The organism is Sphingobium herbicidovorans (assembly GCF_002080435.1).
GTDB lineage: Bacteria > Pseudomonadota > Alphaproteobacteria > Sphingomonadales > Sphingomonadaceae > Sphingobium > Sphingobium herbicidovorans.
In genome coordinates, this window is sequence record NZ_CP020540.1 from 230,686 (window position 1) to 288,356 (window position 57,671).

The window sequence follows — 57,671 nt, forward strand, 5'->3', positions numbered from 1 at the left end:
TTCTCACCTTTCCGATCACTTCGCATCATTCGGATCACGGATCATGTCCGCGACGGCAGGTGAAGCGCCTTACGTGCTCGACGGGCTTGTCCTGGGCGCCGGCAACCTTCCGTTGCATGAGCACTATACCGATACCGGCGGCGCCACCGATCATGTTTTCGCACTCTGCCACCTACTCGGGTTCCGCTTCGCGCCACGGCTGCGCGATATTGGCGACCGCAAGCTGGGTTCGATCGCTGCGCCATCGACATACAAGGGCATCGAAAATCTGATGGGCCGCACCATCAAAACGGCAGCGATCGAGGCCGATTGGGATGACATCGTCAGGATTGTCGCCTCAATCAAGGATGGCACGGTGGCGCCGTCAGTAATCTTGCGAAAACTTGCCGCCTACAAACGCCAGAACAGGCTGGATTTTGCATTGGCTGAACTGGGCCGTATCGAGCGCACTTTGTTCACGCTCGATTGGCTTGAACAACCGGAACTGCGACGTGCCTGTCAGGCCGGTCTCAACAAAGGCGAGGCGAGGCACACGCTTGCCGCCGCCATCTATACCAACCGGCAGGGTCGGTTCACCGATCGCTCGCTGGAAAATCAGGAATTTCGCGCATCTGGGCTGAACCTGCTGATTGCGGCGATTTCCTACTGGAACACGGTCTATCTCGACCGGGCCGCCCAGCACCTCAACGCTGTCGGCACGACGTTCGATGCGGCACTGCTTGCGCACCTTTCTCCGATGGGCTGGGCGCACATCAGTCTGACCGGCGATTACCTCTGGGAGCAGGCCAGGCGACTTCCAGCAGGTGAATTCCACCCACTCAACGAGCCAATGGCGCGGTTGAAGCGTGTAGCGTAGCCCATGTTCCGCTTATGTCCGAGAAATCGTTGTCTGGCGAACAAACCTTGAGGTGACGCCTTGCTCGGCTACAGGTTCGCCCCCCGTATCCGCGATCTCCCTCAGAAAAGACTCTATGCCTTCACGCCCAACGCGACGCCGGCCAATGTGCGAGCGCTGGTCGGAGGTAAGATCAATGAACCGCTCATCGAGCGCAACTGGCCCGACATCCTGCGCATCATGGCGACGATCGCAGCGGGGATCGTCGCCCCCAGCCAGATTCTTCGCAAGCTCGCCTCTTACCCGCGCCAGAATGAGCTGGCCCTCGCATTGCGAGAGGTGGGCCGCATCGAGCGAACCCTGTTCATGATCGACTGGATTCTTGATGCCGGCCTCCAGCGCCAGGCTCAGATCGGCCTCAACAAGGGTGAGGCCCACCACGCCCTAAAGCGCGCCATCAGCTTCCACCGCCGAGGTGAAATCCGGGATCGATCCGGCGAAGGCCAGCACTATCGCATCGCCGGAATGAACCTGCTCGCCGCCATCATCATATTCTGGAACACCATGAAGCTCGGCGAGGTCGTCAATACCCGGGCCGCCAGCGGTACCCATATCGCGCCTGATCTACTCGCCCACGTCTCGCCGTTGGGATAGGAACACATCAATCTAACCGGGGAATATCGCTGGCCCAAATCCTTAGCGTAGGATTCCGCCCCCTCCCGCAAACGCCCCCTACGATTGAGAAGCGCGGCGGAATCTCTTAGATTGATCGCTGGAGGCTTTGTTCGCGGAGACGCGCACATTGCCTTCTTTTCGTTTTAGGAAGCGCTGCCCTAAGCGACAGAAGCCAGAGCTTTGACAATGCGGCATTCCGCGATGGAGCCGACCATGTATCTTGATCCTATCGGTGCAGACACGCGATGATGGCGGTCACGACGGCGGTGGTTTCCGCGACGTCGCGCACCCTCACTGTGTCGAGGCCGATTTCAGCAGCGGGATAGTCATTCCCACCGGGGAATATCGCATCCCCAATGAACAGCATCCCGTCGAGCGGGACACCGCTCTCGGCACTCAGGCGCTTCAGGCCATAGCCCTTGTCGATCCCTGCTCTGGTCACGTCGATCGATGTCGTGCCACCGAGATTGATCGAGAGCTCCGGCAGCTTCGCGCGCAACGTGGCCTGCAACGCGGTCCTCTTCTTTCGGTCAGGATCCCACGCTTCCTTTTCCTTCAGCGGCGCTGCCTGCCCCAGGCCCGAAAAGGTGATCTGGCTGCCCCGGTCCTCGATCCGTTCGCCCCAGATACGTTCGTCGGCGAGACCGGCATCGGTCAGCGCCTGATCGAAGGCCGTGCGGATCTTCGCCTTCTCCGCGTCGTCGAACAGTTCGGCATAGACCGCGCGCCAAGCGCCATTGATGAACCGATAGAGTTTCGTGCCTGTGGTCGGCATCAACCAGAGACGGTCGAGCGCGACGCCGGCAGGAAGGCGCGAGGCGATCTGCTTTTCGAACTGCGGCCAGTCCCCGCCCGAGATCACCGCCACATCCGTGATGGCGAGCAATCGGGCGAGGATTGCGGCCATATCCTCCGATAACGGCCGCTTGCTCTCGGCAAGCGTGCCGTCGAGGTCGAAGGCGATCAGCCACTTCATGCCGCCTTCCCTGCCGGATCGCGGTAGGCGAGCAGCCTGAGCGCATTGATGACGACGAGCAGCGTCGATCCCTCATGAACCGCCACCGCTGGCCCAATGCCGAGGCCGAGGATGGTAGCAGGCACCAGGAAGGCGACGACACCCAGGCTGACGAAGACGTTCTGCCGGATGATTCCACGGGTATGGCGGCTAAGACCGACTGCGAATGGCAGGTGCGCCAGATCGTCGGCCATCAGCGCCACGTCGGCTGTCTCCAGCGCAACGTCCGACCCCGCCGCGCCCATCGCGATGCCGACCGTGGCGCTTGCCATCGCCGGCGCATCGTTCACGCCGTCGCCCACCATCGCGACCTTGTCTTCGCCGGCGAGCTTCTTGATCGCGGCAACCTTGTCTTCGGGCATGAGGTCGCCCCACGCTTCGTCGATCCCGACTTCGTCGGCGATCGCTTCGGCGACTTTCTGGTGATCGCCGGAGATCATTATCATCCGCGACACGCCCATCTCGTGCAGCCGACGCAACGCGGTCTTGGCAGCTTCGCGAGGCGTGTCCATCAGGCCGATCGCGCCCAGGTCGCGGTCCCCCTTGCGGACCACCATTGTCGTGCGGCCGTTCTCGCGCAGCTTCGCGATTGCGTCCTGCGCGCCCTGCCCCAGCGCCGGAATGCCCTCACTTCCGAACATCTCGGCCTTGCCGATCCACACCGTCTCGCCATCCACGCTCGCGGTGACGCCCCGACCGGTCAGGCTCTTGAGGTCGCCGGCAGTCGGCACGGCACGATCGTTCAGACGTTCGCGGCCGTCCTTGACGATCGCTTGGGCCAGGGGATGGTCGCTCAACGCTTCGACGGCGACAGCCAGCGCCAGCAACTCGCCTTCATCGGCGCCATCGACGGGCACGACATCAGTGATGCGCGGACGACCTTCGGTCAGCGTGCCCGTCTTGTCGAAAGCGATCGCTTTGAGCGACCCGAGGTTTTCGAGCGGTGCACCGCCCTTCACGAGCACGCCGCCCCGCGCTGCACGGGCAACGCCCGACAGGACCGCGCTCGGCGTTGCGATCGCGAGCGCGCACGGGCTTGCCGCCACCAGCACCGCCATCGCGCGATAGAAGCTGTCGCGGAACGGCTCGTCGACGACCACCCATGCGAACAGCAGGAGCACTGACAGGACCAGGACGGCGGGCACGAAGATCCGTTCGAACCGGTCGGTGAAGCGCTGCGTCGGCGACTTCTGCGTCTCCGCTTCGCTCACCATCTTCACGACCTTGGCAAGCGCGCTTTCATTGGAACGGCGTGTCACCTCGATCTCGATCGCGCCGCCGCCGTTGATCGTACCAGCAAAAACCCGGCTTTCCGCGTCGACTGCATCGGGCTTGGCGCGTGCCGCTGCGGCATCTGCGACCGGCACCTTGTCGACCGGGATGCTTTCACCCGTGACCGGGGCCTGGTTGATCGCGCTGGTGCCCTTGATGACGAAGCCGTCGGCAGGCAGGCGCTCGTTCGGGCGGACGATGGCAATGTCCCCGACGACCATCTGCTCGACCGGGATTTCGCTGGTCTGCCCGCCGCGTCGCACGGTCGCGGTTTCGGGCGCGAGCTTCGCCAGCGCCTCGATCGCCTTCTTGGCGCGGCCCATTGCATAATGCTCAAGCGCATGGCCGAGGCTGAACAGGAACAGCAGCAGCGCACCTTCGGCCCATGCGCCCAGCGCAGCGGCGCCGGCCGCAGCGACCAACATCAGCGTGTCGATCTCGAACTTCTTCATCCGGAGGTTGTCGATCGCCTCGCGCAGCGTGAAGAATCCGCCGAAGAAATAGGCTGCGATATAGCAGGCGGTCGGCAGCCATTCGGGCGCGCCAGCGACCAGCCTCTCGATCGCGTAGCCGATCCCCAGCAGCGCGCCACAGGCGAGCGCGAAGATCAGCTCGGTATTGGGGCCGAGAAATTCGGCGTGGCTATGGTCGTGGCCATCGCCGGGGCCGTGCTTCTCTTCGCCCGCGCCGTGGCCCCCGGGGCCGTGGTCGTGGCCGGCATGTTCATCGGCAGCGACCCGCTTGCCCACCCTCACCTTCAGCTTGCGAAGCGCAGCGCGCACCTCCTCTTCGGTGGTTTCGCGGCGATCATATTCGACCCGGACAGACCCGCTGGTGCTGGCGCTTGCCTGGACCACGCCGGGCAAGGCGCACAGCGCATCGCTGACCGTGCGCGCCCGACGTTCGTGGTTGATCCCCGTCACCTGCCAGATCGCATGGCCGTAGCGCTCGGTGATTTCGGCACCTGCGGCGCGCACCATTTCGCGCAACCGTGGCAGCGGCAGCTTGGCGGCATCGAAATGGATGCACAGCGCCGCTGGCGTGTTGCCGTCGAGACAGATCACATGCGCCCGCTCGACACCTTCGCGCTTTGACAGGGTTGATACGAGACGGTCCAGGCAGGCATCGGCCGCGTCAGGAAGGTCCGGCAACAACACTGGAATGTCGAGTTCGAGCTTGTCGTTCATGACGACCTCCTTTCGCTTTTCTTGGTTTCGGCGCGCGCGTCGCGCAGGATTTCGACACCGCCCTTGATGGCGATGATGGCGGTGGCGAAGCCGACCAGCAGGTCCGGCCAATTGGTACCCAACCACAGCACCAGCACGCCGGCGATCAGGATGCCGCCGTTGGAAATGAAGTCGTTGAAGCTGAAGGTGGTTGCGGCCCGGAGATTGACGTCCGGATCCTTGAGGCGCTGGAGCAGCCGCAGGCAGAGGTAATTCACGACGCCGGCGATCGCGGACATGACCATCATGGTAGGTCCGATGGGCTCGCTGCCCTGCACGTAGCGCCGTCCGACATCGATCAAGATGCCGCCCGCGAAGATCAGCAGCATGACGCCCGAAGCGACCGCGGCGCGTGTCTTCCATGTCTGGCCCCGGGTGAGCGCCACAAGGCTCAGCGCATACACAGCCGTATCGGACAGGTTGTCGACGCCGTTGGCGATCAGCGCGCTCGAGTCCGCGAAGAAGCCGGAAACGAAGAAGCCCGCAGCGATCGCCGCGTTCAGCAGCAGGACGATCCACAGTGTGCGGCGCTCCTGCCCGCCATTGTTGTCGTTGCCCGGGATCATCCCATCATCTCCTCAAGTGTCAGCAGGGCCAGGAAGCCGACGAAAAACATCGAGCTGATGAGCGGGGTGTCGGGTTTCTCGTGCGCCTCGACCAGCAACTCCTCCGTGACGAGGTAGAGCAGCGCCATCAGCCCGAAGCTGAGGAAGCCGGCGATCATCACCGGCGACAGCGCGGCGACCGGCACGGCAGCGAGCGCGCCGATCGGCAGCAGCAGGGCCAATGCCGAGACGATCACGATGATGCGCAAGCGCGAGCGATAGGTTTCCGCCAGCTCGTCGGTCAGCGTCAGTCCCAGAAATAACACTTCCAGAGTGAGCGCGATCGTCAGCAGGAGACCTGCCTTCTCGCCCGCCACGAAAGCGAGGCCGAGCACCAGGCCGTCCACCAGAATGTCGATGCCGATCGCGGCGAGTAGCGCCATCGGCCCCTTGAAGCGGGCCTCAAGAGCCTTGAGCCCCAGCATGGTCGCGACGCCCGCCGCCCCGCCGATCAACGTCGCGCTGGGCGATGCCTCATGCTTGACCTGCGGCAGGATTTCGGTCGCTGCCGCCGCGAACACGACGCCGGCAGCGAGATGCTGTAGGCCCGCCACGAGGCCAGGTTTCAACTTGGTGCGGCTCGCGACAATCGCGCCGAGCACGACCGCCAGCACAGGCGCAAGCGTATAGAGCAGTGCCTGCATTTCCTAGGACTCCTCCGGGGTTCGGTGGCAGACGCGGATCTTCCCGCGTCGCGTGAACGCGATCGATCCGCCCGCCACGACAGCCCGCGAATGGTCGCCGCGAAACTCGTCACCGGTTCGCTGCGCGCGCAGGATCTCGGTCCTGCCCTTCGGCAGCCAGGTGACGGCCATTTTCAAGCCTTCATCGATGAAGTCGACATCGGCGCGTGTGCCGTCGTCGCAGTACATGATGCGCTGCGCGATTAGTTTCGACGTCAGATGCTTTTCATGCGCCGGCTCGGTAGGCTGGGTCGGCGCTGGATTACACGCCCCTATAACCGCCCCGGAGACGAGAACGACGCCGAGGCGCGCGATCGCCAGACCGGCCCGATTCAGGCCGCACAAGGTTGTCACATTTGAAATCGACGTGTCAGACATCGGTCTCTTCCGACGAAGCGCCCTGTGGCGTTCGAAGGCAGGGCAGTTCATCGCGTGCCTTCCTGCTCGCAGATCCGGGTACGGCCATCGCCTTCCACGATGGTGAGCTGCGACCCCTTGAAGGTCGCGGTGGCTGTTTCGCCGACATATTGCAGGCCCTGCGCTGGCGCGGTCAGCATCATCGGCGGTCCCCCGTTGGAGCGCCGCAAATCGATCTGCAGGCCGTTGTCCTTGTAATCGACGAACAGCGGTTCCCCGTCGGAACAGCGATATCTATGCCGCCCCATTTCCCCGGTCGTCACGGCGCTGTCGGACGAATGGATCTGCTGCTCCGTTGGCGGGGCTGGCGGCTTTCTTTCCGAGCACGCCGCGAGCCCGACAACGAGGATGACGGCGGGCAGCACCCGCTTACAGTGCATCATCATCGCGCCTTCCTCCTGTAGCGGAAGGGGACGCGCTGACGATTGATAGCCCGGGCAGGCTGACCTACCCGCCAGCGGAGATAGGTTGCGAGGCGATCGTCAGATTCGACCATCAGGGATCGCAGGCGGCGCAACATCATCGCCGCGAACGGCAGGGAGAGCGCCCCGCGCAGCGTGCAGCTATGCGTTAGCCTGGTGCCGCCATCGTCCCCCGCCAGCTCGTACCGCTCTTCGAGCGTGAACAGATAGGGGATGCCGCAGGACCAAGCGAAGGCGTGCGGTTTATCGAATCGATCAATCCGTGCTGGCGTCCGAATTGGCCGGGTGATGCCCTGGATCGCAAAGGTGCATTCTGTGTCGCCGAGCCGGGACGGATCATCGAGAAATACGAGCGGACTCCACGCCCGGCGATGATCCGGATCGGTGAGTGCCGACCAGATGCGCAGTGGCCCGCCGTGAAGCATCGAGCTGGTTATGGTGCGAGGCATATCCCCATCTCCCAGAGATGGGCGGGGCGATCGCGGATCGCCCCGCCCATCCATCAGGCCAAGTTGTTCACGAAGGTCTGACCGTGGTCGTCCCCTTCATGCTCCTCATTGTAGTGCTCGGGTTTCTCGATCACTTTCTGCCCGAACCGGGCATAGAGTGTCGGCAGCACGAACAGCGTAAGAAGCGTCGCCGAGATCAGACCGCCGATGACGACCGTCGCCAAAGGCTTTTGAACCTCTGCGCCGGCGCCTTCGCCCAGCGCCATCGGCACGAAGCCGAGGCTGGCGACTAGCGCGGTCATGATGACGGGTCGCAGACGCTGCATCGCGCCAACATGCGCGGCTTCCTCGCGGCTCATCCCTGATCGGATCAGATCTTGGATCGAGCTGACCATGACGAGGCCGTTGAGGACCGCGATGCCCGAGAGGGCGATGAAGCCCACTGCCGCCGAGATCGAGAAGTCCATGCCCCGCAGGAACAGCAACAGGACGCCGCCCACCAGCGCGAAAGGCACGCCGGTGAACACGATCGCGGCGTCGCGGACCGATCCCAACGCCCCGTAGAGGAGCAGCAGGATCAAGATGAAGCAAGCCGGAATGACCAGCTTCAGCCGTTCGCTTGCCGATTGGAGGTTCTCGAACTGGCCGCCCCATTCGAGATAGGTGCCGGCAGGCAGCCGGAGTTGGCTGCCGATCGCCGCCTGCGCATCCGCCACGACGGATCCGACGTCGCGGCCACGCACGTTGGCTTGCACCACCACGCGCCGCTTGCCGTTCTCGCGGCTGATCTGGTTCGGACCATCGACCACCTTGATCTCGGCGACGCTGGACAGCGGTACATAGCCGCCGCCTGCCACCGGCACCTGCACCTGTTGGAGCAGGCCGATGTCGGCACGCTGCGCCTCCGACAGGCGGATCACCACGGGGAAGCGACGGTCGCCCTCGAAGATCTGGCCCGATGTTCGCCCGCCGATCGTCGCAGTCACGGTGTCCTGCACATCCTGAGCCGTAACGCCCAACCGCGCCATCGCGTCGCGGTTGACGCGAATGTCGAGCATGGGAAGACCGGTCGTCTGCTCCACCTTCACGTCCGCTGCGCCTTGCGTTCTGCGCAGCACCGCCGCGATTTGCTCGGCCGTCCGGTTCATCTGGTTGAAGTCGTCCCCGAACACCTTCACCGCGATGTCGCCGCGCACGCCGGCGATCAGCTCGTTGAAGCGCATCTGGATGGGCTGGGTGATCTCGTAGGCATTTCCCGGAATCTTCGCGAGATTACCCTCGATCCGGCTGACCAGCTCCTCCTTGGGAAGCTCAGGATCCGGCCAATCCTTGCGCGGCTTCAGGATGACGAACATGTCGGTCGCGTTCGGCGGCATCGGGTCGGCCGCCAGCTCGGCGGTGCCCGTCTTGGAATAGACGAATTGCACCTCCGGCTGCTTCGACATCATCCGCTCGATCGGCACCTGCATCGCCTGGCTCTGCTGGACCGACGTTGCCGGAATGCGGAGCGACTGGATCAGCAAATCGCCTTCGTCGAGCTGCGGCAGGAACACCGAGCCGAGCGTAGTGAAAGCAAGCGCCGCCACCACAAGGCTTCCCACACCCGCACCGATCGTCAGCGTCGGGCGCTTCATGGCCCGGTCGAGACCGGGTTCGTAGCGCTTCTTCAGCCACGTGATGATGCGGCCGTCCTTCTCCTCGACCTTCTTCGACAGCCAGATCGCAATCATCGCCGGCACGAAGGTGAGAGAGAGGATGAAGGCGAAGGCGAGCGCGATGATGACGGTCAGCGCCATCGGTCCGAACGTTTTACCCTCCACGCCGGTCAGCGTGAGCAGCGGTACGTAGACGAGGATGATGATTGCCTGCCCGTACACAGAGGGACGGATCATCTCACGCGCAGCGGCTGCCACGGTCGCGAGCCGTTCCTTGACGCTGAGCAATCGGCCTTCATGATGCTGTTGCTCGGCAAGCCGGCGCAGCGCGTTTTCGACAATGATGACGGCGCCGTCGACGATCAGACCGAAGTCCAAAGCCCCAAGGCTCATCAGATTGGCCGAGACCCCAGCGCGCAGCATACCAAAGCCTGTCAGCATCATGGTGATCGGGATGACCAACGCCGCGATCAGGGCCGCACGGAAGTTGCCGAGCAGCAGGAAGAGCACGACGATGACCAGCACCGCGCCTTCGGACAGGTTTTTCGCGACCGTCTTGATCGTCGAATTGACCAGCTCGGTGCGGTTCAGCACCGGCTGAATTACGACGTCAGGAGGCAGCGAAGCGTTGATCGTCTTCAGTTTCTCAGCGACCGCGGTCGACACGATGCGGCTGTTCTCGCCGATCCGCATGATCGCCGTGCCGACGACGACTTCGGTACCGTTCTCCGATGCCGAACCCATGCGGATCGCCTGACCCGTCTTCACAGTCGCAACTTGTTCGACCGTGATCGGCACGCCGTTACGTGTCGCGATCACGGTCCTGGCCAACTCGCTGGCATTGCGAACGAGCGCATCCGAGCGAACAGCCAGACCTTCGCCATTGCGATTGACGAAGCCACCGCCGACGCTGGTGTTATTGCGCTCCAGCGCATTTCCCAGGTCCGTCAGCGTGATGCCGAGCGAGGCCAGCTTCTGCACGTCGGGCACGACGAGGAACTGCTTGGCGTAACCGCCAATCGAGTCGACACCGGCGAGGCCCGGTGTGGTCTTCAGAAGCGGCGTCACGATCCAGTCCTGCGCGGTGCGCAGGTAGGTCGCCTTGTCCTCTTCGGTCGTCAGTCGCTCGCCCTCTGGCGTGATGTAGCTGCCATCGGGCTGTTGGCCCGGTTCACCGGGCTTGTGCTTGTCGTCCTCGCGATGATCGAGACGAACGGTGTACATGTACACCTCGCCCAGGCCTGTCGCGATCGGACCCATTTCAGGGTTCACGCCGTCGGGCAGATTCTCTTGCACGCCCCGCAGACGCTCGCCCACCTGCTGGCGGGCGAAATAGATGTCCGTCGCGTCCGAAAAGACCGCCGTGATCTGCGCGAAGCCGTTGCGGCTCAACGAGCGCGTATATTCCAGGCCGGGGGTGCCGGCGAGCGCGGTTTCGATTGGAAACGACACCTGCTTCTCGACCAGCTCGGGCGAGAGGGCAGGCGCGCGGACGTTGATCTGGACCTGATTGTTGGTGATGTCCGGCACCGCGTCGATCGGTAGCCGGTAGAGGGAAAAGGCGCCGATGGCGGCGACGATGACGGTGAGGAGCAGGACTAGCCAGCGCTTCTCGACCGCCCAGGTTACGATACGGGCGATCATGGCTTAATCCTCGTGGCTCGCTTCGCCCTTGCCGATCTCGGCCTTGAGCGTGAAACTTCCGGTGGTGGCGATCTGTTCGTTGCCGGTCAGGCCCGACCGGACGATCACCGTGTCGCCCGACGCATCGCCGAGCTGGACCGGGGTCGCCTTGAAGCCGGTGGGCGTGCGCACGAACACGACCGACTTGCCCTCGAAACTCTGGACCGCCGTCGTCGGCACGCGGACCGCCCCGCTCCCGCCGCTGCCCGTGAGCTGCACGGCTGCCGTCACAGGCTCGCCGACCCGCCATTCGCCACCGCGATTGTCGAGGGTGGCGAGCGCAGGCACGAGCCGCGTCTGCGGATCAAGCGCCGGCGACACGAAGGTCACGCGGGCGGTCGCCTGACGGCCTGCCGCCTTCACCAGCACCGTATTGCCGGGACGCACCCGGCCCGCATCCTCGGGCTTGAGATTAAGCGCGATCGACACCTGGCTCAGGTTGGCGATGCGATAGAGTTCGGCATCCGCCGCGACCGTTTGTCCCAGCGTCACGGGGCGCGCAATGATCTGGCCCGAGATCGGCGCGGCAATGCCGAGCCGGTTGAGCCCGCCGCCGCCGACACCCGCCGCCGAAACCATGCTCTGCGCCTGCGTCAGGGCGATCCGCGCCTCCGTCGCCGCTGTGCGGGCGGCGATCAGATCCTGTTCAGGGGAGACTCTCTGCGCGAACAGCCGCTGTTCGCGCGCGAGGTTCGAATTAGCGAGCTGAAGCCGCGCCCGCGCCGCCTCGACCTCGCCCTTGATCTGCGCCGCCTCGCGGCTTTCGATGACCGCAATGGTCTGGCCGCGTCCGACCGATTGGCCGAGGTTACGGGTGAGCGCGACCACGCGTCCCGCAATTGCGGCCGAGACGACCTGCGTTCCCTGTGGGTCGCCCTCGATGATCGCGGGCAGCTCGATCGTCCCGGCCCCGCCGATGATCGGCCGTCCGACCTGGACGCCCGCTGTGGCGATCTGGTCGGCACCCAATGTGACGACGCCTTCACCGGCATGACCGCCTTCAGCACCGCCCTTTTCCGTGCCCGCTGCCGTCTCATTGGCAGCTGCGCCTTCGGCAGTTGCCTCGTTTCCGCCATCCTTGCCGCCGCAGGCAGCCAAGAGCAGGGCGAGCGACGCCGCGCCCGCGAGATAAAAGCTCTTCATCACTGATTCCCCCCATTGGGCGCACGAGCGGTCAGTCGCTCCACTTGCGCGCGGGCATTCTGGTAATTGGCAAGCGCGTCGATCGCGGCGACCCGCGTTTCGGCGAGCGTGCGTTCAGCATCGAGCAATTCGAGCTGGCCGAACTTGCCCTCGCGATAGCCGATCCGCGCGATGCGGGCGGCCTCCTGTGCAGCCGCCAGCGCCGGCCCCGACGCCGCACGAGCCGTCGTTGCGGCATTGGCCGCCTGCGCCTGCGCGTCCGTGATCGCCTGTTCGATGTCGAGCGCGGTCACGCGGCGCTGCGCATCCGCCTGGGTCCGCTGCGCGGTCGCCTGCGCAATCGCGGCGCGACCATTGTTGAACACCGGGATCGGGATCGACACGCTGAACACCGCCGCCATGTCGTTGGTCGCTTCCAGGCGGCGGATCGACGGCCCGACGTTCAGGTCAGGCACGCGATTGGCGCGCGCGAGCCGCACGCCGGCTTCGGCAATGGAGAAATCCGCGTTGGCTGCCGCCAGCGCGAGTGTGCCGGTCGTGTTGACCGGTGCCAACGGCCCATAGACGTTCACATCGGGAAGGCGATCGAGCAGCGTGTCATCGAGCAGGCCGTCGATCGGCCGTCCGATCCGACGCGCCAGATTGGCGCGGGCCGCCTCGGCCAAGCGAAGCTGCCGCTCCACATTGGCGTCGGCATTGATACGCGCGACATCCGCGCGCTGTTGCTCGAGTGGCGATGCCCGCCCTGCCTGCACGCGAACGCTCGCGGCCCGCAGCGCATCGCTGGCGATCCGGGCCTGATCGCGGGCTGTCATTACCCGGCGATCGGCCGCGACCGCTTCGACATAGAGCTGCGTTACCTGAAGCCGGACATCCGCCGCGATGATCGCGGCCTGGATCTCGGCCCGGGACAATTGCGCATTGGCGACCGCGACGCGGGCGCCGCGCTTGCCGCCTAGCTCGATCGGGATCGCAAAGCCGACCGTGGTTTCCGCGCTGCGGACCCCCCGATACGGCCCGGAGCCGATGACATTCTCGACTTGGCCTTGAACCACCGGATTGGGCCGCAAGCCGGCGACTGTGCGACCTGCACGGGCCGCGTCGATTCCAGCTGTCGCCGCTTCCGCAGCAGGGGCCGAACCGCCCGCTGCACTGACCGCTTGGTCAAGCGTGTAGACCGGCGCATCCTGCGCAACAGGCGCGGACGGTCCGACCTGCGCCTGCGCCATCGTGGCGCAAGACGCTGCGGCCAGCATGGCCGCGAGGATACGATTCATGAAAATAGGACTCCTGACGATGATCGACAGGGGCGCGCCAACGCACGCCCAAATCGGACGTCAGGCTTGGGGGGGCCTCAAATGGACCATGCCGGTGCGGCCGTCGAGCGACGCAGAGGCGGAGATTGTCGGCTTGGGCACTGTGAGGACGGGGGTATATTCCATCGTCGTGCGCGCAGGCGCGCCGACGTCGTGTCCGTGACAATAATTGTGATGATGCGGGACATTCTTGTCCGAGTCCGATGGCACCTGATCGATGTCACCGGCGGTATGGACCGTGAACTCAACGCCCGCGATGCTTCCCCCCGCCAGATCGGCGGCATGGGCCATGCCGGAGAAGCTGGTCAGGACCAGCATCAGGCATGTCAGGAAAGGCAAAAAGGCTCGCACTAGCTTGCCTCTATCACGGAAGGGTTTTCATGTCATTGCACTAATTCGAACCAAGGGTCACTGAGCCGGAACCCGAGCGGGATCGGTCGCGCCCGTTCCAGGCGAACCCGACCGCAATGGCGACCGCCATCAGGAGTTGCGCCAGCACCGATTGCCAAGTGGGAAACACGCCGAGCATCGACAGCCGTGGCACGTCCGCGAGCGGTGCGATGTTGATAAGGCCGGCTTCCTGGAGCGCGGCGACGCCTTTACCCGCCAGCACGACGGTCAGGACCGCCATGAGCCAGGAGCTATAGCGGAAGAACTGCGCGATCGGCAGCTTGCGACTGTAGCGAAGCATGGCCCAAGCGATCAGGCTGAGCAGTCCAATCGCCGACCCGGCCCCCGCGAGAAGCATCCCGTTGTCACCTTGCGCCGAAAGCGCGGCATAGAACAGGATCGTCTCGAAGACCTCGCGATAAACTACGACGAACGCCAGCCCGAACAGGAACCAGCCCGACCCGCCCGAGAGCGCCCGCGACATCTTCGCGCGAATATAGCGCTGCCACTGATCGGCCTGCGCCTTGCCGTGCATCCAAATCCCGACCGAGAGCAGCACGACCGCGGCGAACAGCGAGCCAAACCCTTCCGTCAGCTCCCGGCTCGCACCGCTGATCCCGATCGCATAGGTGGCGACCGCCCAGGTGATCCCGCCCGCGATGATCGCGCTGACCCAGCCGCCATGCACGTACCGCAGCGCCTCGCCGCGCTCGGCTTTACGCAGGAACGCGATCATGGCGACAACGATGAGCAGGGCTTCGAGCCCTTCACGCAGCAGGATCGTGAACGCGCCCAGGAACGTGGACGCTTCGGTGGCGGCATCAGGCGCGAGCGCCGCTTCCGCATCGTCGAAAAGGCCGCCCAGTACTGCGACCTTCTCCGCGAGATCATCGGGCGACGCGCCCCGGTCGATCGAGGCGCGGAACTCCCCCATCGCGCCCTCGATTCGACCCATCAGCGTCGCGTCGCGCGCGGTGAGTGTTGGCTCGATCGGCTCGAACCCATCGAGATAGGCCGACAGCGCCAGCTCTTTCGCCATGCGCGCATCGCCGCGCCGCGCAGCCGCCACGCTTTCGGCGAGTTTGGCGCGGGCGACCGCGAGCGAGCCGGGAGCCTGTTGTATCACCTGTTCGGGATGACGACGCAGGAACGCGAGCACTGGGTCAGCCTTGGCGTCGCCGATCGCCGCGCCGAGCGCGGCCGGGGTGAGCGCGACCAGGGTTTTCAGGTCCGGAATGCGCCGGCGAAGGGTCGGGTCGGATTTCCAAAGCCGCTCGCCTTCGCGCGCCTGCGCATCCGTGAAGGCGAAGCTCCCGGCTCGGAATGCTAACGCCCAGCGCTGATCGTTGGGCAGATCGGCGAAGCTCTGCATCGCGGTCCCGTCGATGCCTTGCGTCACCACCTGATAGAGCGCGAACACGCTGCGCTGGCGCGCGCGCTCGGCATCGGTGAAAGCAATCGGGGGCGTAGCGAGCTTGGCGGCGTCAGGGCCACGGCCGTTGCCCGTCATCCCGTGGCAGGACGCGCAGGATTGTCGGAACAGTGCATCGCTGGAGACGAGGTTCGGAGCCTTATCGGGCGCGAGCGGCACCGGGTAGGCGCGCAACAGATCGGCCGCGAGCCCGTGCGCCAATGTTGCCACCTGTTCAGTCGGTCCCTTTTCCGCGATCACCGCCTGGAGGTTGGCAGCCCGCTGGATGAGGGCTTGACGCTCCGGCTTCGCCGGCAGGCCCTGAAGCCGTGTCGAGACCGACGCGGCGAACTCCGTCATCTCGGCATATTCCGACGTGCTCTTGATCCGACCGTTGGCGACCGCGCCGCCATAATCGACGGCCATATAGTCGAGCAGCCGCCATGCGGTTTGCACGTCGCCGGGTTCGGCGATTGCCGCAGCAGGGATCAGCAGCGCCGCGAGCGCGGAGAGCAGCCGCAACGAGAGCATTGCCCGGATCAACGCGAGCAGACGCACTACCGCTCTCCCAATTCGCGCCGAGCGCCAGTGACGATTTCATAAGCGGAGTGGAGGAACAGGAGGGCGATGAGGCCGGCGACGGCGAGGTCCGGCCAGGCGCTTCCTGTCCACGCCACCAGACCGGCCGCGGCGATCACCGCCACGTTGGCGAGCGCGTCGTTGCGGCTGAACAGCCAGATCGCGCGAACATTGGCGTCCCCTTCCCGGAAACGCGCAAGCACCAAGGCGGACACGACATTGATCGCGAGCGCGACAACGCCGATTGTGCCCATCAGTTCGGCATCGGGCGCGGTTGCGTTCAGGGCGCGCCAAATCGCGAAACCGATTACGCCCACGCCAAGCGCACCGAGAAACAACCCCTGCGTCAGCGCGACCTTTGCCCTCGCCCGTGCGGACCAGGCAAGCGCGAGAAGACCGATAAGGCTGATCGACCCGTCCCCGAGAAAATCGAGGGAATCCGCTTTCAGCGCTTGGCTATCGGCGATGAACCCGCCGAACAGCTCGGCGACTCCGAAGCCGAGGTTGAGCACCACGACGGTCAGCAGCGCACGGCGATAGGCCGGATCGGTTTGCGCGCGCGCGGGCTCCCCGTGGCACCCGCAGCTTTCGGTAGAAGCATTCATGCGGCCTTCCTTACCACCTCCAGTCGCTGTAGAAGCAAGCGAAATGTGCGACACGTTCGCATAAGCAAGGATGGCATGATGAAGCCGGTGATGATTGGGCAGCTCGCCAGCGAGACCTCGACGAAGGTGACGACGATCCGCTTTTATGAGTCGATCGGGTTGCTCCGATCCGCCCCTCGCACGGCGTCGGGTCGCAGAACCTACGATGCCAGTGACATTGAGCGTTTGCACTTCATCCGCAACGGTCGCCGGCTTGGCTTCTCCGTCGACGAGATCCGTTCGTTGATGGGGCTGGCGCAGAACCCGGACCAGGATTGTGGTGCCGCCTCAGCTATCGCTGCTCAGCACCTCAAGGATGTGGAGGAGAGACTGGCGCAACTCGCGGTGTTGCGGGATGAGTTGGCAATGCTCAGCCAGAGCTGCACCAAGGCGCGCATGGCCGATTGTCGGATCATGAAGGCGATCGGCAAAGGCCACCCTCAAGCCGATCAATAATAATCGGCCAGCCTGAGCTCGCGCACATCACCCGAGGCCATCGTCAGCTTTACGAGGGTGCCAGCAGGCCGGGAGCGCACTTGCCAGAGCTCCCCACGCGTATAGTTCGCATCGATCGAATGGCCGTTCACCGCCACGATCCGGTCGCCGACCGCCCAGCCAGCCTTTTCCGCGGGACTGTTCGCCGCCACATGAACAACGGTGAGCGCCGTTGGTGAGGCTGCGAGGCCAAGGCCGCTACGGTCCTTCAGCATCGGCAGGCGACGACGAGGACCGAGTGGCCGGAGCCACACGAATCCGGCGGTCACGTCGAACACCACGTCGAATTGAGCGATCAGCGGTAGGCCGACATTGCCAACCGTGCTGGTGGAGAGCCAAGCTCTCATCCCGAGTGTGGGGACGTTCGAGACGCCAAGCCCTTCGATGTTGATGTTCTGGATCGTGAAAGCATCGTTGATACGCACACCATCGACGCCGCCGATCGCCGCGGTCGAGACGAGCTTCCCGTTCAACAGCCCTTGATCGCGGGCATAGGCCGACGAGAGCATCAGCGCGGCCGAGCTGCCAAGATCGATCATCAAGGGCACGGGAGGCAAACCCGAGACGGAAGCTCGAATGAACAGCTCCTGCTTGGCACCGCGCCCGAGCGCGACAGCGCGCCAGTCGGGACCGGCGAGAAACGTGCCTGACTTGACGACCGCCATACGCCTTTTCGCGAAATCGAGCGCGATGCAGCTACCCGTGAACATATCGGCACCGAGGAGGATATCGATCGGTCGTCCGAAGGCCGCCGACACTGAACTCAGATCACCAACGACGGCAAAGGGTAAGCGACGGGTTTCGCGGGCGAGCTGTACGTCGATGTCGCGGACCAGCAGCACCGGGGCCTTGGCGCTCAGCCCGCTAATCATGCGCCGCTCACCATCGTTCAAGCCGAGCTTCGCCGCGAGCGCCGTGCTCATGATCGACGCGCCGCTGCCACTGTCGAGCACCGCCCGCACCGGCACTCCGCGCACTTGTGCCGAAACAAGGAGGGTATCACCCGTGCCGACTTCCAGCGGCTCCCATTCGAGGTGAGCCGCACCGAAGTTCCACGAGCCCGCAGACCGGGAAGTCTGTCGCGCGAGCGTTGGAGAACCGAGCACCAAGCCGGTTCCACAGGCCACCAGCCGCGCCACTAATGAGCGTCGAGACATACCGATTGCTTCAACACGGGCCGTCAAAAAGCCACCTCCAGCCCCCCGTCCGCAGGAGAGCAAATTGCGGTTACATGCTCCAGCCACTGGAGGAGCAAGTGCTTTTGGTGCGCCCGAAAATCCTCAGAAGCGCTTGGAGAACTTTAGATGAAGGATGGTGCAGACCGCTTAGATGCCTTCCCGATAACGAACGGTTCCGGGGGACGCTGGGCCGATCGGGACCGCGAACGGTGTAAACGCTCGCGCTAAGTGGCGGCATTCTGATCGCGCTATTTGTCGGCGAGCGTCGCTACGCGGCTACCGGCTTGGTCTCGGCCGATCGCACATAGGCGTAGAGTTTTGGCTTGGAGATGCCGAGCATCGAGCAAATCTTGGCGATCGGCATCGTGTTCTCGTGGTAGAGCCTGACGGGCAGGTCGCGCTTGTCCTTGCCGAGTGCGGCCGGCCGGCCACCCTTCTTGCCGCGAGCGCGGGCTGCGGTGAGACCGGCCTGGGTCCGCTCGCGGATCAGGTTGCGCTCGAACTCCGCCAATGCCCCGAACAGGTGGAAGGTAAGCTTGCCCGACGTGGTGGTCGTGTCGATCGCCTCGTGCAGGCTCAGCAGCCCGACCTTTTCCTCGTCGAGGTAGGTCATCCATCCGATCAGATCACGGAGCGAGCGGCCGAGCCTGTCGAGGCGCCAGACCACCAGTGTGTCGCCGGCGCGAAGCAGCTCCTTCACCTTTTCCAATCCAGGGCGAGCGGCAGTCGCCCCGGAGGCCTTGTCGGTGATGACCTTCTCGCAGCCGGCAGCCTTCAGCGCATCACGCTGGAGGTCCAGGTTCTGCTCGGCGGTCGATACGCGGGCGTAACCGATTTTCATGCGTAGGGCCGGTGGCGCCCCGATCGGGCGCGGTTTGGGAAGAAAGTCGTCATCGGCAGGTCTATGTTGCCCTAGTTTTCTTTACCGGGTAGATTTACGTCGAACAGGCCGGTTTGGCAACGCGAGCGGACTCGCATGGCGATGGGCAGGCAAATCTCCGTTTTCCTTACCTGCGACACGGACCGTCGGCGGTGACGCATCCGGCGCTTGTCCCGCCGCTGGCGATCGAGCGCTACCGCGTCCTTGAACCGCACCTCGCCGATGGCATCCCGCTCGCGGACCTCGCCCGCACCGGCACGCTGAGCGAGCGGACGTTGCAGCGCTGGCTCGGGCGCTACCGTGCCGAAGGACTTGCCGGTCTCGCGCGTCTGCCGCGCAACGATCGGGGCAGGCTGCACCTGCCGGAACATCTGGTCGAACTGACCCGCACTCTCGCCACCAAGCGCCCGCGACCCCCGGTCGCCGCCATTCACCGAAAGGTGCAGGAACTCGCCATCGCGCATGGACACCGAACCCCCAGCTATGCGGCCGTCGCGCGTGTCGTCAGGGCGATACCGGCAAGCCAGATCGCCGCAGCCTCCGATCCGGCCGTCTACCGCGACCAGCACGAGCTAGTGCATCGGCGCGAAGCCGCGACCTCGAACGAGATGTGGCAGGCCGATCATACCGTTCTCGACATTCTCGTGCTCGATGATGCCGGAACCCCGGTGCGTCCTTGGCTGACCGTCATCGTTGACGATCACAGCCGAGCCATCGCCGGTTACTTCCTCAGCCTCGATGCCCCCAGTGCCCTCAACACGGCGCTCGCCTTGCGGCAGGCGATCTGGCGCAAGCCCAATCCCGAATGGATCGTCAGCGGCATTCCCGAACAGCTTTACGTCGACAACGGCTCGGATTTCATCTCCGAGCATATCGAGCAGGCGTGCATCGCCCTCAAAATCCGCCTCATCCATTCGCTGCCGGGGCGTCCTCGCGGGCGCGGCAAGATCGAGCGGCTGTTCCGCACCATCAACGACATGTTCCTGCCCGACCTGCCCGGCCACCTGATCGCGGGCAAGCCGCTGTCGGCGCCAGTGCTCACGCTCGACGAGCTGCGCGCCCGCTTCGAGGCGTTCGTGTGCGGCGTCTATCATCGTCGCCCGCATGGCAGCACCGGCGAACCGCCGATCACGCGCTGGCAGAAGGGCGGGTTCCTGCCCGCAATGCCCGACAGCCTTGAACAGCTCGACATGCTGCTCGTGCACGTGCCCAAGCCCCGTAAAGTGCTGCGCGACGGCATCCGTCTGATGGGCAGGCGCTATGTCGAACCCACGCTCGCGGCCTTCGTCGGCGAGCAGGTCGAGGCGGTCTATGACCCCCGCGACCTGACCGAGATCCACGTCTACCACCAGGGCCGGTTCGTCTGCCGTGCGCTCAGCTCCGAGCACGCTGGGCACCCGTCGTTGCGCGCGATCCAGCGCGCCCGGCGCGGCGCGAAGGAGCGCGACAAGCAGGTGCCTGCCCCCACGGAGACCTTCGATGGCGACCAAGAGGATACGGCTTCCCGGCCCACCACCTACCGAGGGCTCCGGCTCTACGCCGCTGACGATTGAGTTCCTGGTCGAGCAGCCGTTCCTGGCGACCCGCGAACATGCCCGGTTCGTCGAGTTTGCCGAAGCCTGCGCGCACTACCGCTATATCGGCGTGTGTCATGGCCGGCCGGGCGTCGGAAAGACGCGATCGGCGCGCGAGTTTTCCAGCTTCCCCGACCTGGGGGAATATGCCGCGCTCCGTCCCATTGCCGCGCTCCTTGGCGAAAAGGTCGCTCGCTGCCGCGCCGTCTTCTACACCGTGTCGGTCAGCAACACGCCCAAGACGATCGACGCGGTGTTGGGCCTCAACCTCATTAAGCTGGGCTATGCCCGGCTGACGGTCGCGGGCGGCTCGCAGGACGAAATCACCCATGACGCCGCCCGCATCGCCTGCCCCCTCGTCATCGTCGACGAGGCCGACCGCCTGACCATAAAGTCGCTCGAACATCTCCGCGACATGGCCGATCGCCACGGCTTCGGGCTGATCCTGATGGGTATGCCGGGCTTGGAGAAGCGCCTCGCCCGCTATGCCCAGCTCTACTCGCGGATCGGCTTCGTCCACGAGTTCAAACCGCTTACCGAGACCGAAATGCGGCTGCTGCTCGCGACCCACGCCGGCGATTTCGGGATCAGCTTCGACCCGGCCCAACTCGACGCGATCGAAGCGCAGGCAGCCGTGATCCGCATCACGCGCGGCAACTTCCGGCTCATGGAGCGCCTGTTCGCGCAGATGCGGCGGATCATGACCCTCAACCGCGTCGAGGAGGTCACCGCTGACATCGTTCAGGCCGCGCGCGATTGCCTCGTCATCGGACCCGGCAACTGACAAATAGCGCGATCAGAACGCCGCCATTTAGCGCGAGCGTTTACACAGGATAAGATCCATACCGTTTCCGGAACCACTTTCTTGTTTCCTCTTCGAAATTGGACTGTGCTGATGAGTTTGAGCGATGGTGGCTTCGCTCATACACTACGCGCTACCAGGCCCCTGCCCGTTTCTTAGGCTTAACGTTGTAGCTCAAGACCCCGGGGGCTCAGCCTCCCTTCTCCGGTTCTTGCCGCTGCGCAAATCCCTCGATCTACCTGCCGCCGTCGTGTGGTCGCACGGCATCATCCAAAGACCTATTTAGGCCGTCATGACTAGCCAATCTTCGCCATAAGGCGCCCCGCCGCCCCCTGCTCTGCCGCGAGATTGCGATTATAAGCGAGCGGCATCCGCGGCGACTTCCACCGCAGCGCGTCCATGATGCCGGCCAAATCCTCCCCGCTGGCGAACAGGTCCTGATTGAGCCCGATCCGCGTCGAGTGCGCACTGATCCCCTTCAGCAACCGCGCCAGATCGTCCGCCGTCAAATCGGGCAGCGCGCCACGGTCGAACGCGCGGCCGATGATCGACCGAAAGATTGGTCCGATCGAGCCCGGGTGCAGCGCCACGGTGCCGATGTCATATTCGACGCGCGCCTTCACCGCCGGCTTGGACAGCGTCTTGCGCAGATCCCACGTCTCCCGGCCCGAGATGCTGTCGATCGGCCGACCGCGCACGGCTGCCCGCGCCTTGTAGCGCCGCACCTGCACCCGCCGGAACAGCGGCCCTGTCGTGATCCCCGCCGCTTCGGTCCACGCCGCGATCGCCGCGACGGTGCGCGGGCTGAGGTAGGCGGTCGCCCCCTCCCCGTCTTGATCGCCCTTATGACGCAGAATCTGCAGCAGCCGCGCTTCGGGATCGATCGCCTCCTCAATATGCTCAATGGCGACCGCCACCAGTTCGGAGGCGCGCAGCCCGGTGTCATAAGCGGCCGATAGCAGCGCCCGATCACGCAGCCCCGGCAGATCCTCGCCACAACTCTCGAGCAGCGCGCGGATGTTGAGCCCCCGCGCCTTGTCGCGCTCGACGTCGCGCACCGGGCCCTTGAACCGCAGCGGCCGCGCCTGCTTCTGCGCAGCCCCCTTCTCGCGGCGCACCGTCTGGAGCCGCAGCTTCACCAGCGGCGCCGGCGTCGGATCCTTGAGCTCGAGCAGCTGGTGGATCTTGGCGATCGACGCCTTGTAGCGGGATAGCGAGGCCGGCCGGCTCCCCTTCCCGGCCCGCGCGTCGAGATAATCGGCCACGGTCTCGGGCGTGGCCGGCAGCGCGATCCGGTTGTTGCGCCTACACCACGCATCGAACGCCTCGACGTCGGACTTGAGCGCACGGATGCTATGGGGCGATGAAGCGGCCTGATAGGCGGCGATCAGGCCCTCGTTGACGGTGATGCGCTCGCCGGCGCGCATCTGCACGATCGTCCACGCAAGGTCGGCCGGCGCCCTGACGGCCGGCAGGACAGCCTCAGGCGGCGCTACGGGGATTTCTGGCCCTTCCCGGGCGGTTTCGGTGCTCACGACGCGCCTCGCTCCTCAGCCGCGCTTGTCGTTTTTCCAATAAGACCGGACTCGCAAGCCATTGAATTGGCTCCAACAGCTTTTGCCAATATTACCGGATTGTGGTGCGTCGGACCCATTTGGGGACAATATTACCGGACTCCACGAACACAAGGTCCTTCGATGGCGCGAACGCCAAGCCAGCGGCGGGATGAGTCACGTCATCGTGAATCTGCAACGGCGTGGATGGTTCTTCCTTTAGGTCATCATTCTGCGAGCAGGCAATCTGGTAGAATAGCGGCGGACCGGAAGCCCCGAGTCCCGTTTAGGTTCGGGGATAGCCATGGCTGCAACCGGCACAGCCCTCTCTGCGATTGATGACAAGGCGTGGGATCTTGCGTGCGCACGCGAGCCTGTCATTCGCGCATTGGCCGCGCTGCCGAGCCTGAGTCCAAAAGCCATTGAAGCCGCCAGATCGGAATTGGGCCTCCGACGAACGCAGCTGTTCGAACTCGTGGCGCGCTATCGACACGACCCGGTGACCTCCTCCCTGGTCGACCATGGCAAAGGCTTTCCCAAGGGACGCCACCGTCTCGCGCCGGAACACGATGCGATCATCGCGGCAGAGATCGAGCGATTTTACCTTAAGCGACCGAAGCCCTGCCTGGCGCAGTTGGTCCGCGACCTGAAAATGGCCTGCAAGGAGCAGGGAATCCCTGCGCCATCCCGCAAGGCGATCGCAACCCGCCTCGCGGAGATCGACCAAAGGAAGCTGGTTGCCAGTCGTGATGGGCAGAAGGCTGCTGACGACCGATTTCGACCCGTCAAAGGTTCCTACCGAGCAGAGCATCCGCTCCAGGTCGTGCAAATGGACCATACGCTGGCCGATATAATAATTGTCGATGAAGCATTTCGCAGGCCGCTTTGCCGTCCGACGCTGACGCTACAGGTTGATATTGCAACCAGGGTCATTCCCGGATTCTATATCTCACTGGAAAGCCCGTCTGCGACATCAGCTGGTTTGGCGATCCGGCACGCCGTGCTGCCCAAAGCCGCTTGGCTTGCAGACCGAGAGGTCGAGATTGACTATCCGATATGCGGCATTCCGGACGCGCTGCACATGGACAACGCCAAGGAATTTCATTCGCATGCGCTGGAACGTGGCTGTCAGCAGCATGGCATAGGGCTGCTCTACCGGCCAATGAAAACGCCACATTATGGCGGCCACATCGAACGGCTGATCGGCACGACCATAGGCGAGGTCCATCTGCTGCCCGGGACCACCTTTTCCAATGTGCAGGCAAAGGGTGATTATGATGCCGAAGCGGAAGCCTGCATGACCCTGACGGAATTCGAGCGCTGGTTCGCGCTCCAGGTGGGTATCTATCACGGATCCATCCATCGGGAATTGGGCGTCACTCCACTTTCGGCATGGAAGGAGGCGACGGCGGCACGGCAGACTCGGCTGCCTGCTGACACGGAACGCTTTTTGCTCGATTTTCTTCCGTACGAAATGCGCAAGATCCGCCGCGAAGGCATTGAACTGTTCAACATATTCTATTGGCACGGAGCACTGGGAACCTTAGCCGTCAACCTCGACCGGAAACTGCCCGTCAAATACAACCCGCTGAACCTCTCGGCCGTCTATCTTGAAGAGCTTGATGGCAGCCACCTGGTGGTGCCCATGCGTGATCGGAGACGTCCGGCCATCACCAAGTTTGAACATGACATGGCGGTCAAGGCGCTACGCGAATTGGGCCGCCGTTCCATTGACGAAAACACGTTGTTCGCGATGGTGAAGGATCAACGGCGCATCGTGGGCGAGGCCGTCGAAAAGACCAAAGCCGCACGCAAATCGGCGCAGCGCATTGTCTATGCCCTCGATGCGGGGGCGCCTCCAGCCGCGTCGCGGATGATTGCGGCTTCGCCCGCAGCAGAGATTGATGGCCCCGAAGAACCCGTCATTCCCCTGAAAATCGAGGAACGGCCGTGACTGCGATCTATGAACATCTGTTCCCGATGTACCGGGAGCAGGCCGGACTCCCGGATCAAGATCGCATAGATTGGCTGCGGCGGGATCGGTGGATCTCGCTGCCGCAGGCCGATGCAGCCCTTGAACGACTTGAAGATCTTCTCACATACCCGCAACGAGGGCGGATGCCATGCCTGCTCCTGTTTGGGTCAACCGGCATGGGCAAGAGCGAGATCGTCAATCGCTTTGCCGAAATGCATTCTCCGGCATATGATGTAAGTTCCGGCATAGCGGCGATGCCGGTTGTCGTTGTGCAGATGCCTCCCGAGCCATCGGACGAGGAATTTTACATCGAGCTCCTGCGCGCGATGAACTATGCGGACCTTGGCCACTTCACGGCGCGAGGCCTCCGCGCATTGGCACACCGATGCCTTGCGGAATTTGGGGTCAAGATCCTCATCCTCGATGAAATTGACAAGATGCTGGCCGGAACACCGCGCCAACAGCGCGTTTTCCTCAATACCGTGCGTTTCCTGACCAACGATCTACGAATACCCATCGTCTGCGCTGGCACCGAAGACGCCCGGATTGCCGTACTCACCGACCCCAATCTTGCGGATCGTTTCGGTGCCTTCGAACTGGTTCCGTGGCGCAACGATCATGCGCTGCGCCAACTCATGGCGAGCTTCAGCGGCCTTCTGCCGCTCCAGCGCCCGTCGGTGCTTGACGTGCAGGACGTGCGCCAGCGCGTCCTTGCACTGACGGGAGGCATAACGGGCCGGATTTTCCGCCTGGTAGAGGCTGCGGCCATCGCGGCAATCCGCAACGGCCGTGAAATGATCGACGCCTCGAGCCTGGATGATGACGATCTATTGCTGCCTCTCCTCTCCATGCAGGTCGTGGCGGGTAATCGGAGGGCTGTGTATCGGCGCCGCGCGTGACCGCTCATCTCGAGCCCTTTGCTGACGAACTGCTGACGTCCTGGATCGCGCGCCGGGCTCACGGCCAGCGTGTTCGTCCCGAACCCAACCCCCGCATCGCCAGGAAGCGCAACGGGAAATGGCGCACCACCGATGTTCTTCCCGAGCCGGAGTGGCTCGAGAGTTGGGCACGCCAATATAAGGTTCCCATAGAGGCATTGAACGCGGTCACGATCGCGCATCGCTTTCCCACCGTTCCCATCGACTTTCTCTCATGGAACACCGATCCGTTCCAAAGCGTCAGGGAATCCTATCGGCCTCGCCCGCGCATTGAGTTCGGATGGTGCTCAAAATGTCTGGCACAGGATTATGCCAGCGCCAGCCCAGCTTATTTCCGGCAGGATTGGGCCCTCGCGACCAGGGGATTCTGTGAAAAGCATGACTGGCCGCTGGTGGATTATTGCGGCCTTTGTGGCTCGTCGCAATGGACGTTCTTTGCTTCAACCCGCGGTCCACTCCGGTTGATGTGCCAAGACTGTTGGAGGCCGCTCGAAAGGGCAAGCCCGCTGAATGTAACTGTAGCGAAGATCCAACACAGCTGGAAGCATGTGATAGCGTTCGGAAGAGAACTTCAATGGGCGGCAGAAGGAAAAATGCCTGACCAGTTCCGCTTCAACAATACTTCTGCAAAACAGCTTTTAGCCGAAGTCCGAGATATTTGTCAGCTCTTGTTCAGCGAACCTAACTGGCTTCAAGGCGGCCATGCAGAGATCAACCGATTTGATTGCCCGGATCTCAATCCCTGGCACAAGCCTTATCACTGCATCGTCAATCGCATACCTCACCCATTGGCGACTGCGCGGCCAGTATTACGTCGCGCGCTTCTCGCTGCACTTGCGGCCATCCTCGATCCGCGCAACGAGGTCACCCAAGAGCTCTTCGGACATGATAGGGGACCGGCGATCAACACCTTCATCGTCGCCGCCGACAAGAGAAAACTTGATGCGTACCTCGCAATGCCGGGCCGATGGTCTCCATCCTTCTGTCAACGGATCGCCACCAGCCGAGCGCGGCAGAGGCAAGACGATATGATCATGCGTGGGAAGGATCGAGTAGTCAGGCGGCTTGAAAAGCGCATTCGGGCTTATCAAGCCATTGCAGCATATTCCGCCTGAAATTCACGCCTTCTCCACCGCGGCAACCTCGCAGCCGATCGTAAAGCCTCATTCGATCAGGCCGAGCTGACGGGCGCGCTCCTTCTCGCGCCGAACGCCTTCTGGAGACCAAGAGAGGCCGCCTCGCGGCGTCGGCTCACGCAGATCGCGAGAAAGCCAGCTGGCGAGTTCCCGTAGCGTCGCACCCGGATGGGTTCGAACCCGATCAGCAATGAGCCGTGCGGCGCGGGTATCGGGCGGCAAGCGTCCTGCCTTGTCGAGAATGGAAGGGTTTGCATGGCCTGCGCGCACCAAGGTGCGGCAGGCCTTGACCAATGTCCGTTCCGAAAAGGACCGGACCGGTGGTGTGATTGCCTGCAGCTGCCTTACCACCAGCTTCCATGGCAGATGCGGGCGCAAGCGCTCGACCGTGGGCAACCACCGATGACGCCCATCGAGAATTTCGTTCAAATAACGCTCGCGGTGACCATAGCGGATATCGGCAATCGCCCTCGCATCGCGCGCCCGCATCTTTGGATTGCCGGGTTTGGCGCCCCGCGCGACCGCAGCTTTCAGCCCAGCTCGTGTTCGCTCCCGGATGAGCGCCCTTTCGAACTCCGCAAAGGCACCCAGCATCTGGGTCATCAACATGCCTTGTGCGCTCCCGGTGTCGATCGGGTCATTGATGGACCGGAAATAAGCGCCCTTCTTTCGCAGCGTTTCCACGACCTCCAGCAGATGCGACAACGAACGCGCCAGGCGGTCGATCCGGACCACCAGCAGCGTGTCGCCCTCCCCTGTCCGGGCCATCGCCTGCGCGAGCTGCGGGCGCTCGCGGCTCGCGCCGCTCGCCTTGTCTTCGAAAATCGTGGTGCAGCCCGCGGCGCGCAGCGCATCGAGTTGCGCGGCGGTATCCTGCTCGTCCGTCGAAACACGCGCATAGCCCAAGATTGCCAACTTGATTCTACCCGATCTGCCGTTTGGCCAATTTTGTCACAAACAGGCTAACGGGATCAACCGACCGGTTGCCCCCGTTCAATAGGAATTTTCGGTCGCGGTTTGCCCCCTGCATGAAGCGCAGTCGGACCCTAGGAAAAGCTGCTCAAACTCGCCCGGACCGCGGTCGTTCGCATTCCAGTCCGGTATTATTGGCGCAGAATCCGGCCTTATTGGCAACGAATCCGGTCTTATTGGGAAAAGTGACCCGGCCAGAACCACGGAGAGCGCGGAGTCCGGTCTTATGGGGAAAACGACAGGGTCTTTTTGGACAAAATCGGCCCTTTCGGCAACACCGATTTTACCATAAGTCCCGATTATGGAAAGTTCGTTTTTTTGGCGCCCGTCTAGATAGGATACCAAAGCAAGACTTTAGTATACTCTGTCTTGACCGCACCTTGCAGTGCGGCTAGCCCCAACGGCGAGGAGGCTGCCCGTGCGCACCGCGATTGACGTTCTTCCCATCGCCTTTCGCCTCGGCCAACTCGATGCGCTGGCGCGTACCCTGCTCGCCTCCCCTGCCCTCTACAGCCCGGAAATGCGGGCTTCTTTCCATCTGCGCTGCCTCGCCCGCGCGTGGGAGCAGTATCGCCAGGACCGCGCCATCAGCCTCGGCGCGCAGCTGATCGGCGCGGAATGCGCGGCCGACCGCAACGCCTTCCTGACGCTGCTCGAGCGCGCCTTGCCGGACCGCACGCATCCCCTCGCCCAAGCGATCGGCGAAGTGCGCCGGCTCGCCATTCGCCCCCTCGCCAGCGAAGCCGCCGCAGCGGCCGAGATTGTCGCAACAAGCGCCGGCACGCTCGATGCCGTGCTCGCCGCCCTCACCGATCCAGCGCTGCCTTCGGCCCCGCTCGAACGACTGCTCGCGCTCATCGATCGGTTTCGCACGTCAACCGCGATCGACGATGACCCGCTCTCAGCCACCGCTCTCACCCCTTGCTGGGCGGTGAACCTCGCTGCCGCAGCAAACGGCCAGGCTTTTCATCTCAGCGCGACCCCCCTCCCCTGCCCCGGCATCGTTCAGCGCCGCTTGTTCCGCGCCGACCGCTCGCCCGAAGACCGCCGGTCCGACGCAGCCGAGATCCTGCGCGAGGCGCTCCACGACACCGCCTGCGATATCGCCCGCCTGCCCCGCGCCGCCGAGATTTTTGCGCGAGAATTTCCCGATCAGCGATCGAACTCGCGGCTCTTGCCGAGCTGGCTGCTGCTGTTTGCGCTGGGTGCCCTCACCCCGGCCCAGCTCGCCCGCGCCCTCCCCGCAACCAAGGCCGGAGCCGCGAAGCTGCTGCGTCAATTGGAAGCAAACCATATGGCCAGCTGCCCGGCTCCCTTTGCACCCTTCAGCACAACCGTCACCCTGCCGGTCGCATTTCCTGAGCTGTGGGAGGCCGAGCCGCGCTGAGGCGGCCTGCTTGGCGGCGGCGGCGTGGCCCGAAGGCGTCTCCCAAGACCCTGAACATGACTTTCGCTCAGCCCGCTTGCCGTCGCAACATTAGTCACCTCCGGCGCTGAGCCAGGACGGTCATTGGAGGAGGCCGCCGGGAGTCATGGCGGCTGCCCATTGTCAGAAAGCGGAAGCGCCCTCGTCCGTGCGACTAGCGGTCGATCTCTCCCCCTCCCTGCTCATGCGCGAGCTTAGGCGGGTGCTCTGCGAACAGCAGAGAGCCGCTGTATCCTCCGTAGTTCGAAAGGCAGATGATAGCTCAAATTTCTGCCCAAAAAACTGGTCTCGCGCGCTCGGACGAGCCGCTTTTCGATAAGTCATTGTTTTTATTGTCGAAGCAAAAGTGCCCGGAAACGGGCCTTAGAGCGCCAAAAGAAGCTTCCGATAGGTAAGGGGTGCCAAGGAGCTCCGAGAGCGCCCTACGAGGCTCTGAGGGCGAATTTCAGCAATTTCCCTCAGAGGCGCACCTACACCACGGGAATTCAGCTGCAAAGTCGCTTTGTCGGGCAACTGTGAAGCGAACTGCTTTCATCAAGTCGCCGCAGATTGAAGCAACTGACATTAACTTGCCAGCTCGTTGACATCGAATTCCGTGTCGCCTCGGTGGATAGCGGTGCGAGGGCAACCGTCGCTTGAACCTCGGCCCGAATCGTCATTACTGTCCTCAGTCGAATCCATCTCGAGCCCTGCTTGGCCGAGAAATGCCGGCTTCCCCCTCCCCTCCCCTCCCCTCTGCCTCTCTGGCGCGATGCGGGCGAAAGCGCTCCCACCCGACTTTCGCTTCAGAAGAGGGCCGCCGCCACATCTGAGCAGAGCCTGAGCGACAGGCTGGACGGGGCCCACCACGAACTGCAAAAGCCGCCTTCCGGCCTGCCTTCGACTTCGCGCTGCCTTGCTACCTAGTCCTCGTGGGGTATCGCGAAGCGGCGTGCACGAACTCTTAGCGGCGCCTGAAGGCGGCAGGCAATTGTCCAGGCTTGGCTGCAGGCACGGGCCGAGGAGCGCGGCTCCTCCCCTCGTGGGCTCGCTAGGTGTGAGCGTTTAGTATCAATCGGTGCGCGGGCGCCGATGCCATAGCAAGCAATGCGAATCGTCATACGAGGCGGTTGGACCCGGTCCCCGCAGGCGCCGCCAAACTGCTGGGCCTGCTTGCGGCCAACCACTTGGTGGGCCACAATTGATGCCGCTCCCCGTCCACCCGCGCTATCTGCCTTCGCATTGTCCTTTCCAGCAGCTCGAGAGAGCACCCCGATTAGCTGCTTCAAAGAGCCGAATAGCGCGATGTGGTGGCCATTGAAAAGCTGGCTTTGGCGCTTGGTTCATTGGGACGTTTCCACGCTAGTCCTTAGCATTCAGGCGTTGAATTGGTGGACCGAGCTATCCCAACTCCCCGCCATCTCTCTCAAAAAAGATATCATTCCAAATCCGCCGCAGGCGCTAACGTTAGTCGGTTATATCTTAGAGTTATTAAGTTACCCGATGCAGCGCCTTAGCGGAATCCCGGGAATCTCGCGATTCGGATCAGATGGAGCGATTCTAATAACACGACGCGGCATACCTGATAGTACGACGCCACGATTCTAATAACACGACACCCTCGATGTGATAACACGAGAGGCGGGTTTTCGCTCTGGTTAAATGTGAATGGGGCGGCTTAAGGAGCGCCGCGTGAGTGTGCGGTTAGTGTTTCGATTCGCTTTTGGTTCGCGGAGACCAAACCGGAACATCAGTAGCCAGCTGCATGGTGGCATTCATGCGTGTTATCAGGAATGTCAGCGGTATCGGCGATCGTGTTATTAGGAATGATGCTTGGGGAGCCTCCCTCCTCCGCCAGTTCGGGAGGTCCAATATCTCAGTTTGGAGGAGGCATCATCTCCAGAATTCTTGACCCACCGACGTTCGTCCGAAAGGGCGCTTGGTTGCGTCGACGTGCTTTTAGAATCTCTGCAGATGGGCAATGCGTGCCGTTTCGCCGCTGTGTAGGCGGATTTCCGAAAACACGATGAGTAGGTCGCCCAAGATCATCCGCAACAACGCTGCTGACACTTAGGGCTCTGATTCTCCGCTTCTTCGCCTAAGCCCGATCGTTGCAGTACCCGAGTGCGCAAACTGCGCCTCAGCGTCAGGCCCGTCCGGACCAAGGGCATCATCAGCTATTGGGTTCACTACGGAACGGGAGAACCTCACCCCAGCGATGTCCGCAGCGTTTAGGAGTTTATGCCTCGGCTAACTCGCGAATATGTTCGCGCTGCCAGTCAATGCAATGCGCTGAACGGATATGCGCTGCAGTGGAGGGACCGAGGCCTTCTGCAGGTTAGAAGCCTGGAAGACTAAACTTGTTGCGCTCATGGTGCTTCTTCATGAAGCCGTAGAAGCGCTTAGAATAGTTTCGCGGCATTTCATCTGGATTGGTGTTCAGGAATGCGTCGAACTGTTTGATGAGGACATCTAAGTCCCAACCGGGACATTCAGCCTTGATCGCAGCATAGGTTTCAGGATCGAGAACTTCGTGAGCCCGTCCACCGCGGCGCCTGGGAGTTGCTGCCGCGGCTGCGGCATAACTGGGATCGTGGGGGTCGCCACTGCGATGGGGCTCGACCACCTTGAGACCAGAAATGGCTTGCTGAACAAGGCGACGCGTCAGCTTCGGATCGACGACGTCGGCAGCAGTGGCCCCTGATAGCGGCCTAAGGCGCCGCTCGGGGGGGCGGAAGGCACCTCGCCCTTGCCTGAGAGGGTAGGGGAGGGGGGTGCGGCCTTTTTACGGGAATTTAGCTCCTGATGGCCGTCCAAGTATCGGCGCATCACCATCTTGAGCTTCGGCCGGGGCGTTTCAGCGCCAATGACTTCTAAACTGATCTCGGGCAGGGCGTTGGCGCGCGCGAGCTCCAAGATCTTATTTTTGAATGAGGGGAGGGAGCTTTCGCTACCGCTCTTCTGATGCAACGTTTCAAAGCCGATCGTAAAACCTTCAGCACCGTTTCCACCCGCGTGCTTGCGGCTCGCTCGGTAAAGCCATTTGCCGAGGCCGCTGGTGATCTCGAAATAAAGAGGGGAGATCGCGAGAACATTCCGCTTATCCATCACTCCATCAAAGAACCACTTTGATAACGTGATCTCCATCCCCAGGGAGCGTTGGGTGCGTTCATCCACCAGGTGAGTGTAACTGTCGATCCACGAGAATGTCGTCTCGCGCGTTTTGGAATTCGCTCGAATATTAGTTTTAATGGTCGTAGCTTGAAGGCGGTCAAGGGCACCGATGAGGCGTTCGTAAGCTCGTCCGCTCACTCCCCAACAAATTCGTTTTAGAAGGTCGCCAGGCTGAAGGCGGATGGTAGGCGAGAGATCATTTGCGCCTCGCTCACGCAGTTCATTCAGGTGGGAGGCCAGATAGATCATGATATCTGCGTCCCAAATCGTCGCCATCCCGTATTCTGGATTGGCAGACACATGTACCGTGACCTGCTTATCGGGGCTTACATACTCGATAGGCTTGACCCGCTTCTTTTTAGAGAGACTAAAGAAGGGGCGCTGCATCGTCTCTTGATAATCTCGCAGCGAAATGTCGCTGAAGTCCGGAAGCGTAAAGAACATCTCAAATTGGACTCGGCGTCCTCCAACGACCGTCGGAGCAGCCTCAACTTCTCGGGTCTTCATGCGACGTCCCACGCGCGGGACGTCGCAGCTAACCATCTGTAATATAACGGAGAATTACAGATTCCCAGAGTGGCGAACTCACTCCCTTTCCGAGCGCTTACATCCATCATTGCCGAGCGGACCTTTTCATAATCTTCGCCCGTTCGATCAAGGGCCTTAACGCCTCCAGGATATCATCTGCAGAGAGATTGGTGGGATTGAGTGTGATGGTGAGGCCCCGGGCGCGGTCGCGCTCAACCTGGCCAATTGTTGAGCCATTTGCCTCAATTGTGGCCTTCTGTACCCGACCGGTCCGGCTTGTTGTCGCCTTAATAAGGCGGGCCACGACATCAGCACCGCTGATCGGTTCCTCATCACCGGACTGCCGGAAGCTTTGCTCAGTAGCAATTTCCCTTGCTGCTGCTTCCATCTTCTCACGAAGAACTGGATTACGGAGCGCGGGGAGGAGCTTGTCGCCATGCCGAACTTGCAGATCCATTGGCGAACTGAATGCACAAATGATCGACTGCGGGATTTCTGTGAGACCGATATAGCGGGACAGCATTGATTTGGAGAGCTTCACTCTGTCGGCGAGACGCGCCTGAACGCCATCGTAGTAGGCATCGACGGCAGCCTTGTAATTTGCCCCCCGTTCGAGATCGGAGATGTCCTCCCGCTCCCGATTCTCGATGTCCGCGAGCCTAAATGCGGCTTCATCATCGAGATCCTCGATAATCGCGACGAGCTCAATGTCAGGATAATGGTTTGCGTTCAGCCAAGAGACTGCCCAATGGCGTCGAGTCCCGATGACGAGTTCATATTCGAGCGCTGCATTCTTGGTGCGGCGAACAACCACGGGAATCCGGTTGCCGTTCTCGGCCTGAATTGAATCGATGAGACTACGAACGCGATCCTCAGTGAGCAGCGCATAATCGCGGGCATTCCCGGGCCAAATCGAACATTCGGAGGGCTTCAATCGAATTGTGGGTCGCTTCACCATCCGAGCGGCTTCTGTGAAGCCCTCTAGCCTACGCGCGGTGAATGTGCGCGCTGCTCCCGATTGGGATGCCTCGACGTCCGACACAAGCGAGGGCGCTGGTGCCGCAAGTGCTTCGCCGATGAGAGACCGGCGGCTCATGCTGCAACACTCGTTACCGCGTCATTGGCGCGCTTCGAGATGCTTTGCGACGGCCACTGCTCTCGTATCTGCTGAAGAACCTCATTGAATACGGAGTCCAGGTTGTCACGGCAACGCTGATAGGTCGCATGAGCGGCAGAGGGCTTGCTTTCATAAATTGAACGGAACGCTTGAGTGGCGTTCTTGATCTCCTCGGACGCCAAGATTGGCTGGCTTAGGAGAAAGTTAGCGTAGGTTGCCTGCATCATTTTCCACATATCGGCTTCGCCGGGCTTACTCGGTGTGTATGTCGAACACACCACCCGAATAAAGCCGTAGTCAACAGGTGTCCCATTCTCTTCAAGGATCTCGATATTATCTGCGATGGTGTCCATAAAGTGGATCGTTGAGAGGTAGTCGAGTTGTCGCGCAGGAACAGGCACCAGGAGTCCAGTTGCGGCCGCCATCACGTTCAAGCCCAGGAAACCCATAGCCGGCGGCGGGTCGAGCAGAATGACGTCGAAGTCTTTGATCACCCCTTGAATTCCAATGCGAAGCCGTTGCAGTCCCTCGCGGACCGCTTGCCCGCCTTCCCGCAACGTTGCTGTCAGGTCCCACTCTGCGTCTTGAAGGCCGAGGCTGGATGGGACGATCTTGATCGTTGGCCATGCAGTTGCATGAATGGCTTGGCGGAAATCATCAAAGGTGCTTCGAGGCGACAAAAAGTTACCGAGCGTCTTTTCCTCGTCGATGAGTGACTCCGGCTGAATATCAAACATTGTGGTAGTTGAAGCTTGCGGGTCGCAATCGATAACGAGCACGCTGTATCCATGCAGTGCCAGATAGTCTGCGAAATGCTTGGTGACCGTGCTTTTACCCACGCCACCCTTGAAGTTCTGGACAGCAACCACGACGGCGTCCTCATCGGAGGCTTTACCGGGATGGATATGCAGCGCTTCACGAATGTTTGTCAGGTCCTCGAGCGTGTAGTAACGACGCCCATTGCCGAGCTGCTTGGGAGGAGAGAGCCTTCCTTCCTTCTCAGCTTTGGCAAGTGCTTCTGGTGTCCGCCCGACCAGTTCCGCAGCCGCTGTCGGTCCAAAAGTGAGGTCAAGAACTTTACGGTCCTCGGGTTTGAAAACGACCGATTTCACCCGATCGCGCATCATCTCGCACGAGCGAGTCATAGTCCGGAGCGTGTTTACGGTGTATGACATCCCCGTTAGCCTCCCTTTGGATCAACCATTCCGATCCGGTTCGTGTTCCATGCCCTAAATCTGGTCCCGAAGTCAAACTGTGAGGGTTTCGAGCACTGACTCCTAATCGTGATTTGGGAGTGTGAGACGCCATTCACGCGATCCATACCAGCCTGTTACGCGCCCGCTGCGCGTTCTGCTGGCGTCTCGTGGGGGGACCGGGCTTGTCTGACACTGGCGAATTCACTCGAGGCGACTGCTGTTACGACCGACCGCCCCTGGCAAAATCTCGAGATCGGGACTGCGATCGAAGTCGTGCGCTGACGGTGCGCATGATCCCGTTTCAGCTTCGGTGAGCCAACAACAGCTTCCTTTAGCCTGATCCACGAGACCCGGGATACCGGGGGAGCGAGCGCCGGTATGATTGGTGGCGAGCAAGTCGCCGCGGCTATTTGATCTCGGGGCCTGTTCCGGCCCCCTGGCGCAAGGACCTGGCCGTCTACGCCGCTGCGCGGCTCCGCTTGGTGATCGCGTCGGTTCCCCGTCCTTCCTTCGCTTCGCTCTGTGCAGGACGGGTGATCCCCCTCCGCCGCGATCAGCCCTCATTGCACCATTCCCCGACCCGCTTCGCCAGCAGGCAGAAGCCGATGGCACGCCATCGCCTTCGGCTCCATTTCAAAAGGAATAGACGACATGACCCGCAAGCCTTCCGCCCAACCTTCCGAGGTCGCGCGTATCGACGTTTACCAAGAGGTGACCAACCAGATCATCACCCTGCTGGAGGCGGGCAGCCGCCCATGGTCACCCAGATGGGGCTCCGGCGCCGCATCGCTTCCGCTCCGGCACGAGGGGACCGCATATCGTGGCGTGAACGTCCTTCTGCTTTGGTCTGCGTCCATGTCGCGCGGATACACCAATCCCTATTGGATGACGTACAGGCAGGCCAGCGAGCTGGGTGGGCAGGTCAGGAAGGGCGAGAAGGGCAATCTTGTTGTCCATGCCGGCACCTTCACGCCAATGGGTGAAGCCGAGCAGGAAAGGGAAGGGGAGGAGGGCGAAGACCGCGCCCGTTCCTATCTGAAAAAATATGTCGTGTTCAATGTCGAGCAGATCGACGGCTTGGACATGAGCCAATATCCCGTTCCAGTCGTCGAAGTGAAAAATCGCGATCAGCGTGACGCCGAGCTTGATGCCGCCTTCGCTCGCTATGGTGTCCCCTATACCGAGGGCAGCAACGAAGCCTATTATATGCCTGCTACCGATAGTATTCGGATGCCGTTGTTCGCAGACTTCAAAAGCGGCAATGCATTCTACGCAACCTTAGCGCATGAGACGGTCCACTCGAGTGGTCATAAGTCCCGCCTCGATCGTGAGACATTGTACCAATACAGGAAAAGCACTGCAATCCGGGCCACCGAGGAACTGGTAGCCTTATCTGGACAGTCTGCACCGCATGGCACTTTGCAGTAGGATGTGGTGATGGACGCCGACGGTAGGCAGTTATCAGGCTGGCCGTAGCGCTGACCCAAGAGCTGGCGGAGGCCAGCCTGATAACTGACGGGCCATAGGGCGCAACGGTGCGAGGTCAGCTTCCGGGTGGGGGGTCCGGGGGGAGGGTTTCGCGCTGATGTCGATCATCTCTGTCTGCGAGCGTCGCGAGGCCAAGGGTCTCGATGCGCATGTGCCGCTGATCTTGCGCGACGACGCGCTTTACGATCCCGATCTGGATCGCTTCTTTCTCGACCTGCCGCTGTCGGGCGTCCGCTCGCGGCACTCGCTTCGCGCCTGTGCCTACGATGTCGCGGTCTGGCTTCGCTTTCTCGATGCCTTTGGCAAGACCGTGTGGACTGCGACCCGCGACGATGTGGTCGCCTATCATCGTGAGCGACGCCGCGACGAGGCTGATAACCGGATCACGGCGGCAAGCTGGAACCGGGCCGTCGCCAGTCTCGATCGCCTCTACCGCTGGGGCGAGCAGCAAGGGCTGATCGCCGAGGCGCCGTTCAGCCGCCGTGCCGTGTGGCGACCGGCGCAGGGCGGCCGTCGCGGCATGATCGCGGCGCGCAACGACGCCTATGAACGTGTCGCGAGGCGGTCGGATGTTCGGTTCGTCCCGATGGACGACTACCGCATTTTCCGTGAGGTCGGCCTGCGCGGTCTCGCCCCTGACGGCACCGAGCGCCCTGGCGCGCGCGATCGGAACGGGCTGCGCAACGCGCTGTTCGCCGATCTTCTCGTCACCACCGGCCTGCGCCTCGAAGAGGCGTCGTGCCTGCTCGCTGCCGAGCTCACGGCGATCGACCGCGAAGACGGTGATGGACAACAACTTTGGCTGCCTCTCCCGCCGCCGCTCACCAAGGGCGACCGAGGACGCAGCGTTCTGGTCCCGCGCCGGCTGCTTCGTCAGATCGCCGCCTATGTCGCCGTCGAACGGGCCGCAGGCGTTGCCAAGTTTGCCGCGCGCGATGGCGCGGCCAGTTTTGAGCGACCGATCCCTGTCACTCGCGCCGGTCTCGACCGCATGCGGGATATCTGCACCCCGGAGGAACGATGCCGCCTGATCCTGTGTGATGAGGATGGAACGCTCCGGGAGCCGGCGGCGCTATGGCTGACCGAGGTCGGGCAACCTGTCCGTCCCAACTCGTGGGAGGTGATCTTCACTCGGGCCTGCAAGCGGTGCGCGGAGAACGGTTTTCCGCTGTCGATCAGCCCGCACCAGCTTCGCCACACCTTCGCAGTCCATATGCTCGCGTTGCTGATCCAGCAGCGACTACGCGAAGCCGCATTGCCGGCGGGGGCGGTAGAGAGCTACCGGCTGATCTTGGGCGACCCGCTGCAACAGGTGCAACGCCTGCTCGGCCACGCGAGCCTTACGACCACCTATATCTACCTCGACCATATCGCGACCCGCGCCGATACGGTCGACGCAGCCGTAGAGGAGCTACTCGCGCTGCTGCCGGGACCGCAGGGCGCATGAGCGGGCGTCCCCGCAGGGGCCGGCCTGTCGCTTTCGCTCCGATCACCCCGGAGGCTGTGCAGCCCGATCCGGTGCTCGGCCTCAAGTTCACCATCGAGGCGCGGCATGGCGGGACCGTCCTGGTCGATATGACCGGGCTCGAGCCTCGTCCGCTCGCCATTGCCTTTGCCGGCGCGCTCCATCGGTCAGCGGCACTCGGCGGATCAATCGGTGCGGCCAGCGTCATCAAGCAGTATCTCCAGGTCTATCGTCACTTCTTCGCCTGGCTTGCCGACGAAGCGCCGAAGGTGGCCGGCATCAGTGATCTCCACGCGGCCCATATCGATGGTTTTTCCTCCACGCTCGAGCGACTCGGGAAGAGCGCGATCCACCGGCACATAATCGTGGGCAAGGTGATCAACACATTGCGCATGATGGAGGCAGATCGGCCCGACCGGATCGCGCCCGACCTGCATGAGCGGCTTCGTTACACGTTGGCCACTTCGGCAGGTCGCTCGACCCCGCGCGATGCCTACAGTCCGTTCGTCGCTCGCGCACTGCGCGACGCCGCAAGGGCCGATATCGAAGCGATGTTCCGCCGTTTCGGCGCCGATGACGACCACACCGATGAGGGCGATCCGATCATCGCCAGGGCGCGCGCTGAAGTCGAAGCGGTCATCGCGCGGCAGGGCTTTATCGTCGCAGACCATCCCGCGCTGAAGAGCCTCTATTTCATGCGCGCACGGCGCGGCCTGCCGATCAGCACGCTGGTCGATGACCTGCATCGCCGCCATCATCTTCACGTCACCGATATCCCCCCATTGTTCGTGCTACTTTCGCTCGATACTGGCCTGGAGCCCGAGTGCTTGAAGGCGTTGACGGTTGATTGCCTGGCCAACCCATCCGCTGGCACTGTCGAGTTGCGTTACCTGAAGCGACGCGCCCGCGCTGCCGAGCACAAGAGTATGCGCGTGCGCGACGGCGGCATCGGCACGCCAGGTGGCCTTATCCGCCGGCTGATCGAGGTCACGGCAGTTGCGCGCCAACATCTGTCCGCTGATTGTCTCTGGGTCTACCACAACGCTGGCGGGCTGCACGCCGGTATTCGTCATCCGCGCGAACGTCTCGATGCGTGGGTGGCTCGGCACCGGATTGTCGATGACGACGGCAAGCCGCTCTACCTTCTGCTTTCCCGCCTTCGCAAGACCCACAAGGCGCTGTGGTACACCAAGACCGAAGGGCATATGGCTCGGTTCGCGGTCGGGCATAGCCGTGAGGTCGCCGCGCGCCATTACGCGGATCTACCCTCGCTCCGGCCCCTGCACGAGGCCGCGGTCGCCGATGCCTTCCGCGAGGCGGTCGCCGCTGCGATGCCGACCATACTCCCGCCCACTGCGGAGCAGGCACTGCGCGAAGGGCCCGAACAGGCCGCGCCGCTGATGCCGCCAGATACGGTCGATCCGCTGCTCGACGGCGAACAGGATGTCTGGCTCGCCGCTTGTGCGGGCTTCCATCGCAGTCCCTTCGCCGAGGTTGGTTCGCCCTGTTCTCAGCCTTTCTGGGGGTGTCTCCATTGCCCCAACGCTGTCATCACCGCGCGCAAGCTGCCCGCGATCCTGGCCTTCCTCGCATTCGTCGAAGATCAACGGCAGGGCCTGCCTGGTTCTGACTGGATGGCCAAGTTCGGGCAGGTTCATGCCCGGATAGTCAACCAGATTCTGCCAGCATTTTCCGATGCGGTCGTCGCCGAAGCGCGGCTGCGCGCAACCGACGAGCATCTCTATCTCCCGCCCGAGACGCGCGCATGACGGCCCCCGCCTATGTCCCGGCGCTCGCGTTCGATGATCGGCCCGTGTTGACGATTGTGCCGCTCAAGCCGGGCCATTCCCGTGAGGCACTGTCGCGTGTCGGTGACCCGAGCTGGGATCTTGGACCCGCTGTTTTCCGCGAGAACGCCCGGCGCTGCCATGTCACCGTGCATTTCGACGTGCTTGAACATGCCGATGTGCAGGCGACGATGCGCGCCTATCTCTATGCCCGTCTCAACGTCGATCTCCCCGGCTACCGTCCGAAGCTATTGCCCGCCTGTATCCGGCAAGCGTTCAATCGGGCGCGGCGCTTCTTCGGTTTTGCGCGCGGACGACTGGGTGTGCTCGACCTTAGCCGCATCGATCCCGCGCTGATCGATGCTTATGCCCGCCATCTGCGTGATGATCCCGCAAGGAGGCCCGTCATCGTTGGCCACCTTCTCGAGGTGATCATCGATCTATACCATTACCGCGACCATCTTCCCGGTGGCGGCCTGTCGTTTGAGCCTTGGGAAGGACGGGCTCCTGCGCGCGTCGCTGGCTATCGGCATGTCCGGGAGAACCGCACACCGCGTATGCCCGAGGGGATCATCACCCCGCTGCTGGCCTGGTCGCTGCGCTATGTCACCGTCTTCGCGCAGGATATTTTCGCGGCCCGGCGTGAGCTTGATCGCCTCGAAGCCCAACGTGACCGCTGGTTTGCTGCCGAACGGGGACTGGCACACGCCGAGCGTCGTCAACGGCAGCGGATGCGATTGCAGCGCTATTTCCGGTCGCGCGCGCGGCAAGGCCGAGGCGTACCGGTCTGGGTAAGCCCACCCAACGGATCTGCCTCCATCGATCCGGCCAGCGGGACGACCATGCCAGTCGTCAACGTGCAGCTTCTCCATCTCCACGTCGGGGTCGACGCCGCCGCAGAACCGGCGATGCACCTTACTCTCGCTGGCGGTGCTTCCGATCTCATTGAAGCTGCCATCGCGGATATGGGCGTCGAACCTGGCGGTATGGATACGCCGATCTCGATTGATCCCGATCGTGGTTTACCATGGCGGCCCCGTTTCGATGCCAAGTCCCTTATCCTCGAAGAGCGCATGCTGCAGGCGGCAGCCTATGTGGTCTGCGCTTATCTGACCGGGATGCGCGATTGCGAGGTGCAGGCGATGCGTCGGGGATGCCTGACCCTCAAGCGGAGTGAGGATGGCGTCGTGTCACGGCACCGCGTGCGTTCCACCGCCTACAAGGGCAAGGGTAGCGGGGGAGCGCCGGCCGAGTGGGTGACCATTGCTCCTGTCGCTGATGCGATCAGTGTGCTCGAGCTATTGTGCAAGCGTGCGGCCGACGCTCGCGGCCTTGATACACTCTGGCCCGTGCTGTCACTGACGCGGAGCCGCAAGTCGCACGTTTCCGCGGAGATCGTCCGTCAGATCAACGCCTACCGTGACCATCTCAACACGCTGTTCGGTTCGGACGAGGCGCCCGCTATTCCGCCAGGACCGGACGGCAAGCCCTGGCGGATTACGACCCGCCAGTTTCGCCGCACCATTGCATGGCATATCGCCAACCGCCCCTTCGGAACGGTGGCTGGCATGATCCAGTACAAGCATGCCTCCGTTGCCGCCTTCGAGGGCTACGCAGGAAGCAGCGCCTCCGGGTTCCGCGCCGAGGTGGAGACGCAGCGCGGACTCGGCCAGCTCGACGACTTGCTCGATTATTTCGACAGGCGGCGAGGTGGGGCCTCCCTTTCCGGACCAGCGGGCCGGCGCATCGAGCGCGTCCTCGATGAGACGGCCACGCAACTCAGCCCATTGCCAGCGATGATCGCCGACCGGTCCCGTCTGCGCACCATGCTCGCCAGCCTTGCCCGCACCCTGCATGTCGGCACGCTGGCCGATTGCTTCTTCGATCCGGCAACAGCCTTGTGCCTCAAGCGTGCGACAGATTCCTCGGCGAACCGGCCGTTGACAGCACTTTGCGAACCGACCCGCTGTCCGAACGCCTGCATCGCCGAACGTCACCGGCCCATCTGGGAGCGGAGCGCCACCGAGGCGCGGATGTTGCTGCGCGAGAAGCGCCTGCCTGGATTGCAACGAGCAGCGCTCCAGCACGAGGTTGACCGGATCGAGGGCGTGCTGGCCCAGATCGCGCCTGAAGGCGCGACGCCGCCCTTTCGGGCGGCGGTAGAGGGAGAGGAGGGCCTGGAGATGGGGTGACGGGATGAGGAGCGGGAGAGGCCTGCTTCGCCCGTCGTGGAGATCGAACATGTCCCGCTCATCAGCGCCGGCCGAGCGCGCCGACGTTTATACCCGCATCACCACCGAGATCATTGCCGCCATCGAGGCGGGCGCGGGCACCTGGCGCATGCCCTGGCATCATGATGGCGCCGCCGTCACGCGGCCCGAGAACTTCTCATCCCATAAGCGCTACCGGGGCGTGAACGTGCTCGCGTTGTGGGCGGCCGCACAGGTGAGCGGCTATGCCAGCGGCCTGTGGGGCACCTATCGGCAGTGGCAGGCGGTCGACGCCCAGGTTCGCAAGGGCGAACGCGGCACGACAGTCGTTTTCTGGAAGCAGGCTGCGTCCAACGTCGATCAAGACCATGACGATGGCGATCAGCGGCCCGGTCGTATGTTCGCTCGCGCTTTCACCGTGTTCAACCTCGCGCAGGTCGAAGGTTATGAGCCTGCGCCGGTCACCCTATTGCCGGAGACCGAACGCCTCGCCCATGCCGAAGCATTCGTCGCGGCGCTGAACATTCCGATCACCGAAGGCGCCTACGATGCCCATTATCGCATCGATCTCGACCAGATCTTCATGCCGCCTTTCTCGGCGTTTCACGATGCAGCCGCTCACATGGGCACCCTGCTGCACGAGTCCGGCCACGCCACAGGGGCAAAGCATCGGCTCGACCGCAACTTCCAGGACCGGTTCAAGCGCGATTGGCTGCCGATCGAAGAAGCCTGCGCCGAACTCACCGCATCGTTCGTCCTGGCGGACCTCGGCATTGCCCATCATCCGCGCCCCGATCACGCCGCCTATGTGGCATCGTGGCTCAGTGCTCTGAAGAAAGATCCACGGGCGATCTTCACCGCCGCCAGCAAGGCCCAGCAAGCCGCCGACTGGATGTGGGCGCAGCAGCCCCAGCGCGAGGAGTTGGCAGCATGACCAGCACCTCCGCTCGACCCCCAAAAATTCAAATTAGGGCTGGACTGTCAGGATATGTGGCGGAGGTTGGCGCAGCCATGCTTTGCGCGCAGCTTGGTATGGAGCCGACCCAGCGCGAGGATCATGCCGCATACGTGGCGGACTGGCTGGAGTAATGGGCAGCTCGACATTAGGACAGTAATCGCGAGGTGACGGTAATGTGAAGGAACGAGGTTCGGGCTGCGTTAAAACCGCAGAATTTCAGCGATAATCGAACTACAGTGCTGAGCATTATTTTTCATTGCTGACGGAAGGCGGAAGGATCCGCATTATTTGACTGGAGCCAGTACGTTGCGAACCTCAGCGGTCGTCGAACCGACTGAGGAGCCAATGATGCTAAGTCCCGATGAAGAATTGATCGCCAGGCTTGCGGAAGACCTTGCCCGACAGAAATATAGCCCGGTGGCAGCGGCCAATTATTGCAGCTACGCGCGCGGCTTTCTCCAATACCTGGCACGGCGGAAGCTGGACGTGGCGGCGGTGAAGCCGCCCCAGATCGAACAATATCTGCACCACGCAATCCGGTGCTTTCGCAAGCGTCATGACCGAGCACCCGCGTCACGGTGGCACGCGATCCCTCGCTCAGGAATCCACGCGTTGCTGCGCCTCGCCCAAGGCAAATGGCCGCCTGAACCGGAAGTGATCGGACCAGAGGCGACGGTTCGGCACGCGATATGCTGCGAATATGATCGCTGGCTGCATGAGGACCGCGGCCTGGCCCGTGCAAGTATCTACGCGCTGATGTGGGAAGCGCGTCACTTTCTGGCATGGCAGCTCGATCACGGCGGAACGGCGAGCGTCATGGAACTGAGCGTGCGGGACATCGATCTCTACATGGACATGCGCGCGCCGGGTCTGAGCCGTCGGTCCTTAAAGGATGTCGCTGAACGCCTTCGCTCGCTGCTGCGCTACATGCACCGCATGGGGTACGTCGCCGCCGATCTCACGGGTCATGTCGTAGGCCCGGTGCTGTACGCCTATGAAGGCGTGCCTTCGACATTGGGCCGTGACCAGATTGCGGCCGTCCTGGAAATCACGAGGCGCGACACCTCGCCCAAAGGGCTGCGTGATTATGCCATATTGCAACTGCTGGCGACCTATGGGCTGCGCTCCGGTGAAATCCGCAATCTCCTGTTGGAGGACGTCAACTGGCGTGCGGAATCCTTGCGCATCCGGCATACAAAAACCGGCGCTTGTTCGTACCTGCCGTTGATGGCGCCGGTTGGCGAGGCATTGCTCGACTATTTACGGCATGGACGCCCTGAGACAGACAGGCGGGAAATCTTTATCCGCTCGCGTGCGCCGTACCGGCCCCTGCAAGACCTGCATAGCGAAGTGCGACGGCGGCTGTGGGCTGCCGGGATCAAGCCGCCAGGAAAATGCGGCCCTCACATCTTCCGCCACGCCAGGGCCGTCGAACTGCTGCGCGCGTCGGTGCCGCAAAAGGTGATCGGCGACCTGCTCGGACATCGATCGAGCGAATCCACAATCCCCTATCTCAAGCTGGCCACCGAGGATCTGAGGGCAATCGCTCTTGATGTGCCGGGATCGGAGGTGCTGGCATGACCGCGTTGCCCAATCCTGATCGTGCCGTCATCACCAGGTATCTGGCGACGCTGCGGTTGCGGAGCAAGATCAGCCACATTTATTATCGCCAGGTCCTGAATGGCTTCCGGGAAGTGGCTGAGCGCCATCCGGTCATCGACCGGTCGACACTGGAGGCGTGGCTGCGGGAATGGGGAGCGCGCTGGCACCCCTCCACCTTGTTGCATCGTACCCGGATCGTTGATCGCTTTCTCGACCATCTGGTCGAAGTGAACCTGATCGCCCGCAACCCCATCGCGGACCTGCGCAGCGAATACGGCGTCGAACATAGCAAGCCAATCTGGCGGGCGCTGATAGCACCTATGCCGGATCATGCTCTTGCCGCACTGCGTCGGCCCAAGCCCTTCGGCAGCGTGCTTGGCGAGATCATGCGCGATCATATCGCGCTGATGCGCAACAGGGGCTATCGCTATACGACCCAACGCGCATGGTTCCTTCGGTTCGATCGGTTCCTCCAGGCGAATCCGGAGCTGGCAACCAAGCCGTTAGCGGTGATGCTGGAACATTGGGCGGAGGCCAAGTCCACCCGCAATCATGCGGCCGAATGCGAAAGACTCAAACAGGCATTGGCCAAGGCTCTCCGGCATCGGGACCCGAGCCTGCCAGTGCGTCGGCCCAATACACGGCCGCTGAAGGAAGTGGCACGGCATTATCGCAAGCCGCATATTTACAGCCCCGCCGATGTGCAGCGCATGTTGGACATCGCGCGGTCCTACCCATCACCGCGCGCGCCGCTGCGGCCAATGGCCATTTATACCATGCTGCTGCTGGCCTATTGCGCGGGGCTGCGCCGTAGTGAGATAGCACGCCTCGACCTTGGGGACGTGGACCTCGAAAACGGTACGATCACAATCCGCGAAACGAAGTTCTTCAAGACCAGAATCTTGCCGTTGCCCGATAGCGTGATGGTCGAACTGCGTGCCTATATCGAGGATAGAGGGCGTGCCGGCGGGCCGCAGTATCCCCAATCGGGGTTGTTCTGGCACGACCAATCCAATAACCGCTACAGCCCCGCAGCGGTTAGCTGGATGCTTGTCGATATCCTTCGCCGTGCTGGGTTCAAACCACCATCGGGAAAAACCGGACCGCGCATCCATGACCTGCGGCACTCGATGGTCGTGAACCGGATGCTTCAATGGTATCGGTCCGGCATCAATCCCCAGGACAGGCTGCCGTTCCTTGCAACTTATCTTGGGCATCGGGATATCAACTCGACGCTGGTCTACATCACGGTCACGCAGGACCTGATGCAGGAAGCAAGCGAGAGGTTCCGCATGATCGGCGCCGCCTGCCTCAATATAACGCAGGAGGCGCGGGCATGAGAAAGATCGATCCGTTCCCCGCCCTGCTGCGCGCCTTCTTCCATGAGTGGCTGGCCGAGCAGCGCAACGCGTCCGTCCATACCATCCGGTCCTATCGTGACACCTGGCGGTTGTTCCTCCGGTTCGTCGCTGCACGAAAAGGTGGTGGAGTAGCGGCGGTTGCGCTGGCCGATCTCACCGCCGGTGAGCTCGGCGCGTTCCTGGCCCATGCGGAACATGAGCGGAAAGGCACGATCGGCACGCGCAACTGCCGGCTTGCCGCCATCCGCAGCTTCTTCGGCTTCGTGGCGGGTAAAGAGCCAACATATATCGCCCAATGCGCCGAGGTTCTTGCCGTCCCGATAAAACGGGGAGCGATCCCTGCGCCCTGTTATCTTGAGCCGAATGAGGTCGAAGCGATCCTCGCACAACCCGACCGATCAACGCTGGAGGGAATGCGTGACCACGCGCTGTTATCCTTCCTGTACAACAGCGGCGCACGCATCCAGGAAGCGCTCGATTTACGTCCCGATGCGATCCGGTTCGAAGCGCCGCATTGCGTGCGCCTTTACGGCAAAGGGCGTAAGGAACGCATCAGTCCGCTCTGGCCGGAAACGGTGACGTTGTTGAAGAAACTCTTGGACAGGCAGCCAAGGGCACCGAGCGATCGGCTCTTCGTCAATCGCTATGGCGAACCGCTTGGCGCATCGGGTGTACGGTTCAAACTCGCATCATACGTCCAGGCCGCCGCTAAGATAGTCCCCACGCTGCGGTCGAAGCACGTGACCCCGCACAGCTTCCGCCATGCGACCGCTGTCCACCTCGTCTCGTCCGGCGTCGATATTACCGTCATCCGCAGTTGGCTCGGGCACGTCAGCCTCGATACGACCAGCCACTACGCCCAAGCCAATCTGGAAACCAAGCGAAAGGCGCTCGAACACGTCGGCGTTCCAGCAGCAGCGTGTCAGCCGTCATGGAAGCGGGATGCGAGCCTGCTCGCCTGGCTCGATACCCTCTGAAATAATGTGCAGGACGGGGCTCGGATCGCCGCAGAGTAGCGCAGCCCGAACTCCGTTCCTTCACATTACTGTCACCTCGCGATTACTCGAGGTTTTACACGGTGACAAGCGGGCCATTTTCCGCGCCGCCACTGCCGCGCAGGCCGCCAGCGAATTCATCCTTGCCCAGATGGCCGCGCCTGCAATCGCCTTTGCCGCCTGATCCAGGCCGGGCGGCCATTGCGCCGCCCCTTTTTCTCCCCGCGCAAGGGCTGACCGATGCCCAGATCAGCCCCGAGACTGTCCTGCGCTGGCGTGACCGGCCCGGCCGCATAGCCAATGGGGCAGCATGATGGAGGGACTTCGCTTCGTGAGCAGAGGTCTGGCTCAAAGAGCCGAGAGCGCGCGGCAGCCGGGCCCCATTCGGAGTCGTGAGCCGAGGAAAAAGAAACGATTTCAATCTGTTATCGCTTCCATTTGGGTTCACTTTCGGGCACCATGTGCCTCAAAGAAAAAGAGAACTCCCAGGTTCAGGAGATCACGTGTTTCTTGCTATCACGCTTCTCGCTGCCGCATCGACCAGCTGCACTGTTGTCGATGGCGACACCCTTCGCTGCGGCGCCGAGCGCATTCGGCTTCTTGGCATCGACGCCCCCGATGATCCCAGCAATGGCCGCTGTCGTCCCTATCCCAAGCCTGGCGCGATATGCGATGCGCGGCTTGCCGCCGCCAGCAAGGCGTCATTGCGGCAGATCATAACCGGCCCCTTGCGGGTGACGCGGATCAGCACTGACGATTATGGCCGGACATTGGCCATGGTCTATGTTCGGGGCCGCAGCCTCTCTTGTCTGCAACTGGAGGCGGGGAGGGCGATCTATAAACCCAAATGGGACAATGGCTGGATGGTCGCGGGCGAGTGTCCCGGCGCGGTCTATCGTTGAGCCACATTGAGTAGGCGAGCCGTGATGAAGAACTGGCGTAGCAATCAATTCAAGCAGGATGTCGAGCGCGCAAAAGCGCGCTTTGACCTCAGCCGCATTGTCGGGCGACATGTGAAACTTCGCAAAGCAGGCAATGAACATGTCGGCCTTTGCCCCTTCCACAATGAGAAGACACCGAGCTTCCGCGTCAATGACGCGAAGGGGGTATTTCATTGCTTTGGCTGCGGCGCGGGGGGCGATGCCATAGACTTCATCATGAATTTTGAGGGCCGCGAATTTGTCGATGCTGTCGCCATTCTGCTCGGAGAAGAGGGCTTGCCGGAGGCGGCCCCACGGGATCGGTCCGCTATGGTGCGACAGGAGAAGGCGGACCGCGCTGCGGCTGTTCTGGCCGCGCAGGCCGAATGGCAGGACACCCGAAGCATCAAGGGCACGCCAGCAGAGCTTTATCTCGCCTCGCGCGGCATCACCGCTGATGTTCCTGCAACCGTGCGATATGGCCGCGTGGCACTCTGGCGCGACAAAAAGACCGGCTTTGGTGGGCGCCGCTGTTCGGCTCTGGTGCTCGGAGCGCAGGATCGCCGCGGTAAGATCGTTGGCATCCAACGTGTCTTCCTAACGGAGGACGGCCAAAAAATGGCCGACATGGCAAACCCTAAGCTCAGCCTGGGGCAGATCCGTGGCAGTGCGGTTCGGCTTGCCCCGCCGGAAAAGCGGATCATCCTGACCGAAGGACCGGAGGATGGGCTCACCCTGAGAATGAAATCGCACAAGGTTCCCGTCTGGATCACCCTGGGCACCGGCTCGATGCCCTATGTCGACCTCCCTGACGAGGTGGAGCATGTGACGCTAGCGGGCGATAATAATGCTGCAGGTCGAGCGGCGGTTGAGCGAGCGGCCGAAGAGTATGAGGCCCAAGGCAGAAGGGTGGATGCGATCTTCCCCGACCGCAGATATGAGGATTGGAATGATGAGCATCTGGGTATCAGGATGAAAAAATAAGCGGCCGCCTGACGGCGGCTCGGACTGTCGGCTGCAGCTGGACGGCACGCGCGCTGCCAGGCCCGTGCTGCCCATGTTTCAGCAGATGCTGCTGAAATCGACCATTGCAGCCCAGAAATGTTTCATCGGGCGCGTGGGCGATCCACAACAGCCGCCGCCAGCTGATGTAGCAACCTGCGGCGCGACCGCGACCAACGGATTGGAATTGCCATGAACTTCAATCCACGCATCACATCGGCTGCGATGTGGATAATGTTTCAACGGAACTGGAGCAGATCATAGCCATGTTCAAGCGGAGGACGAGTGGATATCCGCCATCTTTCCTTCTCTCGTCGCTACCGGTTTGATCTAGCTTCGATACGGCTAATGAGGACAAGTGAAAAAATGCAATGCTGCGCATTGCGACGGTTTCCTGCCTATGGCGGACCCTCCGTTTTTTCACTTGTCCTCGCCTCAATCTGCGCTTGCCAAACCTTTCGTTAGCAACGGAAGAAGGAAGGACATCTCATGATCAATTTCGCCAAATTCGAAGTCATTGGCAATGTCGGTGCAATCCAGGCCAGCGGCAATGTCACCCATCTCAAGATCGCCAGCAATTTCCGCCGCAAGAACGGCGAGGAATGGGTCGATGACACTAACTGGAACCGGGTCACCATCTTCAATGAGCGTTACCGCAAGACTATCGCCGAACGTCTCCGGGTTGGCGACCTGATTTTCGCTGAGGGAACCATGCGCGACACCTCCTACGAGCGCGAGGGCGAAACCGTCTTCACCACCGATCAGATTGTCGAGAAATTTGGTATTTTATCGTCGAATGCCCGCGCGGACTGACGAAACGGGGCGGGCCTTCGGCCCGCCTCGCAGCTTCAAACGCGGCGATGATACAGGGGCAGTGCAGGTCAGCCGATATGAATTAGAGCCGCTAGTGGGGGCGGGACGGATAACAGGAGCAGCGGTGGTATGGGATCGGCCGCTGCAGACCTTTTTTGCGCAGGTTTTCGCGCGGAGCGAAGATGAGCCCGACGAGAATGATCATCACCTGGGTGGGTCCGAGCCCGGCGAGCTGTCGTCTAGAATCCGACGATATAATGCGCGCGATGAATAGGCGACTCATCTACGAAAGCGCATTGTTCACCCGCCTCCCCCTTGGAGGACCCGATAAGCCCCGCCTCTTCCCCCTTGGAGGCGGGGCTAATTGCAGTCCCTATCATCTCCCGACATGCCAGCCAAAGGCCGACGGATGCATTGAAACCGTAGGGTGCGAATGCTCCCGATGATTGCTCGAACTTACCGAGCTTTCTCTTGCGAAAACGAGGGGCAGTATGGCCAACGGTAGATTGTCGATGCGGATCTGTTCCGCTAGATTGGCCCCGACTTGGATGCCCGACAGCATGCAAGCAGCGCCCTCGGCTTTCCCTGCCCGAGGGCGTTGTTTTTCGTCCTGAACATCGTGCCTGCATGACGCGTACCACCTCGGTCGGCGTGTCGAGTTCCCTAGGAACGGCATGCCAACGACAGGGGGGAATCTCTCATTGATTGCCTATCCTGTCATGTGGATCGCGGCTGCCTCAACGATGAGCGGTCCCTCCAATTTTGCCGCGCCCTCCACTGCGCTGCGCTCCGTTCTGGTCGCAGCAAAATCGGGTCCTCCGCTCCCCGCTTCGCGGCGGCTTCGCCGTCGTTGACCCAGCCACGATCCACATGCCCGCTGACCTCCATCATTTCATTTTGATGAGGAAAACCCATGCACATCAATCACAACGCTTTCGCCGCAGAGGGCACCTACATCGCAGCATTGCCAACGCCGAGCTACGCGCGATGACGAGCTACTTTCCGCAGCACATCGTCCGGGACGAAGAGGGTGGGTTCTTCGCCATTGATGAAGGGGATTATGGCGCTCTGCCAACGACCATCATCAACCGGGTGGTGTACAGCATTTGAGGCAAGCTGGACGACAGCTACTGAAATCTAAAGGGGAGGGTCGGTGAGGCTTTCCCCAAGATTTTATGGCCTGGGTCATTGGGCAGGCTGGGCATCGAGCCCGGCCTGCCCATTTTCGCTAGGATCGGTTTGGCCTTCACGCCGCCAGGCGACGCTGAACCTCCTCGACCCCAAGCTTGCGAATGCGCCCGACCAGCGCTTCCAGATCCTCCAGGGACAGCTTCATCAGGCCCGCTTTTTCGATGACCTTCAGCGAGGCATCTCGTTCCTTTTCAGCGAGCTGCTTTTTGCGTTCGACCAGCTTGGCTTCTTCCGCCGCAATGGCAGCCCGTTCCTTGTCCAGATCTTTGGCCATGGATCATTTCCCATATGTCGGATCGGATTGTGGACGGGGCCGTTATAGCTCCTCCTCAGTCCAGCTCAATCCCTTTGATATTGCGCGGGAATTGTCCTTGGAGGTGTGGCGGTCGGCCATGCAATCCGCGCTCCTTCCATCTCCCCTACTGTGGCGCACGAGCGCCGGAAAAGCATCGTCGTTTGGCGGCGGAACTGCTTTTCGCCTGGAGCCGGTTTTGGGGCCGGTTTTGCCGCGGCGTAGACGGATGAACCCCTCATGCCACGGCGAGATATGGCCAAGCCATATCCTTCCGCCCGATGGGCGGAGCCAATCCCTGCCGGATCGGCGACCCGGCCCTGGGGCCGGGAAAGCAGGAGCCGGTTACAGGTAACCAGCGCGCCATTTGGTTAAGTGCCTTACCAAGTGGTCAGGCAGCACACCGTATGCACCTGCGGTTCAAGAAAAGACCAGAATATTGGCATTTTGGCGTGTTTGCGATGTCTGACAAATGTCTGCCGTAAGCCGATCTAAAAGGAAACATGAGCGATAGAGGTGTTTCTCGGCGTGCAATGTCCGACGACTTGCAATGATCCACTCGATCAGGTATCGAGACTGAACTTTCGTAATCCCCACCACCCTCGCTGCTTGGAGGAATGGTGGATGACAGTCAAACAACGGCGTTACACGATCCGGCTTGAGCAGGATCAATGGCAGCGCCTTGAGCGGCACGCTCTGGCCCGTGGGGTCGCGACCGCCGATCTTATTCGCGCGGCGATCGATCAGTCTTTGTCGGGCGATGCGCTCGAGGATGCGAGCCGGCTGCGATTGGCGCGTATCAGCGAATTTCAGCAGCTCGCGCTCGACATCATCCTGCGCGAACAATTCCCCCAATATCGTGACCGCGTGGTCGCAGAAACCGACAAGCGGATGGAGCTCTACCATGGCCGGTAAGGACATCCGTACCAACGGGCAGAACATCCCGCTCAGCCATCATTCGGCGCGCGGCGAAGTACAGCGCAATTCGGGCAATTTTACGCGCGGCAGCCAGCTCCTTTCCCACGAACTGATGATGTGGCTTTCGGGTGCAAAGATGCCCGTCATCTTCTGGTTCTTTGTGTTCCTGAGCTGCTGGTTCGGCATCATGTCAGTGAAGCTTGATGAGCATGGTTTTCAGCTCATCTGCATGAAGGTCTATGCCGAGCTTTGGGACTGGGTCGATCTCGATCCGATGAAGCGCGTCAACGTCACCCTGGCGAGCGGCAAGATCGTGCGCACCATCATGTCAGCCGTACCGTATATCCCGGACGTGATCCGCGCCTGGGTGGTGGCCATGAAAGGGCTGCTTGGATCCTTCCTGCTGTCGGTCTTCATCACCGTTCCTGCAGCCATCGCCTTTGTCGATATGTCCAAAAGGCGGGGAAAGTCGATCCTTCAGGAACGGCATGAGCGCGGCGCCATGCTGGTTGATGTCGAATTGCTGCGATCGGAGATCATTGAGCATAACCGGATCAAGTTTGAAGAGGATGTAGCGCAGCTCTGTCCAGGCATGAAGCCTGCGGACATTTTGCGTCTCCCATTTGCCGAGCGAAAGGGGAGGGGGATCCATCACCCGTACAGCCTTGGCGGCATCCCCTTTCCCTATCGGCTCGAGCAGTCCCATGTCATGCTGATCGGCACCACCGGTTCGGGCAAGACGACTGAGCTGCGGTGCCTCGTTGCGCAGATGCGCGCGCGGCAGGACAGCGCGGTAATCTTCGATCTGACCGGCGCTTATGTGGAGTCCTTTTACGATCCCGCGCGCGACACAATTCTCAATCCCATGGATGAACGTTGCCCAGCCTGGTCCATCTTCAACGATTGCTCGACGCATAGCGATTTCACCTCTGCGGCGGCCGCGCTCATCCCTTCTGACGGCGGGTCCTCAGAACCCTTTTGGGCGCTCGCTGCCCGCACGCTTTTCATCGAAATGTGCATCCGGCTGATCGAGCGGGGCGAGGCCACCAATCTTGCGCTTTCTGAAAATCTGATGACGGCCGATCTGGCCCGCGTTCACCGCTATCTCTCCAACACGATCGCCGACCCGCTCACGGCGCCGGAAGCGGCGCGTATGGCTGAGTCGATCCGCGCCGTTTTCAACACCAATGCGCAGGTGCTGCGCTTCCTGCCTGAAGAGGGGGAGCCCTTCTCCATCCGGCGGTGGATAACGGGCGAAAAGAAGCCCGGCGCGATCCTGTTCATCACCTCCCATTATCTCGATCTCCCGATGAACAAGGCGCTCCTCACCCTCTGGATGGACCTTGCCATCAACAACCTCATGGCAATGCCGCGAACACGCTCGCTGCGCACCTGGTTCATGTTCGACGAGCTCGGCGCGCTGCACCGTTTGCCCGCCATTGAGAACGGCCTTCAGACGGCGCGTGCCTATGGCGGCGCGATGATCCTTGGCCTCCATAGTTTTGAAAAGCTGGTGGAGGTTTATGGCGAGCATGGCGCGAAAAATCTGGCCTCGCTCGCGCGCTCCAAACTGATCCTCGCCACCTCCGACCTCGACACTGCCGAACAGTGCGCGCGCTATATCGGCAACCGGGAAGTGCGCCAGATGGATGAGGCCTACAGCTACGGCTACAACAACACCCGTGATGCCTCGACCCTGACGCCGCGCAAGCAGACCGAACCGCTGGTCATCGCCGACGACATCACGAACCTTTCTTCGCTTCACGCCTTCGTCAAATTTCCGGACGGCTTTCCGGCGGCGCGGCTTGTGCTGCAGTATAAGGATTACCCGTCGGTGGCCGTCGGCTTCGTCCGCCGCAAGGAGGTGAAACCGATCCGCTCGCGGCGCGGGGAGGGGGCCTTCCAGGAGGACGGGCAGAGCGGTGAAGCGGGTGGTCGTGATGGCGCCGCGCAGGTCATTGAGAATGTCACTGACCCGACCGTTCCAGGCAGTGTGCAGGATCAGGAGCGCCATGGGCCCGCCGCTGGAGAGGTGGAGTCACAGGATGGGGTGCGCACAGAGCCCATTCGCGACCCGCTGGTCGATGCAGCGCGGCAGCGGAGCGGCGAAGCCGCTGCCCACTCCAAAGGCGGTGAGCAGCGAGAGACGGCTCCCCAGGAGCGGGACCGAACCGATCGCGGGTACAGGCAGGCACCTGCCGTTCCCGTGGTGGAGGATCAGACGCTTATCGAGTTGCGACAGGACCTGTCCGCGGGTCTTGAGGGCGGTGATTTCGGGATCTGATCCATGCTCTCTGTAGCTGCCGTGCGCTCCTCCTCTGGCGCTGCTAATTATTTCGCGAAAGACAATTATTATACCGTCGAGGGATCGGCGGAGGTCAGCATCTGGGACGGGGAGGGGGCTCGCGAGCTTGGCCTCGCGGGACAGGTCACAAAAGATGCGTTCGAAGGCATCTTGAATGGCATCCTGCCTGACGGCACCGGGGTGGCCCAAGTGGAGAACCGGCAGGCGGGCACTGACCTTACCTTCTCCATGCCCAAATCGGCCTCGATAATGGCCTACATCGCGGGGGACCGGAACATCCTATCAGCCAACCTGCGGGCAGTGCAATCCACCATGAAATGGGTCGAAGCCAATCTTGCTGAGGGACGCAAAGATATAGATGGGAAGAAGGCGCCGATCCGGACCGGCAACCTCGTCTATGCCCTGTTTGAGCATGACACGAGCCGGGCGCTCGATCCCCAGGGCCATGTCCATGCGGTGATCGCAAACCTGACCCAGATGCCGGACGGAAAATGGCAGGCGCTCCACAATCGCGCGATCTGGAAAGCAAACAGCGTCATTGGCACCATCTATCATGCCGCCCTGCGCGAAGAGCTGGGCAAGCTGGGCTACCAGACCGAGATGACAGGCAAGCACGGCACCTTTGAAATTTCGGGTGTGCCAAGAGAAGTGATCGATGCCTTTAGCCAGCGCAGGCAGGACATATTAGCAAAGGCCGCTGAACTGGGCGTTACATCGCGCGATGCCCTCGCGTCCATCACCCTTCGTACCCGTGATCCAAAGCTCAACGTCGGTGATCGCGATGCACTCGGCAGAGCCTGGAAGGACAAGGCTGCAGAGCTTGGCTTTAGCGGCAAGGATCTGCTCGAACTCGCGCGAGCCCGCAGCATGCAGGAACGGGCAGGGTCAACCCTTCAGCGCGGCTATCAGGCGATTAGGGAAGTAATCGCGACGACATATGAGAAACTTTCCGATGTTCTTGGACCTGACGATCCGCTGGTCGATCGTGGCCTCGCCCGCATGGGACAGACGCCGGCAGTGGCGCGGGCGCAGCTTGCTGTTGCATCTGCCATTCGCATTCATGCCGAGCGGGAAGCCGCGTACAAGATGACGGACCTTGCCAAAACCGCGCTAGACCTTGGGCTAAAGGGCGTCACCGTCGATCTTGTCGATCAGCGTATCGCTGCGCTCACAAAGCGCGGCTCGCTCATCCCAGGCGCTGGCCGCGACAGTGATGGTGTCGTCTCCATGGTCACCACTGCGCAAGCTCTGGCGACCGAGGAGAAGATTCTCAACCTGGTGCAAGCGGGCAAGGGCAGGGCGACGCCGATCGTCGCTGTTGACGACGCCCGGGACCGGCTGCAATCGGTGAGCGTTCATGAACTCAATCCCGGGCAGCTGGCGGCAGCCAGCCTGATTGTCTCCTCTGCCGATCGCACGGTCATCGTCCAGGGCATCGCGGGTGCGGGCAAGTCTACCATGCTTTCCGCCGTCGCGCGGGTTGCCGAGGCGGAAGGCCGCGAAGTGTTGGGCCTTGCATTCCAGAACAAGATGGTTGCCGATATGGCGCAAGGGGCAGGCATCAAAAGCCAGACGATCGCGTCCTTCCTTCTTGCCCATCAGCACTTCATCACTGAACGTAGCGGACCCGGCTATGACGAAGCGCGCGCGGCACTCGCCAACAGCATGATCGTGGTCGATGAAACCTCGATGGTGTCGTCAAAGGATATGCTCACCCTCCATCAGGTCGTAGAGTCGCTCGGCATCGATAAGCTGGTGCTGGTCGGGGACCGTCAGCAGCTCTCCTCGATCAATGCCGGCAAGGCTTTCGCCATGATCCAGGCCAGCGGCGGCACCATGGCGCGGATGGACCAGAATATCCGTCAGCGCACGACGCTACTGCGAACGGTCGCGTCATTGGCCAACGCCGGGAAGGCCGGCCATGCCCTTCGCCTGCTGGGGAATAACGTCATTGAGTCGCAGAGTCCGGCGAAAGATACCGCCGATCGCTGGCTTGGCCTTTCGCCCCAAGATCGGGAGCGTACGGCCGTGTTCGCGTCGGGTAGAGACGCCCGGGCAGCGATCAACATGCGCATTCAGGAGGGCCTTGTTGCTGAAGGATCGCTGCGTGGCGAGGCGATCGAGGTCATGGTCTATGAGCGGGTCAATCTCACCCGGGAGGAGCTTCGCTATGCGAAGAGCTACCGCGAGGGGCAGACGCTGGAGGTTGGGCGCGGCGGTATGCGGGATGTCGGCCTCAAGGCCGGACGTTATGACGTGGCGAAGGTCCATGCCAATGGCAAGATCGACCTTCGCAAGGGCGGCCAGCGCGTCCTTTTCGATCCGCGGAAACTCTCGCCTCAGGAAACTCACGATCGGCTTCAGCTTTCGGAAAAGAAGATTGTTCAGATCCGCGAGGGCGATCGCATCCGCTGGACCGCGAATGACAAGCCGCGTGATCTCCACAACGCCGCCATCGCGACGGTGGTCGCCGCGGACCAGAATGCGGTTACGGTCGAAACGGCTTCGCGGCAGCGACTGACCCTGGGCCTTTCCGACCCGATGCTGTCGCGTTTGGACCTCGCCTACAGCCTCAACATGCACATGGCGCAGGGGATCACCACGGACAAGGCCATCACCGTCATGGCGAGCTACGAAACAAACCTCTCCAATCAGCGCCTGTTCAATGTCGGCGTCACGCGCGTTCGGGACGAGCTGACCATGATCGTGGACGACAAGGCCAAGCTGGAGCGCCAGCTCGCCAGCAATGCTGGTAACAAGACGTCGGCGCTGGAAGCCACGGGGCGGCTTAATATCGATAATATAGCCGATGGCGGTCCTGAGCGGCCGAGGGCTCAGGAGCTTGGCCTTCCTGATGGTCCCAAATCAGGGGCGAGCGACAAAGCGCAATATCGGGGCGCAGCAGGGAAAGGCCGGCCAGGCAGCGGTGAGCAGGGGCGCACCGAAAAGGATCGCTCCGATACTTTGGCAGCCCTCCCTGAGCGAAGTCTGGGTCTTGATCTTTGACCGGGAGCCGCGCGC

General features: G+C 62.3%; 48 protein-coding genes and 1 pseudogene (1 of these 49 running past the window's edge). 26 read left to right on the forward strand and 23 right to left on the reverse strand.

Going from position 1 to position 57,671, the window contains the following annotated elements:
- Both B6S01_RS20150 and B6S01_RS20155 read left to right on the forward strand, forming a co-directional pair.
- Positions 1 to 856, forward strand: the 3' portion of a protein-coding gene (locus B6S01_RS20150) for a Tn3 family transposase (protein ID WP_014072601.1). 2,114 nt of this gene lie to the left of the window's left edge; the window shows 856 of its 2,970 coding nt (coding positions 2,115-2,970); its start codon lies beyond the left edge, outside the window; its stop codon occupies positions 854 to 856.
- 57 nt (positions 857 to 913) lie between these two features.
- Positions 914 to 1,489, forward strand: a pseudogene (locus tag B6S01_RS20155) (Tn3 family transposase); the annotation flags it as partial.
- Positions 1,490 to 1,736: 247 nt separating this feature from the next.
- Here the strand turns inward: B6S01_RS20155 and B6S01_RS20160 are convergent.
- The 13 genes from B6S01_RS20160 to B6S01_RS20220 all read right to left on the reverse strand — a co-directional run bounded on the left by B6S01_RS20160 (position 1,737) and on the right by B6S01_RS20220 (position 16,381).
- Positions 1,737 to 2,486 (reverse strand): HAD-IIB family hydrolase, encoded by a 750-nt coding sequence (locus B6S01_RS20160; protein ID WP_004212890.1) that lies wholly within the window; start codon positions 2,484 to 2,486, stop codon positions 1,737 to 1,739.
- Positions 2,483 to 4,984: a heavy metal translocating P-type ATPase gene (locus B6S01_RS20165; RefSeq protein ID WP_004212886.1), complete on the reverse strand. Its 2,502-nt coding sequence runs from the start codon at positions 4,982 to 4,984 to the stop codon at positions 2,483 to 2,485. Before B6S01_RS20165 ends, B6S01_RS20160 begins: the two co-directional genes overlap by 4 nt.
- Positions 4,981 to 5,589, reverse strand: a complete 609-nt coding sequence (locus B6S01_RS20170) for a cation transporter (protein WP_004212885.1) — start codon at positions 5,587 to 5,589, stop codon at positions 4,981 to 4,983. Before B6S01_RS20170 ends, B6S01_RS20165 begins: the two co-directional genes overlap by 4 nt.
- Positions 5,586 to 6,272 (reverse strand): ZIP family metal transporter, encoded by a 687-nt coding sequence (locus B6S01_RS20175; RefSeq protein ID WP_004212882.1) that lies wholly within the window; start codon positions 6,270 to 6,272, stop codon positions 5,586 to 5,588. Before B6S01_RS20175 ends, B6S01_RS20170 begins: the two co-directional genes overlap by 4 nt.
- Positions 6,273 to 6,275: 3 nt before the next feature.
- Positions 6,276 to 6,689: a hypothetical protein gene (locus B6S01_RS20180; protein WP_017183574.1), complete on the reverse strand. Its 414-nt coding sequence runs from the start codon at positions 6,687 to 6,689 to the stop codon at positions 6,276 to 6,278.
- 47 nt (positions 6,690 to 6,736) lie between these two features.
- Positions 6,737 to 7,114, reverse strand: coding sequence for a hypothetical protein (locus B6S01_RS20185; protein WP_021238674.1), 378 nt, complete (start codon positions 7,112 to 7,114; stop codon positions 6,737 to 6,739).
- Entirely contained in the window at positions 7,111 to 7,599 is a 489-nt protein-coding gene (locus B6S01_RS20190; RefSeq protein ID WP_004212879.1) for an SRPBCC domain-containing protein, read from the reverse strand. Before B6S01_RS20190 ends, B6S01_RS20185 begins: the two co-directional genes overlap by 4 nt.
- Before the next feature lie 53 nt (positions 7,600 to 7,652).
- Positions 7,653 to 10,898 (reverse strand): efflux RND transporter permease subunit, encoded by a 3,246-nt coding sequence (locus tag B6S01_RS20195; protein ID WP_004212878.1) that lies wholly within the window; start codon positions 10,896 to 10,898, stop codon positions 7,653 to 7,655.
- Between the two features lie 3 nt (positions 10,899 to 10,901).
- Complete coding sequence (locus tag B6S01_RS20200; protein ID WP_004212877.1) at positions 10,902 to 12,080, reverse strand: efflux RND transporter periplasmic adaptor subunit; 1,179 nt, start codon at positions 12,078 to 12,080, stop codon at positions 10,902 to 10,904.
- Positions 12,080 to 13,357 carry a TolC family protein gene (locus tag B6S01_RS20205; RefSeq protein ID WP_013039111.1) on the reverse strand — a complete coding sequence of 426 codons (1,278 nt, stop codon included), beginning with the start codon at positions 13,355 to 13,357 and terminating at the stop codon, positions 12,080 to 12,082. Before B6S01_RS20205 ends, B6S01_RS20200 begins: the two co-directional genes overlap by 1 nt.
- Before the next feature lie 60 nt (positions 13,358 to 13,417).
- On the reverse strand, positions 13,418 to 13,714 hold the full coding sequence (locus tag B6S01_RS20210) for a hypothetical protein (protein WP_007406840.1): 297 nt from the start codon (positions 13,712 to 13,714) through the stop codon (positions 13,418 to 13,420).
- Between the two features lie 73 nt (positions 13,715 to 13,787).
- On the reverse strand, positions 13,788 to 15,755 hold the full coding sequence (locus B6S01_RS20215; RefSeq protein WP_017183571.1) for a cytochrome c/FTR1 family iron permease: 1,968 nt from the start codon (positions 15,753 to 15,755) through the stop codon (positions 13,788 to 13,790).
- Positions 15,755 to 16,381, reverse strand: coding sequence for a cation transporter (locus B6S01_RS20220; RefSeq protein ID WP_004212870.1), 627 nt, complete (start codon positions 16,379 to 16,381; stop codon positions 15,755 to 15,757). Before B6S01_RS20220 ends, B6S01_RS20215 begins: the two co-directional genes overlap by 1 nt.
- A 75-nt stretch (positions 16,382 to 16,456) precedes the next feature.
- Between B6S01_RS20220 and B6S01_RS20225 the strand changes: the two genes are divergently transcribed.
- Positions 16,457 to 16,876: a MerR family transcriptional regulator gene (locus B6S01_RS20225; RefSeq protein ID WP_007406847.1), complete on the forward strand. Its 420-nt coding sequence runs from the start codon at positions 16,457 to 16,459 to the stop codon at positions 16,874 to 16,876.
- Here the strand turns inward: B6S01_RS20225 and B6S01_RS20230 are convergent.
- Together B6S01_RS20230 and B6S01_RS20235 are read right to left on the reverse strand one after the other, a co-directional pair.
- Positions 16,870 to 17,883 carry an aspartyl protease family protein gene (locus B6S01_RS20230; protein WP_009824026.1) on the reverse strand — a complete coding sequence of 338 codons (1,014 nt, stop codon included), beginning with the start codon at positions 17,881 to 17,883 and terminating at the stop codon, positions 16,870 to 16,872. The two genes, B6S01_RS20225 and B6S01_RS20230, sit on opposite strands and share 7 nt — an antisense overlap.
- Positions 17,884 to 18,361: 478 nt before the next feature.
- On the reverse strand, positions 18,362 to 18,934 hold the full coding sequence (locus B6S01_RS20235) for a recombinase family protein (protein WP_009824027.1): 573 nt from the start codon (positions 18,932 to 18,934) through the stop codon (positions 18,362 to 18,364).
- Positions 18,935 to 19,125: 191 nt separating this feature from the next.
- Here B6S01_RS20235 and B6S01_RS20240 point away from each other — a divergent pair, with 191 nt between their 5' ends.
- On the forward strand, positions 19,126 to 20,526 hold the full coding sequence (locus tag B6S01_RS20240; protein WP_004212864.1) for a Mu transposase C-terminal domain-containing protein: 1,401 nt from the start codon (positions 19,126 to 19,128) through the stop codon (positions 20,524 to 20,526).
- Positions 20,453 to 21,331 (forward strand): AAA family ATPase, encoded by an 879-nt coding sequence (locus tag B6S01_RS20245; RefSeq protein ID WP_009824028.1) that lies wholly within the window; start codon positions 20,453 to 20,455, stop codon positions 21,329 to 21,331. The genes B6S01_RS20240 and B6S01_RS20245 overlap by 74 nt, the downstream gene beginning before the upstream one ends.
- A 314-nt stretch (positions 21,332 to 21,645) precedes the next feature.
- Here the strand turns inward: B6S01_RS20245 and B6S01_RS20250 are convergent, their stop codons facing one another.
- Entirely contained in the window at positions 21,646 to 22,884 is a 1,239-nt protein-coding gene (locus B6S01_RS20250) for a site-specific integrase (RefSeq protein WP_013039113.1), read from the reverse strand.
- A gap of 322 nt (positions 22,885 to 23,206) precedes the next feature.
- On the opposite strand from B6S01_RS20250, the gene B6S01_RS20255 reads away from it, so the two are divergent.
- Genes B6S01_RS20255 through B6S01_RS20265 form a run of 3 tightly spaced genes read left to right on the forward strand, consistent with a single transcriptional unit; the run spans position 23,207 to position 26,930 of the window.
- Positions 23,207 to 24,856, forward strand: coding sequence for a Mu transposase C-terminal domain-containing protein (locus B6S01_RS20255; protein ID WP_037465832.1), 1,650 nt, complete (start codon positions 23,207 to 23,209; stop codon positions 24,854 to 24,856).
- Complete coding sequence (locus B6S01_RS20260) at positions 24,853 to 25,776, forward strand: TniB family NTP-binding protein (RefSeq protein WP_037465834.1); 924 nt, start codon at positions 24,853 to 24,855, stop codon at positions 25,774 to 25,776. The genes B6S01_RS20255 and B6S01_RS20260 overlap by 4 nt, the downstream gene beginning before the upstream one ends.
- Positions 25,773 to 26,930 carry a TniQ family protein gene (locus B6S01_RS20265; RefSeq protein ID WP_081570615.1) on the forward strand — a complete coding sequence of 386 codons (1,158 nt, stop codon included), beginning with the start codon at positions 25,773 to 25,775 and terminating at the stop codon, positions 26,928 to 26,930. The genes B6S01_RS20260 and B6S01_RS20265 overlap by 4 nt, the downstream gene beginning before the upstream one ends.
- A 48-nt stretch (positions 26,931 to 26,978) precedes the next feature.
- On the opposite strand, the gene B6S01_RS20270 is transcribed toward B6S01_RS20265, so the two are convergent.
- Positions 26,979 to 27,866: a recombinase family protein gene (locus B6S01_RS20270; RefSeq protein ID WP_037465839.1), complete on the reverse strand. Its 888-nt coding sequence runs from the start codon at positions 27,864 to 27,866 to the stop codon at positions 26,979 to 26,981.
- 475 nt (positions 27,867 to 28,341) lie between these two features.
- Here B6S01_RS20270 and B6S01_RS20275 point away from each other — a divergent pair, with 475 nt between their 5' ends.
- Positions 28,342 to 29,310 (forward strand): hypothetical protein, encoded by a 969-nt coding sequence (locus B6S01_RS20275; protein ID WP_037465840.1) that lies wholly within the window; start codon positions 28,342 to 28,344, stop codon positions 29,308 to 29,310.
- A 2,356-nt stretch (positions 29,311 to 31,666) separates the two neighbouring features.
- Here the strand turns inward: B6S01_RS20275 and B6S01_RS21845 are convergent.
- From B6S01_RS21845 to B6S01_RS20295, 4 genes are all read right to left on the reverse strand, one after another.
- On the reverse strand, positions 31,667 to 31,954 hold the full coding sequence (locus tag B6S01_RS21845; RefSeq protein ID WP_234810824.1) for a hypothetical protein: 288 nt from the start codon (positions 31,952 to 31,954) through the stop codon (positions 31,667 to 31,669).
- A gap of 38 nt (positions 31,955 to 31,992) precedes the next feature.
- On the reverse strand, positions 31,993 to 33,009 hold the full coding sequence (locus B6S01_RS20285; RefSeq protein WP_234810825.1) for a replication initiator protein A: 1,017 nt from the start codon (positions 33,007 to 33,009) through the stop codon (positions 31,993 to 31,995).
- A 106-nt stretch (positions 33,010 to 33,115) separates the two neighbouring features.
- Complete coding sequence (locus tag B6S01_RS20290; RefSeq protein WP_037465843.1) at positions 33,116 to 34,126, reverse strand: ParB/RepB/Spo0J family partition protein; 1,011 nt, start codon at positions 34,124 to 34,126, stop codon at positions 33,116 to 33,118.
- A complete protein-coding gene (locus B6S01_RS20295; RefSeq protein ID WP_051908243.1) occupies positions 34,123 to 35,322 on the reverse strand; it encodes an AAA family ATPase in 1,200 nt (399 codons plus the stop codon). The genes B6S01_RS20290 and B6S01_RS20295 overlap by 4 nt, the downstream gene beginning before the upstream one ends.
- 672 nt (positions 35,323 to 35,994) lie before the next feature.
- On the opposite strand from B6S01_RS20295, the gene B6S01_RS20300 reads away from it, so the two are divergent.
- The 9 genes from B6S01_RS20300 (at position 35,995) to B6S01_RS20335 (ending at position 47,191) form a co-directional block, all read left to right on the forward strand.
- Positions 35,995 to 36,771: an ArdC family protein gene (locus B6S01_RS20300; RefSeq protein WP_051908244.1), complete on the forward strand. Its 777-nt coding sequence runs from the start codon at positions 35,995 to 35,997 to the stop codon at positions 36,769 to 36,771.
- Positions 36,772 to 36,928: 157 nt separating this feature from the next.
- Entirely contained in the window at positions 36,929 to 38,278 is a 1,350-nt protein-coding gene (locus B6S01_RS20305; protein ID WP_015449377.1) for a tyrosine-type recombinase/integrase, read from the forward strand.
- On the forward strand, positions 38,275 to 40,065 hold the full coding sequence (locus B6S01_RS20310) for a hypothetical protein (protein WP_037465845.1): 1,791 nt from the start codon (positions 38,275 to 38,277) through the stop codon (positions 40,063 to 40,065). Before B6S01_RS20305 ends, B6S01_RS20310 begins: the two co-directional genes overlap by 4 nt.
- Positions 40,062 to 42,275 carry a phage integrase gene (locus B6S01_RS20315; protein ID WP_015449375.1) on the forward strand — a complete coding sequence of 738 codons (2,214 nt, stop codon included), beginning with the start codon at positions 40,062 to 40,064 and terminating at the stop codon, positions 42,273 to 42,275. The genes B6S01_RS20310 and B6S01_RS20315 overlap by 4 nt, the downstream gene beginning before the upstream one ends.
- A 49-nt stretch (positions 42,276 to 42,324) precedes the next feature.
- Complete coding sequence (locus B6S01_RS20320; RefSeq protein ID WP_015449374.1) at positions 42,325 to 43,227, forward strand: ArdC family protein; 903 nt, start codon at positions 42,325 to 42,327, stop codon at positions 43,225 to 43,227.
- Positions 43,228 to 43,325: 98 nt separating this feature from the next.
- Complete coding sequence (locus B6S01_RS21850) at positions 43,326 to 43,382, forward strand: hypothetical protein (RefSeq protein WP_234810832.1); 57 nt, start codon at positions 43,326 to 43,328, stop codon at positions 43,380 to 43,382.
- Positions 43,383 to 43,599: 217 nt separating this feature from the next.
- On the forward strand, positions 43,600 to 44,832 hold the full coding sequence (locus B6S01_RS20325) for a site-specific integrase (RefSeq protein WP_037466138.1): 1,233 nt from the start codon (positions 43,600 to 43,602) through the stop codon (positions 44,830 to 44,832).
- Positions 44,829 to 46,193 (forward strand): tyrosine-type recombinase/integrase, encoded by a 1,365-nt coding sequence (locus B6S01_RS20330; protein WP_037466136.1) that lies wholly within the window; start codon positions 44,829 to 44,831, stop codon positions 46,191 to 46,193. Before B6S01_RS20325 ends, B6S01_RS20330 begins: the two co-directional genes overlap by 4 nt.
- Positions 46,190 to 47,191, forward strand: a complete 1,002-nt coding sequence (locus B6S01_RS20335; protein ID WP_037466134.1) for a site-specific integrase — start codon at positions 46,190 to 46,192, stop codon at positions 47,189 to 47,191. Before B6S01_RS20330 ends, B6S01_RS20335 begins: the two co-directional genes overlap by 4 nt.
- Before the next feature lie 94 nt (positions 47,192 to 47,285).
- On the opposite strand, the gene B6S01_RS21970 is transcribed toward B6S01_RS20335, so the two are convergent.
- Positions 47,286 to 47,411 carry a hypothetical protein gene (locus B6S01_RS21970; protein ID WP_269319812.1) on the reverse strand — a complete coding sequence of 42 codons (126 nt, stop codon included), beginning with the start codon at positions 47,409 to 47,411 and terminating at the stop codon, positions 47,286 to 47,288.
- A 301-nt stretch (positions 47,412 to 47,712) separates the two neighbouring features.
- On the opposite strand from B6S01_RS21970, the gene B6S01_RS20340 reads away from it, so the two are divergent.
- The 5 genes from B6S01_RS20340 to B6S01_RS22055 all read left to right on the forward strand — a co-directional run bounded on the left by B6S01_RS20340 (position 47,713) and on the right by B6S01_RS22055 (position 51,054).
- A complete protein-coding gene (locus tag B6S01_RS20340; RefSeq protein ID WP_037466113.1) occupies positions 47,713 to 48,111 on the forward strand; it encodes a thermonuclease family protein in 399 nt (132 codons plus the stop codon).
- Positions 48,112 to 48,135: 24 nt separating this feature from the next.
- Positions 48,136 to 49,113, forward strand: coding sequence for a CHC2 zinc finger domain-containing protein (locus B6S01_RS20345; protein WP_037466111.1), 978 nt, complete (start codon positions 48,136 to 48,138; stop codon positions 49,111 to 49,113).
- Positions 49,114 to 49,186: 73 nt separating this feature from the next.
- Positions 49,187 to 49,327 carry a hypothetical protein gene (locus B6S01_RS21475; protein WP_156103366.1) on the forward strand — a complete coding sequence of 47 codons (141 nt, stop codon included), beginning with the start codon at positions 49,187 to 49,189 and terminating at the stop codon, positions 49,325 to 49,327.
- Between the two features lie 293 nt (positions 49,328 to 49,620).
- Positions 49,621 to 49,944 carry a single-stranded DNA-binding protein gene (locus B6S01_RS20350; RefSeq protein ID WP_037466110.1) on the forward strand — a complete coding sequence of 108 codons (324 nt, stop codon included), beginning with the start codon at positions 49,621 to 49,623 and terminating at the stop codon, positions 49,942 to 49,944.
- Positions 49,945 to 50,931: 987 nt separating this feature from the next.
- Positions 50,932 to 51,054, forward strand: a complete 123-nt coding sequence (locus B6S01_RS22055; RefSeq protein WP_322788883.1) for a hypothetical protein — start codon at positions 50,932 to 50,934, stop codon at positions 51,052 to 51,054.
- A 136-nt stretch (positions 51,055 to 51,190) separates the two neighbouring features.
- On the opposite strand, the gene B6S01_RS20360 is transcribed toward B6S01_RS22055, so the two are convergent.
- Positions 51,191 to 51,409, reverse strand: coding sequence for a hypothetical protein (locus B6S01_RS20360; RefSeq protein WP_037466106.1), 219 nt, complete (start codon positions 51,407 to 51,409; stop codon positions 51,191 to 51,193).
- A 642-nt stretch (positions 51,410 to 52,051) separates the two neighbouring features.
- Here B6S01_RS20360 and B6S01_RS20365 point away from each other — a divergent pair.
- From B6S01_RS20365 to mobF, 3 genes are read left to right on the forward strand one after another with little or no spacing between them, the layout of a single operon-like run.
- Complete coding sequence (locus B6S01_RS20365) at positions 52,052 to 52,342, forward strand: hypothetical protein (RefSeq protein ID WP_037466103.1); 291 nt, start codon at positions 52,052 to 52,054, stop codon at positions 52,340 to 52,342.
- A complete protein-coding gene (locus B6S01_RS20370) occupies positions 52,332 to 54,629 on the forward strand; it encodes a type IV secretion system DNA-binding domain-containing protein (protein WP_037466101.1) in 2,298 nt (765 codons plus the stop codon). Before B6S01_RS20365 ends, B6S01_RS20370 begins: the two co-directional genes overlap by 11 nt.
- Positions 54,630 to 54,632: 3 nt before the next feature.
- Positions 54,633 to 57,656, forward strand: a complete 3,024-nt coding sequence (gene mobF / locus B6S01_RS20375; protein WP_037466099.1) for a MobF family relaxase — start codon at positions 54,633 to 54,635, stop codon at positions 57,654 to 57,656.
- Positions 57,657 to 57,671: the final 15 nt, after the last annotated feature.

What these genes read in the sequence shown, in the direction of transcription:
- B6S01_RS20160 (WP_004212890.1), bottom strand. Translation starts at nt 2,486, where the DNA reads ATGAAGTGGCTGATCGCCTTCGACCTCGACGGCACGCTTGCCGAGAGC.
- B6S01_RS20165 (WP_004212886.1), bottom strand. Translation starts at nt 4,984, where the DNA reads ATGAACGACAAGCTCGAACTCGACATTCCAGTGTTGTTGCCGGACCTT.
- B6S01_RS20170 (WP_004212885.1), bottom strand. Translation starts at nt 5,589, where the DNA reads ATGATCCCGGGCAACGACAACAATGGCGGGCAGGAGCGCCGCACACTG.
- B6S01_RS20175 (WP_004212882.1), bottom strand. Translation starts at nt 6,272, where the DNA reads ATGCAGGCACTGCTCTATACGCTTGCGCCTGTGCTGGCGGTCGTGCTC.
- B6S01_RS20180 (WP_017183574.1), bottom strand. Translation starts at nt 6,689, where the DNA reads ATGTCTGACACGTCGATTTCAAATGTGACAACCTTGTGCGGCCTGAAT.
- B6S01_RS20185 (WP_021238674.1), bottom strand. Translation starts at nt 7,114, where the DNA reads ATGATGATGCACTGTAAGCGGGTGCTGCCCGCCGTCATCCTCGTTGTC.
- B6S01_RS20190 (WP_004212879.1), bottom strand. Translation starts at nt 7,599, where the DNA reads ATGCCTCGCACCATAACCAGCTCGATGCTTCACGGCGGGCCACTGCGC.
- B6S01_RS20195 (WP_004212878.1), bottom strand. Translation starts at nt 10,898, where the DNA reads ATGATCGCCCGTATCGTAACCTGGGCGGTCGAGAAGCGCTGGCTAGTC.
- B6S01_RS20200 (WP_004212877.1), bottom strand. Translation starts at nt 12,080, where the DNA reads ATGAAGAGCTTTTATCTCGCGGGCGCGGCGTCGCTCGCCCTGCTCTTG.
- B6S01_RS20205 (WP_013039111.1), bottom strand. Translation starts at nt 13,357, where the DNA reads ATGAATCGTATCCTCGCGGCCATGCTGGCCGCAGCGTCTTGCGCCACG.
- B6S01_RS20210 (WP_007406840.1), bottom strand. Translation starts at nt 13,714, where the DNA reads ATGCTGGTCCTGACCAGCTTCTCCGGCATGGCCCATGCCGCCGATCTG.
- B6S01_RS20220 (WP_004212870.1), bottom strand. Translation starts at nt 16,381, where the DNA reads ATGAATGCTTCTACCGAAAGCTGCGGGTGCCACGGGGAGCCCGCGCGC.
- B6S01_RS20225 (WP_007406847.1), top strand. Translation starts at nt 16,457, where the DNA reads ATGATGAAGCCGGTGATGATTGGGCAGCTCGCCAGCGAGACCTCGACG.
- B6S01_RS20235 (WP_009824027.1), bottom strand. Translation starts at nt 18,934, where the DNA reads ATGAAAATCGGTTACGCCCGCGTATCGACCGCCGAGCAGAACCTGGAC.
- B6S01_RS20245 (WP_009824028.1), top strand. Translation starts at nt 20,453, where the DNA reads ATGGCGACCAAGAGGATACGGCTTCCCGGCCCACCACCTACCGAGGGC.
- B6S01_RS20255 (WP_037465832.1), top strand. Translation starts at nt 23,207, where the DNA reads ATGGCTGCAACCGGCACAGCCCTCTCTGCGATTGATGACAAGGCGTGG.
- B6S01_RS20285 (WP_234810825.1), bottom strand. Translation starts at nt 33,009, where the DNA reads ATGAAGACCCGAGAAGTTGAGGCTGCTCCGACGGTCGTTGGAGGACGC.
- B6S01_RS20290 (WP_037465843.1), bottom strand. Translation starts at nt 34,126, where the DNA reads ATGAGCCGCCGGTCTCTCATCGGCGAAGCACTTGCGGCACCAGCGCCC.
- B6S01_RS20295 (WP_051908243.1), bottom strand. Translation starts at nt 35,322, where the DNA reads ATGTCATACACCGTAAACACGCTCCGGACTATGACTCGCTCGTGCGAG.
- B6S01_RS20300 (WP_051908244.1), top strand. Translation starts at nt 35,995, where the DNA reads ATGACCCGCAAGCCTTCCGCCCAACCTTCCGAGGTCGCGCGTATCGAC.
- B6S01_RS20305 (WP_015449377.1), top strand. Translation starts at nt 36,929, where the DNA reads ATGTCGATCATCTCTGTCTGCGAGCGTCGCGAGGCCAAGGGTCTCGAT.
- B6S01_RS20310 (WP_037465845.1), top strand. Translation starts at nt 38,275, where the DNA reads ATGAGCGGGCGTCCCCGCAGGGGCCGGCCTGTCGCTTTCGCTCCGATC.
- B6S01_RS20315 (WP_015449375.1), top strand. Translation starts at nt 40,062, where the DNA reads ATGACGGCCCCCGCCTATGTCCCGGCGCTCGCGTTCGATGATCGGCCC.
- B6S01_RS20320 (WP_015449374.1), top strand. Translation starts at nt 42,325, where the DNA reads ATGTCCCGCTCATCAGCGCCGGCCGAGCGCGCCGACGTTTATACCCGC.
- B6S01_RS20325 (WP_037466138.1), top strand. Translation starts at nt 43,600, where the DNA reads ATGCTAAGTCCCGATGAAGAATTGATCGCCAGGCTTGCGGAAGACCTT.
- B6S01_RS20330 (WP_037466136.1), top strand. Translation starts at nt 44,829, where the DNA reads ATGACCGCGTTGCCCAATCCTGATCGTGCCGTCATCACCAGGTATCTG.
- B6S01_RS20335 (WP_037466134.1), top strand. Translation starts at nt 46,190, where the DNA reads ATGAGAAAGATCGATCCGTTCCCCGCCCTGCTGCGCGCCTTCTTCCAT.
- B6S01_RS21970 (WP_269319812.1), bottom strand. Translation starts at nt 47,411, where the DNA reads ATGGCCGCCCGGCCTGGATCAGGCGGCAAAGGCGATTGCAGGCGCGGC.
- B6S01_RS20345 (WP_037466111.1), top strand. Translation starts at nt 48,136, where the DNA reads ATGAAGAACTGGCGTAGCAATCAATTCAAGCAGGATGTCGAGCGCGCA.
- B6S01_RS21475 (WP_156103366.1), top strand. Translation starts at nt 49,187, where the DNA reads ATGTTTCAGCAGATGCTGCTGAAATCGACCATTGCAGCCCAGAAATGT.
- B6S01_RS20350 (WP_037466110.1), top strand. Translation starts at nt 49,621, where the DNA reads ATGATCAATTTCGCCAAATTCGAAGTCATTGGCAATGTCGGTGCAATC.
- B6S01_RS22055 (WP_322788883.1), top strand. Translation starts at nt 50,932, where the DNA reads ATGACGAGCTACTTTCCGCAGCACATCGTCCGGGACGAAGAGGGTGGG.
- B6S01_RS20360 (WP_037466106.1), bottom strand. Translation starts at nt 51,409, where the DNA reads ATGGCCAAAGATCTGGACAAGGAACGGGCTGCCATTGCGGCGGAAGAA.
- B6S01_RS20365 (WP_037466103.1), top strand. Translation starts at nt 52,052, where the DNA reads ATGACAGTCAAACAACGGCGTTACACGATCCGGCTTGAGCAGGATCAA.
- B6S01_RS20370 (WP_037466101.1), top strand. Translation starts at nt 52,332, where the DNA reads ATGGCCGGTAAGGACATCCGTACCAACGGGCAGAACATCCCGCTCAGC.
- mobF (WP_037466099.1), top strand. Translation starts at nt 54,633, where the DNA reads ATGCTCTCTGTAGCTGCCGTGCGCTCCTCCTCTGGCGCTGCTAATTAT.